Consider the following 57,671-nt stretch of genomic DNA (forward strand, 5'->3'; position numbering starts at 1 on the left):
AGTTAAATCCTTGGTATTAACAGCTGCTTGGTTGGCGACCACAGTCACCGTAACATCAGCCGGCTTATCATCCATTGTAAAGGTAACCTTGTAAGTTCCGGGCTTAGAGGTATCAACTTTATCGCCGGAAACCTTTAAACCGGCAGCCACGGCTTTGTCGTAATCGGTATAATTTGTTCCATCACGGCCAGTAGCCGATTTGAACAAATCTTTAGGTGAGTAGGTGTCACCAGTATAGTAGGTTTTATCTTGGGTTTGTACAGCCGCTTTACTTGGCTCAATTGTTAAGCTTACGGTGTAATTCTTATTGTCGTAATGATAATTCAGCGTGTAGATGCCGTCTTTAGTGGTATCACTTGGCATCCCAGTAATATTTAACGAGCCATTTTTAACGGCATCGGCTGGATCTACCCGCTTACCGGTAATATCAGTCATTACTGAAATTAAACTGATCGGATCAAAATCCACTCCGTTAGCAATTTTCTTTTCTGTAGATGACAATGTGAGCGATGCAAGATCAGCCTGAGGAACATATGTTTCGACCGTTGTTGGATGGTTTGTGTTACCAGTGGCATACAAAGCCATCAAATCCTCAGGGGAGTATATGCTACCGTTTGGATGGGTTTCATCAGTTGAACTTCCCATCGCTTGCCAATTAGATGATCCTTTAGGAGACTGTAAGTCAGCGGCTGAGTTTAGCATAACCTTGTTACCAAGAATTAATTTAGTTAAAGAAGAAACCTCGCCAAGCATATTTGCCATATTAGTATCGTTGCTGGTATCAAAGCTTGATAAATCAAGACTGGTTAGTGCTGTGTCGTAATAGAACATAGCATTCGTATTAGTAACCTTGCTAGTATCAAACTTAGATACATTAAGACTGGTTAATGCACTGTCCATCATAAACATAGCGTTCATGTTAGTAACCTTGCTAGTATCAAATTTAGATACATTAAGACTGGTCAATGCTTTGTCGTCTTCAAACATAGCCTGCATATTGATAACTTGGCTGGTATCAAAGCTTGATAAATCAAGGCTGGTTAGTGCGGTGTCGTCATAGAACATAGCATTCATATTAGTAACCTTACTGGTATCTAATCTACTTAATCCACTAATTGTCTTGAGGTTACCAAAGCTTGCAAACAGAGAGGTTAAATTTGTTTGACCCTGTAAATCACTATCAACTGAAATCTGAGTTACTTTACTTTTATCCAGGCCGTTCCACAAATTAGCCCCATTGCCCAACTGGGTTCCAGTAATGTGCAAGGTACCATCGGCATCTAATGACCATTTGGCATCGTAATCGCTGCTCACAGTTCCAGATGTGGTTGCAGCTACCGCACTGGTCGTGGTACTACTATCAGCATGAGCGGTATTACTTGAAGTCGTGGCTACGTTAATAGTTAGGCCTGCAAGCACTAACGCACAAGCTGAGAGATATCGGACAAGTTGTCTTTTATTCATTAGCTCATATCCCCTTTTGTTCTCTCAATAATTGTATGCTTCTAGAATTAAAAAGCACCTTAAATTATAGCACTATGTATAAGTGCTTGTTAAACTAATTATAATATTTTTTGTTAAGCGTAACAAATACACCATTTCGGAAGACAATATGTTTATGTATCAAACAACTATTAAAAATGTCGTCTAAGCAGAAAAACAACCCTGCTTAGACGACTCTCTTGTTACATATAAGTATTTAAAAATGTTCCAATCCGTTCTTGATAATCTTTCGGATTCTTCCAAAAACTCTCTGCGTGTGTGGCACCCTTCACAATCCAAATTTGTTTCGGTGCATGGGTTGCGTGGTAATTCTCATAAGCCATGTACGCTGGAACGTAGGTGTCTTTTTCACCATGGATGAATAAAATTGGTAACTGGTTTTTTTCGAGCTGCTTAATCGATGACGCGTTTGCTAGCCCAAATCCAGTCGCTCGCTTATTAATTTCACTCACCATTGGCTCAACTGGATATTCCGGTAAATGATATTGTTTCTTCAATAGATAGGTCAATTCTTCTTCAACACTTGAATAACCACAATCGGCAATCACCGCCTTCACTTGATCCGGCAAGTGTTCGCCAGACAACATTTCGACCGTGGCACCGCCCATGCTGACACCGAATAATAAGATTTGGCTATCCACACCAACGTGTTCGATCACACGATCAATCCACTGAAGATAATCGAGGCGATCCAACCAGCCAAAACTGATGTAGTCGCCGGCACTATCACCATGACCGCGATCGTCTGGGGTCAAGACGTTGAATCCCATGTTACGAAACATCTTTGCGTAGTTCGCCATGGTTTCCCGATTGCCTTTGTACCCATGTGCAATAATAACGGTCTGCTGAGTGGCCACTTTAGCGGGAATATAGGTTGCGACCATCTTATGATCCGGCTGATTTTCATTTAAATACCAATCTTCAGAAGGTACCGAATGAAACCAGTCGACATAGTCATAGTATTGGTCTGCGTATTTTTGCTTTTCTTTAGAAGTTGCCGGAACATAGTCAACTCGTTTAAACGCAAAATTAAATAATTTATAGCTTAAAAGCGCACTGCCAGCAGTGATTGCCGTCAGCGGAATCAGCAGTGGCTTTAAGGATGGCATCTTCATCAATTTTTCTCAAGCTCCTTTATGGTGATACCAGTAATCTTAGTGAGTTGCCAGCAGCAAGTCAAACAACTTTACTGCATTTTAAGAAAGTGCAGCTAATCGTCACCTCCTTGGCTGGAAACTCTGTGGTAGCCGCGTTTCTGCCCGGCGGCCTCAATGTATAGCCTCAATCGGCCGTTCTCACAAAAGCTCCAAGTCATCCCGGGAACTCTTACTTTCCCAAAATCACCTGGAGCCGGCAAACAATTTCATTTTAATCATTTATTCTCAGTTTGTTCCTATCTTACGCTTCTTGTGCAATACTAAGTATAATTAATCTAAAGGAGTTTAAACTATGAAACTTTCCGTGCTGGGGCCAGCCGGTACTTTCACCGACATGGCCGCTAAAGCCTATCTTCAAACCCAGCCTAATGCCCAAATAACCCTTGACTACCATCCCACTTTCGATCAAGTCTATCAAGCCGTTTCTGGTAATGATCTTGGCCTATTACCATTAGAAAACCAGCTTGACGGTTATGTGTCCGCAACTTTGCAACGCCTGCAGTCCGCCGACGTTACGGAAATCGGCGAGATCACCATTCCAGTCGATTTTGGCCTGGTGAGTAACGTTTCTGATCTGAGTCAAATCAAACGACTCTATGTGCAGTTCAAGACAGAGGGCCAATGCCAAGTACTGATAACCCAATTACCTAGTGTTCAAATCATCACGACAGCTTCAAATATGATTTCATTGGAGAAGTTTCAAACAGGTCAACTCGGTGATGCCGCCATTATTCCACAATCGCAACTAGCAGAAGTCTCCGGTGCCTTAAAGCTGAATCACGTTGCTGATCAAAGAGATAACAGCACCCGATTCATTCTCTTTAAGGCCAACCCCGCCAGCCTTGAGATGCTCTCTCAAACTTCTTTGACTGCCGATTATTTCAAAGCACCACTTTTCATCACGCCTGCCATCAACGATCGTCCAGGGACCCTATATGAAATTCTGGGCTATTTTGCCAAAGCCAATCTAAATTTAGTAACCCTCATGTCATTACCGACAAAATCACAGCTTGGCATGTACGCCTTTTATCTAGAAGTTTCCGGTCATCGTAAGCAACAGGAGGTTTTGTTCACGACTTTACAAGAACTCGCTTCAAAATATCAGGTACACTTACTTGGCTACTATGCCGTTTGAGCCTGCGGTGCCGATAGTTCTGCCTGATTAGCCCGCTGTTTGGCAAGATTTTGCCGGTGGAATTCAGCCAAATGAACTGCTTGGGTGACAAACAAGTGAGTTTTGGCTTCGTAATGGTACTTTCGACCTAGTTGAGCGATATAGCCATTGATATAATCAACCTCGGTTGGCCGATCTTTAATCATATCCTGATACATGGATGGATAATGTAATGGCATATCAATTCGGGTGTTTCGATCCAAAGCAGCCATTTCTTCTTTACGGGTTGATACCAAATGAATATCAGCACGGGCACAAATATCGTAGGCTTCATCAATTAGTTGTCGGCTCATTTCATAAGCGCCAGGGAAGTTGCCAAATTCGCCCATTGGTAACTCAAACATGGTACAAATTGTGTTAATAACGGAGTTAAAGATTACCTTCGTCATCAGCGTGCCGGTAAAGTCATCGGTTAAAGTTGGATTCATGCCGGCCTTTTGCAGCTCGTCAAACAACCGATGGGTCATCTCATCCGGCTTTTCGTTTAGCGGGCACATATTCATCTTGCCGGCACCGCGCTTGCCCATGAAGTCAACTTCGCCGGGACCAGGCAAAACAGTTGCGATCAAGGCCGTGCCGCCAATAATCTTGTCATCAGCAAAGTACTGCTGAAGCTTTTCGATGTGGCCCATACCATTCATACAGGTAAATGCATATTGTTTGTCATTAAAGAAATGCGAACAGCGCTTCAAGTAATCAGCTAATTGCATTTGCTTGGTAAAGAAAATCAACATGTCTGGATCACCATCGTAAGATTCCGGCGTTTCCAGTTTAATGTGCACTAAGTGACGGTCCTTGTGATCCCGCATTTGATAAACACCACCCTGTTCGCGGATTTTATCAATATGCGGTTGCCACGTATCAATAAACGTGACGTCGTTTCCAGCTTCCTGTAGTAAAATTCCGTAACGTAATCCCATTGCACCTGCACCAATCATTGCAAACTTCATAAACATCACACTCCTATTTTAGATTTTTGATTGAAAAGTGAGCGGAGTCAGGCGGTTAGAAATCGGTGCGTAAGTCTCCTTGGACGGAAATTCCCAGTTCTGGAATTTGTGGCCAAGGTGCTTACGCGCAGCTTTCCTACATAAAAAGCGCCCCTGATCTTTTGATAAGATCAAGGGCGCTTACGCGTGTTACCACCTTTATTCACGATTTGCTCACACAAACCGTCTCTGCATGTACGGCCAAACTTGGCGATACACTGGCACTTTAAGGGGTGCACACCGTAGACACTCATTGCTTTGCGCCTACTGCTTGAAGGCTACTTTCGCTTGGTCAATCATTGTCCCTTCACACTTAACCGGGACTCCCTGAAATGATTTAATCGAGTTACTCTCCTCGTCGCTGCATTTATTTTCAATCAAATTTTAATGTGTCTATAATCTAACTCACACTATTTTAATTGTCAACATAATTTTGAGTTTTTTTAATAAGCGAAGCAAAACGTTTAGAAATCTGTGTGTCGGCACCTCGGCCAAAAATCCTTAAGCTTTGGAATCTTTAGGCGAGGTGCCGACATGCAGGCTTCTGCTTTGTGGCGCTGGACTAAGAAATTAATTAACCACCCTTTGCCTTTCACTGACTTGATTAAGACTCTGACTCAGATCGGCAATCAAGTCATTCGGATCTTCAATCCCAACGGAAAGTCGAATGAGCTGGTGAGTAATCCCTGCCTTTAACTGCTCTTTTCGGGACAATTCTGCGTGAGTCATCTTGTATGGCAATTCGATGAGACTTTCAACCGCTCCCAAACTGACGGCCAATTGGATTAAGTGTAAATTATCGACAAACTCAGTCGAATCAATTCCTGGTTTCAATTCAAACGAAATGATGCCGCCGTACCCGTTCGTTTCTTGACTCGCAATTTCATGGTCGCGGCTCCCAGCAATTCCTGGATAGTAAATTCTGGCAATTTCTGGTCGCTTCGCCAAGAACTGAACGACTTTTTTAGCATTACTCAAGTGACGATCCATCCTAACAGCCAAGGTCTGAATCCCGCGTCTGATCAGACTACAGTCTTCAGGTGATAACGTTGCGCCAATGCTGTTTTGATTAAAGTAAATTTTGTCGGCAATTTTTTGGTCCTTCGCCACCGCTACACCAGCTACCACGTCGGAATGACCGCCAAGATATTTGGTAGCCGAATGAACGACAATATCAGCACCTAAATTAAGCGGTTGCTGCAAATAGGGGGTCAAGAACGTGTTGTCAACAATCGTTAAAATATCAAACTGCTTGGCTAACTGGGCGACTGCTTTAACGCTAGTGACGTGCAGGAGTGGATTTGAAAAAGTCTCAAAATAAATGGCTTTGGTATTTGGTTGAATCGCTGCTTTAACTGCCGCAATATCTTGAGTATCGACCGCAGTAAATTCAAGCTGCCAGCGTTTGAAGAAATCATTGATGATCCGGAAAGTTCCCCCATAAATTGTCTTGCTGATAATGAGATGATCACCGGGCGAAAAGATTGACAAAACGGCGTGAATCGCGGCTGACCCAGATGAAAACGCAAATCCTTGAACGCCATTTTCAAGAATTGCCAACTGATTTTCTAAGTAGTTTCGAGTTGGATTGCCAGACCGTTCATAGTCAAACTTCACCTTGGCGTCGGCACTCGGGTAAATATACGTCGAGGAATTATAAATTGGCACGTTAACGGCCCCTGTCTGATTATCGTTTTCTGGTTTTCCGTGAACTAACTTCGTATCAAATTCTGACATTGCGATCATCCTTTCCATAAAAAAAGCCCTGTACAAAATAATTTTGTACAGGGACGATTTATCATCGTGTTACCACCCAAAGTTCGCTAAAGTGTCGCCACTTTAGCCTCAAAGACACATTCATGCCCGGAATTTTATCGTGATTCCCACGTATCGCCAGCTTTCACTGTTGATAATTGCTCAGAGCTCATCTTCAGCCGGGGTTTTCAGCCGCCCTTTCACTATTGGCGGTCGCTATTCACTGATACTAGCCAGCTTACTCTTCTCTTCATCGCATTAAATATTAAAATCAAATTAGATTTATTGCCATGAATGATACATCTAATCACTAAACGTGTCAAGCTTTTTTCACTAGTGCAACGTTATTTTTCGCCTAAGAGTCGCTTTAGCCTTGCAATTCGCTCATCTAGTGGCGGATGGGTATCAAACATTTTAACCAAAAACGGCGTCTTGCCTTGGCGCGTAACCGGTTCGTTGATATACAAAGCCGCTCCCTTAGACGCCGGATTGGTAGTCGGCGTTGTATCATTTTTCAACAAAGTCAACGCGTCAATCAAGCCTTGCGGATCTCGAGTTAAGTTGACGCCCGAAACATCCGCCAAGGATTCACGCTGCCTGGAAACGGCAAACTGCATAATTTGAGCAATCGGCACACCGATCACGCGAATGATCCAGCCGCCAAGCCAGATGATAAAGCCAAAGGTTAGGATTGCCAGCATGATATACCATGAATTATTTGAATCCCGACGGTCATTGTCGCCGCCAAACCAGGCAAACCACCGACCGCCGCGCATCAGACTAATCCCGGCAACGATTAACACAGCACCCGCGCCGGCAATGAAGGTCGTTAACGCAACGGTAATTGACGACACTCGAATATCATAGTTTTTGATATGCGAGATTTCATGAGCAAGAACCCCTTCAAGTTCCTCTCGGTTCATCATCTCGCGGAGCCCTTTGGTCACTGCCACAGCCGCATGTTCCGGATCCCGGCCAGTCGCAAAGGCGTTGGGCGATGGATCGGCCATCAAATAAAGGTCGGGCATTGGAATGTTGGCAACCAAGACCAAATCGGACACAATGTTAAATAGCTGGGGGTCGTCTGATTCCTGCAATTTGGTTGCCTTGCTGGACTTCATCAAAATGTTGGTAACGTTGAGATACACAAAGAACGAATAAATTGCCGCGCCAATTAAAAAGCCGATCATCGTATAGACCGCAATCATGATATCAAAAGGATCTTGCTGGTAGGCAAAAATGCAGCCAATCGCAAAGCCAATGATGGCAATCAAGAGGATAAACCCCGCCATTACCAGCCATGTCCGTCGTCTATTTTGTTGAACCTGCTGATTTATGGTGTCCATTATCAGTCAGTCCTTCTACTAAAATTTCATTTGCGGAACTTCTTTGGTCTTCTCTGGTACTTCGAGATAACCACGAACCGCAAAGTTTCCGAATTTGGCAACTAAATTGCTTGGGAAAGTTTGAATCTTATTATTGTATACCATGACGTTACTATTGAAGTTCTGGCGGGAAAAAGCAATTTTGTTTTCAGTATTTGAAAGCTCTTCTTGCAAAGCAATGAAATTTTGGTTTGCTTTTAATTCCGGATAGTTTTCGGAAACCGCAAACAAGTGATTTAAGGCTCCGGTTAACTCATTATCGGCCTTTACCTTATCGCCTAAGCTCACATTAGGATCGGTAATTTGTGTCCGCATTTCGGTAACCTTGGCGAAGGTTTCCTGCTCGTGTTTAGCGTAGCCCTTCACCGTTTCCAGTAAGTTTGGCAGTAAGTCGCCTCGCCGCTGCAATTGCACGTCGATTTGGCTGGCAGCTTCATCGACCGAGTTGCGTTGGCTCACCAAGCCGTTGTATAAAGCGATGATCCAAATAATCAACAGTACAATAATGACTCCCACTATGATTAATACCATTTCATTTCCTCCTCTTTGAGGACAGCTGCGATTACAGCGTCTAACGCAAACGGGCGATCCTAAGCTTTGCTCACCACTAGTCCTCTTTGATATCAAATGTACCATAGTGACGGGGAATACTAAAGATTGTCGGCTCCTTTTTTGAAGTTATTTAAAAGAAAAAGTGCCCGCTATGGACACTTCCTTAACTGATCTGTTGCTAACAAACACGAACTTATTTTTAAACTAACCCTTGAGCCATCATTGCCGTTGCAACCTTTTCAAAGCCGGCGATATTCGCGCCTGCTTGGTAATTCTTATCGAGATGATATTTTTGATCAGCCGCTTTTGACTTTTCAAAAATATCTTCCATAATATCTTGAAGGCGATTATCAACGGTTTCAAAACTCCAAGATAACCGTTCACTATTTTGGCTCATCTCTAACGCGGAAACTGCAACCCCTCCGGCATTGGCAGCCTTTGCTGGACCATATAATAGGCCGCTGTCGCGATAAACTGCAATTGCATCCGGGTAACTTGGCATATTAGCCCCTTCGCAGACATACTTAACGCCATCTTTGGCAATCAGCTTGGCCTGATCTTTATTAATTTCATTTTGAGTCGCGCAAGGCAAAGCAATATCATAATCAACGTCAAAATCCCAGACAGAACCACCGTGATATTCGGCACTCGCCACACGGTCAGCATAATCACGAATTCGGCCCCGCTCAACTTCTTTAATTTGCTTGACAATCTTGTAATCAATCCCTTTTGGATCATAAATATAGCCATTAGAATCGGAGACTGTGATCACTTTGGCTCCCAATTCAGTTGCTTTTTGAATCGCATAGGTTGCCACGTTACCGGCGCCAGAAATTTTGATGCGCTTGCCAGTTAGCGTGTCACCCTGGGCTTTTATTAGGGCATTCGTATAATACAATAGCCCAAAGCCAGTTGCTTGCGTTCGTGCCAGGCTGCCGCCGAAGGTTAATCCTTTGCCAGTTAAGACGCCGTTTTGATATCCTTTAAGACGCTTATAGGCACCGAACAAGTAACCAATTTCTCGGCCACCAACGCCAATATCGCCGGCCGGAACGTCTAAATCCGGCCCAATATGGCGTTGCAGTTCGGTCATAAAGCTTTGGCAGAACCGCATAACTTCTGAATCAGACTTGCCCTTTGGATCAAAATCACTACCACCTTTGGCACCACCAATCGGCAACCCAGTTAAACTGTTTTTCAAGATTTGTTCAAACCCCAAGAATTTGACTACGCTCAAGTTAACGCTGGGATGTAATCTAAGGCCACCCTTATACGGGCCAATTGCCGAGTTAAACTGAACTCGAAAGCCTCGATTGACGTGGAATTGGCCATCGTCTGACTGCCATGGGACCCTAAATTGAATCGCCCGTTCTGGTTCAACAAGCCGTGATAACAAGTTAGCTTTAACGTATTCGGGATGAGCCTCAAGCGTTGGTTCAAGGCTGTCTAACACCGTAAAAGCAGCTTCTTGAAATTCAGACTGATCGGGATCTCGATGCTGTATTTGGTCCTTAACTGATTCAATATACGATTTGACGTTGCTCACAAAACATACCAGCTTTCTTATAAAAATAGTTTAGATTGACATCGTTATGTTATATGTTAACAGAAATATAATTAAAAATGTTCACATTTTATGAAATTTTATATAAATCTGAGTATAAAAAACAAGCCACCCAAATGTTTTTTCAAAATTTGCCCATTTGGATAACTTGCCTATGAGTCGATGCTCGCTCAGCTTTATAATTTTTGAGTTTGCTAGTCGCTGCAATAAGTCTCATGATACAAGAAATGGCTACAATCCATTTACACAAGGTAAACAATTCTAGCCATTTCTCTCATATACTACGAAGGTTTTGATGTCTCGTTGGACGAAACGGGCATCGATGATACAAAATGATTCAAATCCAGCAAGTGTCCCTGGTAGCGAATGGGGTTTCGAATAAACATTATGTCAGAAATAACGTCTACATCAGTTTCACTTGCTGCAATTTAGGAATTTCTAACTCACCTCCTAAATTGATGAGTTGCGAAATATTAACTAGTTTTTACTTTCAAGCATATTGTTAGGATTGGAATTAGTCGTTTGCTTCTTTTGCATGACGAGCAGCCAATTCCGCTTTGATTTGTGGCTCCATCTTTTCGTATCTGAAGTACAAGCACATAATGAGAGCAACAATCGCATAAATGATTACTGGGAAGTAAATAAATGTGAAGTGAATAGCCGATAGGGTGTGCGCTGATTGCGTCTTGTTAGCAACGAAGCCAGCAGCAGACATGATCTTTGATGGGATAAAGGCGCCAAACCCTGATCCTAATTGAATACAGAAGGCAGAACCTACGGCAGTTAGGAAGCCAGGAGCTCGGATGCCAGTCTTCCACTCACCGAAGTCAACGGTATCAGCTAACATCCCAAATGGCATCGCAACGGCAATTGATGCACCCATGATCCCAATAATCCAGGCAATAATAACTAACGTGAAGTTATTACCAACAAAGCCCATCATTAATTGACCAAAGGCACCAATTGCTAACCCAATAATCATGGTCATGGTCTTATTCGTAATCTTAGTAATAAATGGAATTGAAATGGTTGCGATGATGCCAAGAACTTGAAGTCCGTTGAATACTGAGGTTAATTGTTCGTTACCTAAGTTATACTTAGCATAGTAAACAGAAATTCCGTTACGGGTTGACTGTGCAATCCAATAAATCACAAATGATACAACTAAAATGTACCATGGGTGGTTACCAACAGTCGCCTTCAAAGAATCTTTGAATGGAATCGGTTTTTGGACAGCAATAGTTCGTTCTTTCATCCCCTTAAATGCTAAGAAGAGTAAGATAACGGCTAAAACACCGAAGAAGAACATTGTCCACATGAAACCAACCTTATCATCGCCTTTACCCATAAAAGCAACTAGAGGCAAAGCAAATGTGCTCGTGATAAATGATCCAAGGGAACCACCAACCATTCTAAACGAATTGGCGTTCATTCGTTCCTGACCATTAGTTGTCAAACTAGGTAAAATAGCAGTAATTGGTGTTTGAATCCCGGTATAAACAACTCCGGCAGCTAGAATGTAAGTAAACCCAGCATACCATAACTTAGCAGTTCCATGCAGGTTTGGTGCGGTGAAGGCTAAGAAAGTTGCAACGGCAAATGGAATAGCCAACCAAAGGAAGTACGGGCGACTTTGCCCCCATTTAGTATGAGTGTGGTCAACAATTGACCCCCAAACTGGCGCACTGATCGCATCGAAGAATCGGGCAACCAGCAAAATCAAGCCGGCACCTGCGGCAGTTAAGCCAAACACATCAGTATAGAAATATAGAATATAACTTGAAATCGTAACGTATAGTAAGTTACCGGCCATATCAGTGAAGGAATAAGCTGTTTTTTCCCAAACTGATAGTTTTACGTTGGCATTATCTTTGCCGGTGCTTACAGAACCTGTAGCACTTTTTTCCATTTTGACTATCTCCTTTTATAAAATCATGATAATAGCAGAACAAGGTGGAACCAATCATCACCTCCCTAAGTGCAATCTTGACTTACTTATCGAAGCGTTTTAGTGATCGAATTAAATTCGACAACGTTATGCGAATTCTCAAAGAGTTGCTTTGAATCCAGATCAATATATTCATTGATATAAGGTGCAAAGCTTTGAATTTCGTATTGACCATCGGCAAGCTGTTTAACCCGGCCGTTAATCGCCGTTAAGCCCTTGTTCTTGTCGGTGTAAATATAAGTTTTTTGGCCAAACCCGTTTAAGAATGCAACGAGTTCTTCACCCATGTCCCAATCATCTTCTCCCGTATAACCGTCTGGGAATAAGCGGGCAAAAATCCCACCGTCAGATGCAAAGATTGATTGGCCAAACCGGTTTCTGGACAAGTCCGGTCGGTTAATGTTTGGGCCAGCGATACTATACGTTGAAGCGGCTTCACCTGGTTTTAACATCCGGTCAGTTGCCGTCGCATTCGAATCATACATATAAAGGACTGCGCCGGTTGCTCGATAAGCGGCTTCTACTAGCTCTGGATCAGCTAGCTTTTCACCGGTAATCTGGGCGGAGGCAGCCGTTAAGCCACCCCATAACGCATGAATCATGTATGATAAGGCTTCCCACCAACGGTCAGGATTTTGGGAACGGAAATCATTGCTATAGCCAATATTGGCTTTCAACAATTCGCCGTATGTCTTAGCAGCCTCATCGTTTCCGGTAAGCGCCAAGGCACTGGCGGCTGGGCCAAAGCCAGCATTATCAAAGAAATGTTCCGTCATTGCCGCTGTCAAAGATGAGCTAGTCTTGGCCAAGCGATCAGTTACATTTTGCCAGGATCGAGAAATTTCTGAATATTCCTTGTCAAGACCGTGCTTCTTTAAATCAGCCAACAAATCTTCAATATACAAACCATAGGTCCCAAGCATTTGCGCTTCCGTTTTGCCTCGTTCATTATCGTTTAGGTCAGGGTTAACCCGAACGTCAAATATTTGCGCAGCCCATGACAAGTAATCATTTGGGGTGTTGAGCTTCAATGAAGAAGCTGGGCATTTCGACAGTAAGTAGAACATGTGGGCGATATATTCAAGATCCATCAGTCGGTAGAAATCGCCGTATAACTTAGCTGGTTTTCGAAAATCACCATTCACAAACCACTTTGGCCGAACGTACTTAACGGCACTTTCTTCGACTTGAGCAATTTGTTTGTCGGCGTCTTCAACCTTGTCGTCTAACAAGCATTCCTGCAAAACGAAGGTCATCTTACCAATTGATTCACCCTGATTAGAAACAGGGCCAAAGCTATATGGCACCTTGCCATCTTTACCGGCATATGAATGCTGCGAGACGTAGTTGGCGCGATTACGCAACAGCTCATTAATTGAACTCATGACGTTGAAAACACCCATATCCATCGTGCCATCCGCAAACGTTAAAATAACTTGATGTTCGCCTAAGCCTTGTGGCTGATAAACCAATCGGTCGTCCTTTAATTGATCAGTCATGTCTTGATCGACAAGTTGGTCACCTGACTTGTAACGAACCGTAATCTTTTGCAGTTCTTGACCCTTTGCCAATTTGATGGTAAAAATCTGATCAGCGCCTTGTGAAATCATCGGTTCGAATTCAAACCGGGGATGGCCATAATCATTTGTGGCAATGTCGTAAAAATCCTTTTGTGTGGTAAACGGCTTAAGATAAAATTCCCAGTGCTTGGTTTCCACTGCTTTGAGTACTAATTGATCTTGGGGATAAATCCAATCATGGTGAGATCTACGCCCATCGTCGTAGCCACCAGCCAGCACAATTTCATGGAACAGCATGCCATCCAATGACGGCGAGACGTTTTCAAAGAAACGATTTGTATAATCGTTAAACGTGCCAACCGATAACACCTGCCCACTCGTTTGATAAAGCCCTAGGTTGGGTTGGGTATTGTCGCGGCGAACCGCAGCCAGCTTCGTGTAGTTCTTTGAAATCTGTGGGAAAACGGCAGTTGACTGGTTCGCATTCCGGTGAACGTCCTTATCTCTAAACATGACATAGGCCAAGCTGACCCAAACACCCAAATTTTGAATTGTAACATCGCTGGCACTGTCATTTTTAACCGAAAATTGCCATCTTAATGAATCTTCAACTAATTCAAACTTCTGAACTAAAGTCAGATTTCCAACTTGGAAGAAAACTGTGCTGTGTTTATCGTCACCAGTGACTTCCGGAATTTGGTCAATGCTTCGATGTTTAACGCCATCAATCGTGATATTGAATTCGCCGAAGAGCTTATCCAAATCATCATATCCAAGCGACTTGAGATAATCAGGGTCAACCACCCAATTCATCTTTGATTGATCAGCCTTAAACTTCAAGCTGGTAATTGCGCCGCGTGCATTTTGTGAAACCGTCAGAAAGTCCGACTTCATTTGTAATCCCCTCCTGGCATCTATTAATTATTTATTGGCAACCATTGTTTCAATCTTGTCGATATTAGCGATATCAAAGTTCAAGCCTTCATAATCCAATGGTTTGATCTTAATGTTAAGTTTGTTCTTACCCTTGGTGGCATCCAGTGGTAGTGGATAAATATAATAAGAATCTTCTGGCCATTCTTCGCTCTTCATCGTCTGGGTAAAGAGGACTTTGTTGTCATCTTCAATTTGGAAACTATAAATGTCACCATCAAGTCGATCATACGTAATCTTTAAGTAGTTCTTCTTCTCTGGGTCAACTGCTAGCGTCCATTCGCGTTCTTCATTAACTGGCTTGTCACTGTCGTTTTGAGTATCCACAACGGTGGCAACCTTTTCATCCGGCACTTTAACGTAAACGTTGTAAGGCGTGTTGCCTGGAATTGCTGGTAATGACTTAAAGATGATGTCAGTTCCGGCAAGTCGGAATTCATTTTTACCTTCAACCTTTTGAAGATCTTTAAGGTACTCCTTAGCTGGCTTTTCTGAAGCTGGTAGGTCTTTAGTTTCAGCGGCTAATAAGATTGGGCCGTAGTAAATGGCCACTCGATTAAAGCGATCGGCCAATGTTTGGTAGCGAAGTTGGAAATCAAAGTTAACGGTGATTTCGGTCTGCTTACCCCACTTTTGAGTAAGGGCGACAAAACCATTTTTAGGTTGATCACTAATTGCTTTGCCATCAACTGTGATGGTTGTGTGGGCACTCCACTTTGGTACTCGAAGATAAACTGTAAAGACCTTTGAGGTTTCAGATTTAACCGTTAGGTGGGCAAAATGTTGCTCTGGATAATGTGCATCCTGAGTGATCGTAAGGCCTTGATTCTTCAAATCAAGAATCGAGTCAAAGTATTGAGTAACATAAACATCATCATTATCCGTGTAATAAATGCCATCTACTAAGGTTGAGTGACGTTCCGTCCCACTACCTGTGCAGCACCAAAAGCCAGTATGGCTATATTCTTTAATGGAATTTGGTGCAACACTTAAGTTATAGAGATATTCAGCGATAGCGCTATCATTGTTTTGCTGAGCCATGATGGCGTTAATAAACCGAACTTCATAGTCGTCCATTAAGGTAACGTCCTTAGTGTCAGCAAATAATTCTGAACTTAGGAAATTCAAGTCATGGCTGCAGCAGCTTTCACCGTTTAATTTAGACAAATGCTTGTAGAACATTTCTGGGTAATCAAACAACTCTGAGCCATAATCAGCAGGGGCTGGATAAGCTGAACGGCCTGAAATGCCTTTCGTTGGTAATTCGTGGCCATCGTGCATCCAGTCCATGAAATTGACAACGCCTTGCTTATACTTCTCATCGCCAGTGACGTGGTAATATTCCAGCATCCCTTCGGCACAAACTAATTCGGTGTTTGAATGGCAAGAATAATAACCTAATTCATCATCATTATTAATCAACATGTCGCGGAACCACTTACGGTCAAATTTCTCAGCTAAATCAAAAATATCCTGCTGCTTTTTATCAGTGAGTTCGTAAAGCCTTAATAACGTCCGATGCATGGCACCAAATTCTTGGTGGTAAACATACTGGCCTTTTCCCTGGTACCAACGAGTGTCAATCATGGCGTTAATGCGCTCAGGAGAAAGTCTTGCCATCCGCTTTTCAAAGTAGTGCGTCATGTTCATGGTTAGTTCAAGAGCGGTTTGGTTACCAGTAAATTCATAAGCATCCATTAAGCCATCCATTAATTTTTGCACAGCGTAATATGGTACGTAATGATTACCGTTAAACCGAAGCTTTTCAACATCGTCAAACCGTTTAGACGGCTCTGCGGCCAAGTACCCCGGAAATTCTTCAAAGGTATCAAACTTTTGTTGGCATTCTTCTAGGCCAGCAATGATTTGGTCAACTCGATCCTTTAGTTCGTTAGCTTCTTTAGTATCTTCCATGTTATTAAGCTCAACGTAACTTCTAGAAGCACCGGAAAGATAATGCCCAGTGAAATGACCCCTAAAGAACCAATCGGGTGACTCCCAAACCGTTAATGGCTTTGCACCTTTAGTATCCAATCCCGCATTAATGCGGTAATTATATAAAAGTTGATCTGGCGTGAGTGATAACATCCAGTTAAGATTGCGTTCAAACTTCTCTTTTAAAGTCGAACCTGGTAAGTATTTAAGATCGTAATATGATACCGGTTTCATTTTTAATACGTCCCTTCTGCTCATTTCCTTTAATGGGCGGTTCAATGAATTGATTATCCTGTAATCGCTTACGGTTAATAGAATAAGATAAATTCTATTAAGTTAGAATCCATTATTAAAATAACGTTTTATACTATTTCACATGATGGCCTGTAACCGTTTGCTTGCTAAGCCATAAAACAAAATCGCCTATTTATCAGCATTGTAAGCGAATATCAAAAATCACAAAATTAAAAGTGATGGTTGACAATTCTATTTATTTATTATATTTTTATGATATCAAAACAAGCTTTTATAATAATCCATTTTTAATCTTTCGCTTATGACTATTTTTTAGGGTTGAGCTTACTGTTCAGCTTTAGGACAGCTACGCAAAGCAGGGATCTGCGTGTAAGCACCTTTGCGAAAAATTCCAAGCCCGGGAATTTCTCGCAAAGGAGCCTTACACTCCGATCCCTAAGTGCTTTGCTTCGCTCACTTTTCTTAGGACAGCTGTGCCAGGCAGAAAGCTCCATATAAGCACCTCTAACAAAAATCCCAGGCCCGGGGATTTCTGTTAGAGGAGACTTATATTCCGCTTTCTAAGCGCCTGGCTCCGCTCACTTGTTTTTAGGACAGCTACGCAAAGCAGAAGCTTGCACCTAAGGCTACCCGTCCAAAAATCCAGGCCCGGGATTTCCGGCCGGGTAACCTTAGGCTCCAGCTTCTAAGCGCTTTGCTTCGCTCACTTACATTAGGAGGTTTTTCATGGCTAAACAATTTATCTCTATTTCCTGTCTGCCGACACCAACATACATTCAAAGTGGTCACGTCATTTTTCAACCTGGCGAACGGCATCCCAACCGGAAGAACTTTCAATTTTTTGTGATGATGTTTATGAAGCGAGGACACTTATTTATCGCTGAAGACGACCAAAAGTACACTGTTGGCCCCAACGAAATGTTTATCTTGCAGCCACATCATCACCATTATTCTTGGAAGCCAATGGAAGAAACGACTGAATACTACTGGGTTCACTTCACAGCCACCGGTGGCTACGTTCAGGCCGACCAGCCCCAGCAAGTCTCACCTACCATCTCAGTACCATCAATCCATTACTACACATCACCCATTACGATGTTTATCAAAAAGCAACAGGTTGTCACCGACATGGACTCAGTCATTTCAATCATTAGAAAGATCTTTGCAAATAGCCGGCGATCAAGCGAAAGCCATGCCGACATCAATCAAAATACCATCGAATTCTGGAAGGCTGAGCAGCTCTTCACCGATTTATTACGCCAAATTCAGATGCAAACCCGTGAAGAATCCTCAACCACTGTCATCGCTAACCAAATTCAACGATACATTGAAGATCATTACGATGAAAAAATTACTTACGAGCAGCTAGGTAAGCTGTTCCACATTCATCCAAATTCCATTTCAATTTATATGAAGAAGGCTTTTGGTTTAACCCCAAACATGTTATTGAATAAGTATCGCTTAAACGAAGCCACCAAATACCTGCTGCTAACAACAGATCAAGTAAGCAAGATTGCATTGACGGTGGGGTATCAAAATGTCTATTACTTTTCCACCGCATTCAAAAAGTACTATGGCGTATCACCGTCAGAATATCGGAAAAAGTACATGAGCTTAAAGCCGGACAGTACAGAGTCGGCAACTGGAACTCAATTAAATTAATCCAATTTTAACTAAACAATCCACCTGAGATTCAAACGCTAATCGGCATTTGAATCTTAGGTGGATTGTTATTATCTTAAGTTAGGTCACAATTTTAATCACTTATTAATAATCAGCTTTTTATTAGCTGTTATAAAGTAACCGTTCGTTAACTCATATCTAGTTGTCTGATTATGTTGGCTAATCTTTTTAACTTTAAGAATAGCGCCTTTCTTGTAATGTTTAGCCTTTTTAGTCAAACTTACATTTCGGTAGGCATTCACACCTTTATTAGAAATAACCATTACTCGCTTACTTTTTGGCAAAACAGTGTTATACGCTTTGACAACGTACTGAGCGTTCGCCGTAATATAGCCCACTTTACCAGCAGTCTTCGTGCCATAGTTAATGTCACGAACTTTATAGCGTAAAGTCCCGTTCGTAGACTTTGCGTAATCCGTCACGACAAACATTGGGCGACGAGTTCGGTTTTGCTTTGGATAAACTGCTGGCCGTTGTGCCTTATCAAAGGTTGCCTGTTTGTATAAACCAATTTTCTTAGTGGCATAAACAACTGTCCCTACCTTAATAGCAGGCTTTGAAGCTGAATCCGGTTGCTCTTGTGGTTTAGCAGGCTCACTAGTAGATGACGAATTAGCGGTCGTTTGATCAGTAGGGTGAGAAATTGTCCCAGTTGGCTGGTCATTGTTAGTTGTTGAATGATTATTTTTACTTGCTTTAACAATCTGAATCTGGCCATTTGATCCATTAACCGGAATATCCAACGTTACATTTCTCTGTCCATTGCCATCAACTTTTGAAACCGTCTTGCCATCATACATCACATCATACTTTTCCTGGAACCCATTACCGTTATAAATACTGAGGTGAGCTTTGTGTGGCTGTTTGGACATATTTTCAAAATCGAAAGTCGCAGAACTGCCATCTTTGACAACATTGGCATGGGTATATTTATCACCATCAAACGTATAGGCAAGTTTTTGGTCAAGTAAATTCAAGCGGGTTCTTAGCCCATCTTCAGGTTTGATGTCATAACTGTCACCGTTGTCTTGAACATCAGCGCCATAGCCAGTCAAACCAAAAACTGGATCATTGACAACATCGGCAGAAAGCACTTGTAATGCCCCAAAGACTGACAAATCAGCTTCACCAGACAGTGATCGCCAGCCATTATGAAGTTTTCCAGTTCCAACACCATACAGGGCTTGAGTTGAGCTTCCAAGTTCAGCTTGATAGGTCCAAGAAACGGCACCTAAATTGGCTGGATCGCCATCAATTTGACCGCTGTTAATATGAGTTAGGTTGGCTAGCTTGGCACCATAGTTAGCCCGTTCAGCCAAACCAACTTGATCAGAACTTAAACCGTTGTTCTGTTCTCTTAGCCAATTATCCATTGCCGTATCAGCAAGCGAGGCCGTGTATTGGAATTGCCACCAATTTTCCCCGTTGATGGTAACTGGGTCATCATACAAATACCAAACTGGTTGAACACCACGACAAGCGCGGGTTTTCATGTCAACCATTTGCATCATATGCTGGTTATCATACATATCGCCTAACATGTAGACAGCCTCTTCACCCGTATTATCGTATGGATATTCAGAGGTATACGGATATGGATCCTTAGCAAAATTATCGTATTTTTTCTTCATAAAACTCTGAAGTGTATTAGCTTCATTGTTTAAGCCGTTCTCTTTAAGCGCATTGATAATTCCGGTAGCAGTTGACTCGCCCTCAAGACCGTCCATATTATAACTAACATCTGAACTATAAAGCGCTTTCATGATGTTGTACGCTTTTAACAGATAATCTTTGGCACTTTCTTGATAGTTAATTAAGTTAGGATAATTATGTTCAATTCGGTACATCTCATAAAACGTGTTGTAAACGTGCGGATATGCAAATCCTCGCCAAGCATAATTATCTGTATCCTTGTCGCCGGTAGCTTTTTCATCAAGCCAATCCGGAACTTTGTAATCGTTATGATGATTCTTCATTAAGCCGTTCCAAAGCGTTGTATTCACATAATCATCAACCGCTTGAACTTGATCTTTGTTTGGTGTTTGGGCATTTTGAGCTGCTAAGAATAATCCGTGCGTTAGTCCCCAATCATCTCCCCAGCCAAGGCTGTTCCAGTCTGGCCCGTTAAAGTTTCCTCGCTTGGCTTTCGTATTAAAGTCCCAATCATCAAATTCTTTGTTATAGAACTTGCTGGAATCATTCCATTGAGTTTTCAGCATAAAGTTTGCGTGTTGATCCAGCGCTTTTTCTGGATTTTCAATTACATAGTACTGCAGAGTCGTTTGTTTACTTTGACCATTTAAAGTGTATTTAACGATCACGTTATTTCTACCTAGTGAGTGGAAATCAATATTGTAAACATGGTACTGTTCGCCGTCCTTTACAACGGTCTTATCAAAATTAACGCTTCCCTGCTGGTCTGATCCAAGGTTAGCATTCGTATCATTATTGGCATTATTGCGTTGGGACACATAATCATTCGTCTGATTTTGAAAATCAAAGCTAATAGCGCTTGTCGGAAGCTTAGTGTGTAAATAAAGCTTACCGCTAGCATCCCCATTATCCTTCTTAGGAATAACCATGCCAGGAACTGAAACCGCATCCATAATGTCATTCTTGTAAAGAACGGACTTTAACTGGCTTTCAAACTTGGTGTTAGTCATGTCGCCTACACCACTTGCGTTTTCTGCGCTAGCCGAATGATCATTTGCACTCCCATCAACTGTTTGCTTAGAATTGGTAGGGTTACTTGTTGAATTGTTACTTGTTGAATTCTTAATACCGGCACTATCGAACTTAAATGAATAAGTCTTAGACGCCCCTGGATTTAATGTTAAATCAGTATTTGGCAAGTAGCCACGGTTACCACTTTGGATCGCCTTAGAATGAATGTAGTAAACATTCAACCCATTATCCCAACTACCGCTGCCAACGTCCCAAGCGGCCTCATCGCCAGAATGTGATCCCCAAGTCCAGTGATCTTGATATTCAAAGCCGGTATCCGTGCTGGCATCTGGGGTCATCACCAAAAAGTTGCCAATCCCGCTAGGCCGGTTAGCATAGATATAAGATGAGTTTTGGCCAACAAAGCTGTGAAATAAAACACTTTCCTGGTAGGCTTTAACCGTCTTATCATTACTGTTATAACCCCAATATTCTTTGAATGGTAAGGGAACACCAAGATCCCCTACATCAAGTGAATGATCGGCATCGTTTTTAACGGTAATATCCCACTTTAGATTATTATCATTATCAATATAGTAAGTTTCTGTAACAGCAAGATTTGTAAAACCATTTACCGCTTTTCCTGGTGTATAAGTGACGACTACTCGATTATTGTTAATCGTGATTTTTCGAGTCGCATCAGAATAATTCGTATACTCTTTTTGCCAAACATCTCCGGCGCCACTGGCTTGAGTTGGCTTAGTTTGGAACATCAAATCACCAACCCATTTATGAGCAGAATTATTCTGGGCCGGATTATCTTTTGCATTTAACACATAGTTGGTATTATAAGCATCGTCTTGCAAGTACAACCCCTGAATTGTACCATTTTTATCGATATCTACCTTAAAAGTATCGTTAGAAAGTTCGTAACCACCATTTGCAGTTGGTGTTGGCGTCACCGTTCCTGCAGTCGTGATTTGATCATCCGCAACTGATACCTTGTTCGTCTTGGCAGCTTGTTTATCATTTACCTTGTTTGCTTGCGTATCTGAACTGTTCTGTTGATTGATCACGTTATTTAAATCATTTTGCGGCAAACTTTGTGTATGACTATTAGTTTGTGTGCTTTGGCGTACTGACGTACTGGAATCCGCTAGCACACGGTGATTACTGGCACTAGGATTAGCATATAAAAGTAGCGTGGCTAAGACCGCTGTGCTTAACCCAATAATAGAACCTTTCTTCATTTGAACACTTCCTCAATATATAGCTTTATTAAAAACAATTAACTTTCCTCAAGCATTTCACTAAGTAACTTAAATCACCTCTTTAGACAATTAGGTCAAGCAACCCCACCCATGCATATGTAAAACGCTATCAATCAAATAAAACGTTTGCCACTTATGCAATCGCTTACAGGTTGTAATTATATCTATTAAGCCGTCACCAGCGGAATCAAGAAACTAACAATACTTTTATAATTTGACCATTAGTTTTTATCTTTAAATAATTTAAGAAAATTGAGCGTTAAAAAGCTGATTTATCAGCATCAAAGAAGTGCCGGAAGTGTAAACGCTATCTTGATTAAAAATTATTTGGTCGTTTTTGCTGATCATTATTTAACAAATATCACTTGGAATTTATAAAATAATCATTTAAACGGTTATCGTTAACTTGTTTTTTCAAAGTTTGGCTATCAGAAAGTAATTCTGAAAGTCCGACAGCAATTCTTGAAATCATGATAAAAATTCGGTACCTGAGAACTGCTGGGAATTAACGAAGATGCTTCTTTATCTTTATATAGTAGAGTCCTCAATTGGCTCTTCAAAATTAACGATCAGCGTCTTCATCAACCAACGCGACTTTTTGAGTCAAAAAACGGCATCTGCAGTGAGCTGATTGGGTAGTAACGTTAAAAGTTGGCATAAGAATTATCCTTTCTAGTGAACCCGTTGTTTTGATAAATTATTATTAAAGTCTCAACAACGCTTATCAAGAAACATAGCGAACATTGAAAAACACTTTTTGCCGAGCACCCTTTAAAAAGATCACAGATATTCTGTAATCGGTTCCACTTTCTGATTGAATGGTGTACTGTACAGAATAGGTGTGATTTTGTAACTGGAATTTAGTATATTAGGTGTTCTTTTATCATATTGACAATATGATGCCTACTATCAAATTGGAAAGGAGTCTTATTTTATGAGATCAATCACATGCTTTGACATTAGCGAACCCGTCTTGCACATTTCCTCAGGAAAATTCACGGCTGGCAAACACTGGCGGCATAAGCACATGTACCATAACGGCAATTTTGAGATTATCATCATGATTAAGGGTATTATTCATCTCCAGGTTGATGACAGTTTATACACCATTCATGAAAATGAAGCTTTTGCTTTGCCTCCCTTTCACAACCTTCACGGCTACCAAGATTCCCCCGAACATACCCAGTATTTCTGGTTTCATTTTTTCACAAAGCCTAATGGCATGAAGACGTTAGCCATTGATGGCAATAGCCCCAAAATGGTTGAATCATTATTTAAGAAAAATCAGGCCGTTCTGCCCCTTCAGTTCAAGTTGCCCAATGTTGAAAAAGTCTTTATTCTCGCTAATCAAATTCTTGACGTCGCCAAAAACAACTACTTTACCTCCATGGCAACTGACTACCTGTTGACCACTTTAATCATTGAATTGTCCGAGGAGTATTTCAAAATGGTTGTTGATTTGCCAATATCCAAAGAAGCTGCTCGCATCGATAGCATTAAAGAATGGATCCGCGCTAATCTAAGCGAGAAGCTCAAAGTCAGTAACGTTGCCGATGCGTTTGCCTTAAACCCCCACTACTTAGTTCGAATTTTCAAACAACAGACAAACCAGACCGTCATTCAATACATCAATCAGTTAAAACTTCAACAAGCTAAGGAATTACTACTAAGGACAAACTTGCCGATTAAACAAATTGCCAGCATGGCTTTTTATTCGGATGAAAAACGGTTCATGAAGGCCTTTAAAGAAAACATCAATCTCACGCCATCTGAGTTTCGACGGGCCTATACAAAGAAGTTCCTGGACAGTAGTAATTTCGATCCGGAAGTGCCCATTACTAAGGACACGCCTAATTATAAGCAGCGATTTGAATCATAATTCTGTTATCACCTTGGACAAAAAAGGGAAGAGAAGCTATGAAACGACGAAGGGGTCATATGAACATATTAATTATGATTATCATTATCGTAATTATTGACTTGCTATTTATTGACCATCATTTGATGAGCAAGCGTAACAGTAAAAAAATAACTTGCCTGCTTTAAATATAGCTATAAAGGTTATCAAGCACCCTATTTCTCATAGGAGGGCTTAAACCTTTTTAAGTCTTTCAACCCAAAATGGGATCCGGGTTAAATCTCCGGATCCCATTTTGCCAGTTTGTTTTAAGATTAACCGATTATCAAATTTTTATGCATGCGTCTTAGACAACTCAAAAGTGCTCAAATTGGTGCTACCACGGCATCAATCACCCGGGTAACCAGCAAAATGGTCCCGTAGCTATCGCTGAAATCATTGCACATCGGTAAAGAAGTACATTAAATAACTATTAACAGCCGTTGCAACCAGTTGACCAGACAAGTCTAGGTTGGCGTAACTCAATCGCTCAAGAAAGCCAACTTTCTTCTTAGTCGAACCAGCCGGAAATTTTTCGGATTTAACTTCCATAGCTGTTTTTTCATCCATATATGTGATCCCCTTTAAAAAATTGATTAGACTTTCAACAGATAAACATCATGTGACTTAATCGTGATTGAATCGGCTTTAGCCATTGAAACATCTTGGTCCTGCCAAACGTCGTGGCCGTTCAATGGAATCTCTAATCCAGAAAGGTCAGCGCCTGATAACTGCAAGTCACCAGCAGAGATATTAAACACTGCATAATATTGATGATCAGCCGTTGCCGCATACCAAGTAATCTTGTTCTCATCGCGATGAGTTTGATACTTTTCAACCACGTGATCATCCAAATCTAACAATTCTTTGTTAGTCAATAAACTGGTGGTCCACTCATCATTGTCCGGTAATTCACCACCCATGATTAATGGAGATTGCATCATTGACCATAATGTCATCATGGTCTTTTGTTCTGGCTTGGTGAACCGGGTTTGCCGATTGCCGCCAGGGCCATCCACTGAACGAATACCAATGTGGCCAAGTGGCAACATATCGCAATCCGGCCAGTTGCCTGGACGAGACATTGCCGACCACTTTTCTGCCCGATCAAACATGTTCAGTAATAGTGACCACTCATCCCAGAAGTCATTGGTAATCCGCCACATATTAGCCGTTCGCTGGAAGAAAGCGCCGTTTTCAACGGGAGCTGGTCCAGGTGACAATGACAAGACCATCGAGCGACCAGTTTTATCGATTGCTTTTCTCAAAGCTTCGACTTCCTTCTTCAAGGTGCCATTATAAATAACCGAGTTGGCAATATCATCACATTTAATAAAGTCAACTCCCCAAGAAGCATACAATGCCATGAGTGAATCATAGTAGCCTTGACCTTCCGGCATGTCGACATTAACGCCGTACATGTCTGAATTCCAAGGACAAATATTGTTAAGGGCGATGTCCTTAGCGGTTTTGTCAGTCCCCTTAATGGGGGTGTTGCCATGAACCGCTTGGCGAGGGATGCCCCGCATAATGTGAATGCCAAACTTTAGTCCTAATCCATGAATATAATCGGCTAACGGTTTGAAACCGTTACCATCGGCAGCCGAAGGAAATCGCTTAGGATCCGGTAGCAGCCGTGAGTAGTCATCCATTACTAACGGAGCAAAATTATGATATTTTGATGAATTAGCGGTCGGCTCATACCATTGAATATCAACGGTTATATATTGCCACCCGTATTGCTTTAAGTGCTTGCTCATATAGTCAGCATTGCGCTTAATTTCTTCCTCGCGTACCGAAGCACCATAGCCGTCCCAACTGTTCCAGCCTTTTGGAGGAACTTCTGCGAATTTTCTGAATTCTTGTGTCATTATTTCATCCCTTCTCATTGTCTTTCACAAAGCTTGTCTGTTTGAACAGGCTTGCTAAAAACGGTCTTTTGAAAAATCAATTGATTCTTGTATCCTGTGCACATTGTTAATGTTAAAGTTGTCAGAAAGCGATTTCAATGTCATCAAAAGTACATTTGGTGTTAGAAAGTAACTGCCCGTTATATAATTGGTGGCAAAAAGTAACAATTGCAGGATTTAGTGCAAAAGATAGATTGATTTGACCATTTTTTCTAAATAGCTTTAAAATAATTTTTTAAAACCGACTTATCTTTTTCGTTCACATACAAATAGACATTTATTAATCAAACTCGTCGGTTAACCGTTCCGATCCGCAACCTCACAATCGAATTTTAGTCTTAAACGCAAAAGAGTCGCCACTCCTGACGATTCTTTTGCGTTTAACTGATAATCCGACTAACTTTGTTATGCAACTTATTAGAGCGACGCTTTATCTAGTCGTCTTTACAACTGAAACGTACTTGCTGTTAGCGGTAATGTAGCCACCACTTACTTGGTAACGTTTAGTTCCAAAGTTCTTAGTTGAAGTTGCTCTTGAGTAAGCATATCCCTTAACAGAGATCGTCTTACCCTTCTTGATAGTCTTCTTAGCATGCGTCAGGTTAGCATCTGAGTAAACCTTGATGGCTTTCTTAGTCTTAACCTTCGTAGCTTGCGCAGCCTTACCGCCGATAATGAGCTTCTTATTAGCCGTAATGTAGCGACCATTTGATAACTTGAAGCGAGTGGTTAAGTTGTGCTTCTCAATGCCAGTCACCTTCAAGACAGTTCCTTGCTTGTAGTGCTTTGCCTTGCCAGTCAAGCCAACCGTCTTGTAGGCGTTGACTCCCTTAGCAGCAATCACTGTGACGGTCTTAGATGCAGGAACGCTGGCATAGTAGACGTTGCTTACAAAGTTGGCATTCGCAGTAATGTAACCCGTCTTGTTCGTTTCAACATTACGTACCTTGTAACGAGCGACCCCATTTGAAGACTTAGCGGTACCCGTAACCACGAACATTGGTCGGTTGAGACGAGGCTTCTTAGCAAATGAAGCAACCCGTTCTGACTTCTTGAACGTTGGGTTCTTGTACATGTAGATCTTCTGGGTAGCGTAGACTGCTTTACCAATCTGGCTAGTTGATGGTTCTTGTGAAGTTGAAGTAGCACCTGACTGGCTAGTTGATGAAGGCGTGGTTGCGCTTGAACTGGTTGAACTTGAAGTTGATGAATTGGTATCTGTGCCAGTATTATTGTCGATCGGCGAGCTGATCTTTGGACCATATACAGACATTTCAACTAACCCAGCAGCCCAATCAGCTTCTTGATGATCCTTTTCTTTGATCGTTTTGTTAACAGAAAGTCGAACGTACCTGGCATTCCCAGTGAGTTTGTGACTCAAAAAGCCGACAAGCGTGTTATTACCGGTTTCATCAACTTGCTTAACCCAATTCTGGTTGTCATTACTGGTCTCAATAGTATATTGATTATATGTTTCAGAACCATTCGTTAACCTGAAACTAAGGTCCACCCTGCTCAGCGGTTGTGATTTTTGCAGATCAATTGTATAAGTATACGGCACTTGCTGCGGTTGGAAGTACGTATTGGATGCATCTCCATCAACCGCATTTTCAACACCGTTTTCCCCCTTTGCTTGTTGCCGGTTTATTCTTCGACAATAAAGGATAATTTGGTACATCCAACTTTCCTGATAGCGTGTCAATCGACCAATCTGGTGTATAATCCATTGAAACCTGAGGACTATTGCCTTCTAATCCGCTGATCTTTAGTGGCAACCAAATATACCCTGATTCGCCAATTGTCGACGGCAGCCACGAATCACCCATATAAATATAGTTTGTCTGTCCATTTTGATTAACTTTTAAAATGTTCGTGGGCTGACTATGATACGTAGAATTATCGCCTAAAAGCCCAAACGGCGTATTAATATCTTCACCAGCACTATTTTGAGTTGTCGTTACCTTCCATCCATTAGGATCAGTAATATCCTTTGTGTACGAGTAACGTCCCTGATTAGGGCTCCAACCAGATTGTTGAGAAGTCGCAATTACATAGTAATCGCCTGCTTTTACAACCGCTGGTGCTTCCCGGCGGGCATTGGTAAACAGTTCGTAAGATTTCATTGCCGTTTTATCAACATCTGTGTAGTCAGCATTCAGCTTATAAATCCGCATCGTTGTCCCACTTTCGGTCGAGATAATATAAGCATCACTACCATCTTGGAATAGGGTAAAGTCTCGCGACGGTGTCCCCCAGTTATCCGTATCCTTGGTAACATTTTGATAGTCATTTAGCTTTGTGCCGTCATCATAAAACGCAGTTGTCTGGGTATCAGTTTTGCTATCAGAATTAAGTAATTTGACACCCCAGTTACGATACTTTGAGTCTGTTCCGGCCCCCGGGCGCCAATGGCCTAGAAAGTGGTATTCCCCACCAGCCTGACTACTAGTTGCCACTGCCACCTGACTGGACGAGTAATTTCCCTGACGTTCCCAGTGAGCCCACACAACAAATTGTTTATTTTTAGCATTGTATAAAATCTTGGGCCGTTCCATGATGACATCAAACAAAGCCGAATTATTGGCATCTGGTTTTAAAATTGTATTGACGTATGTCCAGTTTTTTAAATCTTTGGAAGAATAGAGGTTAATCCCATTAAAGAAGGCATTGTTGTGACTTTTATCCTCACCAACCCAATAGTATATTGGCTGTCCATTACTAGGGTCGGTTGTCTGAATCACGCCTCCACCGTGTGCTTGAATCGGGGCCCCTTCAGTATCAAGCTGATTTTGATTATTATACCCAACAGGCACGGAATCATATCTATTTGCATCATAATTTCTCTTGACCATTTTATCGATGGTGGTATTAATAACTTTTGTTTGTTGGTCAATATCCGTTTGAGAAAACTTTGTGCTTTTATCTAAGATTTCTCCGTTGCTAATTGCGGTTTTAAGCAACGTCTGACTAATTGTGGCATAGTCGGACAAGTGACCTGTTAAAGCCTTTGCTGAATTCAATGCTTTTTCCAAGTTTGTCTTATCCACGGTATTAGTCTGCTTACTTGCTGCTTGATTAACCAAATTAGAATCTGTGGTACTTGACTGGGAAGATTGGCTCGTTGTAGTTGTCACAGTATTGCTCTGCGAAGCTCCTTGAGTCGCCGCTCTTGGTAATTCAACTGTCATCCACCCAAATGTCAAAAGTGACAGTAAAAATAGACTCCCTCTTAATACACGTAATAAAGCACGATGTCGATGAGTTAACATAATATAATCTCCTCGTATTATTAAAAATGTAATCAAGTATTGACCGATGATTGTGCTCTCTAAATTACTTATTTACAGACGATATCAATATTCAGAAGGTGCTTTCCGATAATTATTCAGGTGTGTATAGGCATCATCTGGTATTTGAATAATCGTGCCATGCTTAAACCCATATGGGAAAGAGAATGCTTGGTCACTCCGCTCAAATTTACCCGCAGCTAGCGAACTGCCAACAAACGGCACGTAGCCTTGGCCTTCAGCGCCCGTACCATAAAAGTCCAGAAAAAGGGTCCACTTACCATCCGGCAGCTGAAACGCAGTCGGTGCTTCGTATTTGCCAGCCGCAATTTGTTTCATACTGTCATCAAATGCGTTCACCCGTGAAAATGGCCCGGTTACGTGATCACTTTGAAGCAATATAATGGTCTCTGGATTCTTATCACTTTTAACAAACAAATAGAACTGACCGTTCTCTTCATACATTGCAGAATCAATAACGGAACTATCCGGCTTTTGATACAACAGCTGCGCCTCAGTATATGTTTTGAAATCTTTGGTTCGACTGTAATAAATTGCCTTCGTATCGCCCGATTCTTGCTTTAAAGGTGAAGACCAGTTAACCACGTAATCCTGGTGCGCTGGATCAAAAATGACATCTGGCGCCCAAAGACAGCCAAACTTTTCCGCACCTGGAATTGAAATCATTTCCTGCTTTGACCAGTGAATCAAATCCTTTGACCGCCATTGAACTAATTGTTGGCTGCCATTCTTTGAGATTTCAGCCCAAGAGTGATGATATTGATTCAACATGCCATATGCCAGGCTTAGGTCAGTTGCCAATATGACATATTCACCAGATTGGGTTCGATTAATAGATAGATCCCGCACCCCTTTGTCACCAAAATAGCTCCATAACACCGGTTGGCCATCGTTAACCGGTGACCATTTAAAGCCATCTTTACTAATTCCAAAATAGACTTGTTCGCCATCTGGGGTACGTTTTTCTTTAAAATGAACAAATAAATATGCTGCCATCTATGCTTCACTCCGTTTTCTATGCTTCTTTATTTTCGAATCGAATGCCATAAAGTCGTGGGCTCATTCCCTTTGTGGCCGTAAAGGTTAATTTGACCTTATCTTTTTGCGTTACTTCAGTGGGAATTGGCACCCTCAGTTCATAAAAGCCCCGATCATCAACTGGTTGCGCCTGAGGATGATTGACAATGACCGTTGCCGAGGCTGGCTGATCATTAAAGGTTAATATCAGTTGACGGCCTTCATCAACTTGCTGGTTTAATGTCAGGACCAGATACATCGATTGATGCGCGTTTCGAATATCAAATTCGTAACTAAATTTACCGCCAGGTTGGGCGACTCGGTAACGTCGATTCCGCGAAGGGCCGACCTCTGACTTCGCTTGTTCAAGGTGATGTTCGAACTCACCATTATTGTTATCAAAGTTAGTTAATTCAGCCACCGTCCGTTTTCGCAAACTTTCAACCGCAGCAACTTGTTTTGCTCGCATCTTTGCCTCAACGGAGCCTTTTTGCTGCCATTGAAAGTAAACCCCATAACGCTGATCATAAACTTGGTAGTATGGCACAAATTTGAGGTTTTCTTCAGTATCCGGTAGCGTTAAAGTGGTGTTACCGCTAGTATCTTCAAGTTGCTCATCAGCTAACTTGTTTTGCCAATGAGTCCAATCGTCCGCAGTGGTTAACGTCGAATCGGCAGTTTGATCCTTCGCAGCAATTCTGACTAAGATCCCATCCGGGCGATCAGCTTTTATCCGGTACGTCCCTAACAACCCGGCAAGTACATATGGCCCGTACTTAAAGGCGATGTAGTGTTCATTATCACTAGCCGGGATCGTTGCTAATTGCATTTTAAACTGCAACGTTATTTTGCTACCTGCCATAACGTTCTTTAGGTACGCAAAGCCATCAGCATTAGCCTGAACTTGTTGTCCATTAACGGTAATCTTGGTCTGACGACTCCAAGTAGGAATTCGAAGCTTTAATTGGTCGATCTGGCCAACCGACTTATTTGGAGAAATTGGATTCAGCACGACCTTAATGTGGTTGCGTAACTGATTCGTCGTCAAATCAAGCTTTAGATTCTGTTCAGGCAGCGCCAATTGATTAGCGAAGTATAAGCTAATCACTAGTGAATGGGCGTCACCATAGTACAAACTATCAGATAATTTCGTGTGATTCTCGATGCCCGTGCCGGTGCAGCACCAAAAATCATCGTATGGCCGATTAAAGACCTTGTTATACCCAGCTGCCATCGGTTGAAAATAAGTTGTCATTCCCGTTGCTAAGTTTTGTGACCCTAGTATCGCATTGACAAACGTCCGTTCATAATAATCCAGATAGCCTTGCTTGCCAGTGGTTCTAAATAGTTCTCGAGCAAGCTTCAACATATTGTATGAATTACAAGTTTCACAGGTTTTACCCCCATCCGCTAATTCAGCGTCATGGTACTGACTATCAGGATCATGAAAATGCTCTGACTGGCTATTGCCGCCAATCACATAACTATGATGTTTCGTAACGATTTCAAAGAAGTTAGCGGCTGCTTTCAAATACATCGGCAGGGCATTGATTGCTTCTTTTGATAAAAATTGATCGGCATCAGGATTATTACTAAATAATTGATATCGCCGTAAAGCCCCAATTAACTTGGGAATCGTGGTGTTCGCGTGTAGTCCCGGGAGAACATCTTGATTTTCTGCAAGCTGTTCAAACAGGGTGACTTCGTCAAAATAAGTGGCTGCCTTTAAATGATGCGGGTTGTGCGTCAGGCTAAATAGTTCATATAACGCATCGTTCATGCCACCATATTCCGTTTTGAGCATCTGCTGCGGGTCTGTCAATTTCATCATCCGATTGTAAACGTAGTCGCCAAACTTGGCAGCCACTCGTTGGGCTCGTGCTGCCAACTCTCGATCATACCAAGCGGTTATTGCCGCGATCTTCAATAATCCAGCCAAAATTTTGTGTAAGTTATACCAGGGCACAATGACATTATCTTTCTCGGCAGCTGGAACCGGATCCCCTTGGACTTCATCCAGCGCAACTTCCCTAAACGCAGAAATGTAGCCGGCACTTTGCGGATGCTTCTTGGCATATGCTGTTTGGACTTTTTCAAGGCCAGAAACACACTCTAAAAGCAATTGATGGATTTGGCTTCTTTGTTGTTCATCATTTACAGTCGATAAGCCTTGAGCTAGTGCCGACAGATAATGGCCAAAAAAGTGGCCACGGAAGTTGACATCATCGCTTCGTTCCCAGCCGCCATACCCTTCTTGGGTCGTCGGTTTAAGGCCAGCCACCTTATAGAACTCAAATAAGAACCGTTCCGGATCTAAAGTCAATAAGTACCTAACGGTGTTATCACGTCGTTTAATTAAATCGCCGTCATCAATTGTGATCTGATTAAAATTAACATTCTTAATCATCGAAAGCCTCCTCTTTTGCCTACCTTGCCTCAATTCGGATAACATTCCACGACCGTCCTGACAACGTTGCATTGATCCCGGCTTCCGTTACATTAATAGTCTTTAAGTCAGTCAATTTCATGGATTGGTTCTCATTGGTTTGTTTAATATCATATCCTGCAAACTGCGTCGCCATTTTTAGCTTCCCTAGCTTAAATTCTTTGACCTCAACAGAAAAGTCAACTGGATTTTTTGACTTATTAACCACAAAGATAACCATTTCGTGGGCATCTGGGTTATAAACTGCGATTGAGTCCGTATAAGAAACATCCCCATTCTTACTTGGATAACTCGCCACTTCAGTTTCAGGGGTTAACGCAATTCCTTTGCCATAATGCGCAACTTGCATAAACGGAAAGTATATTGACTGATACCACAATGATGGGGTTCCAGTTGTATTCGTCATAATTGGGGCAATTACGTTTACCAGCTGGGCTAAGCAACCAATCTTCACCCGGTCAGCATGTTTCATTAGGGTAATCGCTAGGCTACCAATCAACAAGGCATCTTCAAAATTATAATGGTCTTCTAATAAATGTGGCGCATATTGCCAATTTTTCTGCTTCTTATCAGCTTCACTGGAATGATACCAAACATTCCATTCATCAAATGCAATGTTAAGTGTCTTGTTACTCCGTTTTCGAGCCTTTGCCGAGTCACAAATCGCAATTTCATCGGTGATGAAGTGCTCCAGCTTCACAGAACTCCCCAGAAATTCAGCAAAATCATTATCTGAATTTCCAAAATATTGATGAATAGACAAATAATCAACATCGTCATAGCAGGCGTCAAGGACGGTATTTTCCCATTTCCCAAACGTATCTTTAGAATACATTGAGCTGCCACAAGCCACTAATTCGGCATCCGGATCAAGAGTATGAATAACTTTTGCGGTCTCATGTGCCAGTCGTCCGTACTCGTATGCCGTTTTATGACCAATTTGCCAATCGCCATCCACTTCGTTGCCCAATGCCCAAAGTTTGACGTTAAACGGCTTATCAGCACCATTTTGTTTTCTCAAATCAGTTAATGCAGTTTGATATGGAAAATTACAGTACTCTACTAATCTTCTAGCTTCATCGATACCGCGCGTCCCAAGGTTAATTGCCAGATAAGGTTGCGTTCCCACTTTTACACACCATTTCATAAACTCATGAAGCCCAAATTGGTTGTTATCTAAGCTTTTCCAAGCGAGTTCCGCACGAACGGGACGAGCTTGCTTAGGACCAATCCCATCTTCCCAGTTGTAGCCAGAAACATAATTCCCTCCTGGAAACCGAACGAGCGGGACGCCCAGCTGTTTGACAGCCTTGATAACATCAGTACGAAAGCCATCACTGTCCGCAGTTGGGTGATTCGGTTGATAAAGGCCCTCGTACACGGCACGACCCCCTTGCTCAACAAAGGACCCCCAAAGTCTTGGATCGATTGGGGCAATTTGTAACGCTTTACTAATCTTCAATTTTGATTTCATTAACCGTCTTGCTCCTTTGAACTTTCAACAATCTGTGATTATTTAAATGATCGCGAGCTTAACACATTGACTGAATAGGCTGGTACTGTCAGGGTTGCGCCCTGAAATGGTTGGCTTACTTGCTTGATTTGGTTACTTTCTCCCAAGTGATTTTCGGCTTTAGGATCACCTTGAAGCCGATTAATCGATCCGCCGGCAAACAAGTCATGGTCAACCTCAAGTTTGAGGTCATGATCGCCTACATTAACAACTTTCAAGAAATACCGGCCACTCTTTTTGTCATACGTAACATTGGTATAGATCGATTGGACCATAAGTGGCGTAATCTCCACCTCGTTCATCGGTACATTATCAATCCAAACTTTGATGTGCCGATTATTAACTTCAATTTGGCAATGATAGGTTTGATTTTGCTCTACATGCCAATTAAATTGATTCCAATCACTATCCTTACCCTTGTAAACTTGTTTGATGATTGAATCCGCATTGGCCCAGCCACCAAGTATCCACATCATTTCATTGCCGTCACTCTGATGACCAAAGAATAAATGGCCACCCTTATCAGGCCGCCCGCCAGTCTTTGTTAAATCAAAGCTGATCGTATAACTTTGGCTGACCATTTTGTTAAGGGAGATTCGCTTACGGCCGGTTAAATGTTGGTCTGCCAACCGTTGTGGTTGCTGATTCCCATCTTGGTAAACAATATTAGTGACTGCAATGTCCGCTTGGTCAGCTTCAAACCCAAATTGACCATTAAGTGGTTTATCATCAATCATCTTCGCTTCAGGTGTACCCGTTAACTTGTAATCAACGTTCTCAGTCCCTTGATAGTGCATGAAGAGCTTTTGGACATAATAATTCACACTTGGGGTCACCTGTTTTTCGTCAAAGAAAATTAAATCCGGCTTCCAATTAGCGTACTTAACGTTACAGAAAAGCGGTGCGTAACATGCCAGCCCTACCTTATCTGCATTTCGTTCCAGTCCAAGCATATAACTGGCTTCCACCACTGCGTTGTACCATTTATTGTCTTTTGAGGCATACTCCCCCAAAAAGACTTGAGGCCCCTTTTTCGGGTAAGCATCGTAACGATGTTGGTTGGCCAAGAACCAGTTGGGCGCTTCATAGTAATGCTCATCAACTAAATCGGAGCCGTATTTCTTTGCCGATTCCCAACCAAGTTCAAACTCACCGCCACCAGCAAACGGTCCCGAACTATTGATCAGTTTGATGCTTGGGTATTTCGCCCTAATTGCCTTGTGAAAGTATGGATAACGTTCGCGGAAGCCTTCGCCAACTTCCTCATTTCCAATGGCCAAGTATTCAAGATGAAACGGTTTTGGATGACCCAGATCAGCTCGAACCTTGCCCCATTTCGTGGTTGGCGCGCCATTGGCAAATTCAATCAAATCAAGGGCATCATCGACCCATTCATCTAAATGGTCCAAGGGAGCTTTGCGCTGATGATGAGGGTCATATCCAGCAGCCATAACTGGCAGTGGTTTAGCACCAATATCTTCACAAAGCTGAAAATACTCGTAGAATCCTAACCCCAGCGTTTGGTTGTATCCCCAATTATTTCGACGAGCCGGTCGTTGTTCAACCGGGCCAATGGTATTTTTCCAGCGATACAGTGAATCTCTCGCGTCAATGTTTAGTGTCCCATCGTGAACCAAGCAGCCGCCTGGAAAGCGCATGAACTTGGGGTGGAGGGCCTTCAGTGCTTCTGCTAGGTCCTTTCTGACCCCATTTGCCCGCTGCTTAAATGTTTCAACCGGAAATAGCGATACCATGTCCACCAAAACATGACAATGGGGTGGAAATTCGATTTTAATCATGCCATCATCAGTCGTACTTGTCGGTTCCATTGAAAAGGTATATTTTAACCACTGTTTACTTTCGATCAAGATTTCTTGAGGTGCAACAATTTGCTTATTTTTCGAATTCAAAATAGCGATCTTTAACTTGAGGTGATTATCAAGGGGCTTGGCAAACAGTGAAAATCGATACTGCTTGCCCTTCTCGAGAAAAAGGCCATCATTAAAACCGGCATTCATTAGAACGGCCGCATCTTCATTGGTCTTAACATCCAGATAATGTCGATTTTTAGTGTTCAGCGGGTCATCTTCTCCAATATGAAACGCCTGCGAATTTTCAAACGACCAGCCAAACGTCGCGTTGTAAGTCGCATTATCAACTTTGCAAAACTCAAATGAGCGGTTCTGTATCATTTCAGGGTATAGCCCACCGTCAGCAGCATGATTTAAATCTTCAAAAAAGATCCCATATAAATCTCCCAGTGCTGCCAAATGACGGCTCGTATCAATTTTTAGCTTCGGATTATTCAATTTTCGGCCTCCTTGTCTGATTAAAAATAGATTGCCTAAAAATAAAAACTAGAACCCGCCTTAATTCCCCTATTCTAATAACGTCAATGAACTACTCGCAGTTCATCTCTTAGATTGGATAATTTTAAGGAAGGTCCTAGAAGATAATATCTATCTGACAGCTTTAATTCGCCAGGTCAAGATCGCCCCAGCCAGCGATAGTAAGAACGCAGCCGGGAAAATTGCTTTATAACCGAATGTCAACACAACTCCAGATGCAACCCATGCAGCTGCAATTTGCGATAATGTGTTTGAAAGGTTTAAGAATCCCATATCTTTACCGGCGGTTTCTTTGTTTGGCAAGACGGCCAAATTAAGCGCACCATCAACCGCACCATAAATTCCTGAAGCAATTGAGGAGACAATGGCAAAGACGTAAATCGTCCAAGGTGCCGCATCAAAGAATGGGAATAATTGGGCGATCCCCATAATTGCAACGGAAACAGCAACCGGCAGCTTCAGGCGCCCCATTTTATCAGCAATCGGTCCAGAAATCGCATTAAAGATCAAGCCACCAATTAAGGTGATTGTTGAATACATCGCCATCATTTTTCCAGCTTGACCCTGATTCATTTTGATGTAATCAGTTAAAATGTACAGTAGATAGGTACCAATTAACATGCCACCCATGTTTGAGCAGAACTTTCCAGCAACGGCAAACCAATAATCATGGGAACCAGCTGTTGGAAATGCAAAGTGTTCCCAGATGGTTTTCCAGTTGAATGGTTCTCTTGGTTCATTGACGTTGCTCTTTTCATTTGTTAACAGAACATGCAAGATGCCAAGAACCATTCCCATTCCGGCTAAAACATACATCCCTAGCTTAACGTTTCCTAAATATTGGGCCGCGATAATCCCGGTAATGTTATTAGCGGTGTAGCCCAATGCCCAAAATGTTGAGACAGTTCCCCGCCATTTTGGGGCGATTCGATCGGCCTGTTGAGCAACCATTGAGGATGCCACGGCATTTTCAGCAGCAGCAACAATCCCCCAAACAATCACAATCGACCAAATACTGGTCAGGTTAGCCACTAACACAATCAACCCATTTTGGATAAGTGAACCAAACAAAATCCACGGTTTACGTTTACCCATTCGACTCCTGGTTAAGTCTGATAAGGCGCCAAACACAACGTTGGCAATGGCGGCCACTACCGACGTAACGGTTGCCAAAACAGCAATCGCTTGAACCTTTCCTGATGGGTCAATTTGGCTAAAATATTGCGGTAGTAAAGTATTACGAACCGCTCCAGCAGGCCCCAGCCATACCAGCGGTCCAATGGTCATCGCAATGCCGAACCAAATTGGAAATTTTGGTTGCTGCGCATCAGTTACCGAAACGTTAGCCATATTAACGGCATTCATTTTTGTTGGCTTTTTGATTTCACTTTTTTTGTCAGCCATCTTATTAATCTCCCTTTGCTAAGTTATCCAACCACCTCAAACGACCATTAACTGGTTGCTAAAAGTAATCGTTTACATTTTTAATTAAAAATAAAAGATTTGAAGAAATCCTTTACTTTAATGTAACCGAAACAACGCTCTTTGCCGGTAATGCAAGCGTCAACTCACCATTAGCGAACTTAGCGCCCGTATAAGTTTTTTCTACCACTTTGTCTGGGTCGTCAAACGTATTGTGAGCATCCAGTTTATCAGCGGTAATGATTTTGGCAGAATCAACCTCAGTAAACTTGGCCAACCCACTGAATTGGGTATCAACTGCTTCATGCGCATCATAGTTACAGATTGAGATTGTTAACTCGCCATCTTTTTGCGAAGCCGTATAAGTCACATTTTTGGGAACTTGGCCAACGCCTTCAACCAAGTCAGCGTCCATGTGTTTTTGATACATATCAAAGACATAGTAAGTTGGTGTCTTGATCATCTTGTCACCCTTAGTCAAAATCATCGCTTGAAGGACATTAACCATCTGGGCAATGTTGGCCATGTGAACACGATCCGCATGCTTGTGAAAAATATTTAAATTAATTGCGGCAACCATCGCATCGCGGATTGTGTTTTGCTGATGTAAGAACCCAGGATTAGTGCCCTTTTCAACGTTAAACCAGGTTCCCCACTCGTCTACAATCAGATCAACGTTGTGGTCGGGATCATACCGATCCATAATGGTTGAATGCTTCGTAATCAACTCATCCATGTGTTTAGCACGCGTCATCGTAGAATCCCATTCGGCCTCTGGAAAGCCAGTCGCATCACCTTTGTTTTGACCCCAAGTACCTGTTGGCAATGTATAATAATGAAGGCTGATGCCATCAAGGTACTGACCAGCATACCGCATCACGGTGTCAGTCCAATTGTAGTCGTCTTCATTTGGGCCACAGGCAACCTTATAGATTGGATGATCCTTATCGTACTGTGGTAAAAATGTCTGATACTGACGGTAAACGTCTGAATAATATTCAGGGCGCATGTTACCACCGCCACCCCAAGATTCATTACCAATTCCAAAGAATTTAAGCCGCCAAGGGTTCTCGCGGCCGTTCTTGCGGCGAAGATTAGCCATTGGGGATTCCCCTGGCATTGTCATATACTCGACCCATTCAGCCATTTCCTGAACGGTACCACTTCCAATATTGGCATTGATGTAAGCGTCTGCTCCTAATTGCCGAAGAAGTTCAAAATACTCGTGAGTGCCAAAATGATTATTTTCAGTCACATCACCCCAGTTGGTATTAACAATCTTCTTTCGGCTGTCCTTTTGACCAATCCCATCCTGCCAATGATAGGTGTCAGCAAATAATCCGCCAGGCCATCGCAATACTGGTACATGAATTTGTTTGAGCGCATCGACAACATCACTGCGCATGCCATTCACATTGGGAATATCGGAATCTTCACCAACATAAAGACTGCCATAAATCCCATTTCCTAAATGTTCTGAAAACTGACCGTAAATGTATTTGCTAATTTGCGGACCAGCTTTTTGAGTTAAAAGTTCAATTGCCATTTTTTCAAAACCTTTCGTCTAGCCATCACAAGTGCTAATTAACATAAATGTTAATATAGTCGTTAATATTTACCGGTAAAATCTTTAACAGTTTTAATATAGCGCTTACAGTTATAAATGTAAACGTTTTTTTTACTAAAAATATAGTTATTTTTTCTTACTTAATAAAAATATTAACTTTTTAAATTGATGCAGTTAAAATTTGATGATATACTTCACGTAAACATTAATAACCTTGAAGGTGAGAACATGGACCTAGATATATCTGACAAATCATTACCGGTTTTCGCCGCTCTGGACAGTAAAGTTCGGGTTCGAATTATTCAATTACTCTCCAAGCAGCAAATGAACGTTTCTGAAATTTCAAAAGCGATTCATCTGAGCAGCGCAATCACCATTATGCATTTAAATAAACTCGAAGCGGCCCACATTATCAAAACACAGAAAAAAGGGAATCAACGACTTTCTAGTCTACAAATTGATACGATTAACGTGTCTTTCCCCCAGCAGTTATATATTCCCTACGAAAGTTGGGACATTGAGCTGCCAATCGGCCAGTTCACTAACTTTGACGTTCATCCATCCTGTGGTTTGGCGGGCCAGACAGGATTTATTGGTAAAGTAGATAATCCCAGTTACTTCATGGATCCTAAACGATACGAAGCCGGCATGTTATGGTTCTCAAAGGGGTTCGTCGAATATCAGGTTCCCAACTACTTACAACCCAACCAAGAGTTGGAAATGATTGAGTTGTCCATGGAACTTAGCTCGGAGTTTCCATTTTCTAACAACCGTTGGCCATCGGACATCACGGTCAGCCTAGATGGCAAAGAGATCGGCACCTGGACCAGCCCGGGTGATTTCTCGGATATCCGCGGCCGCTATACCCCCAAATGGGTCTATAACGATATGAACCAATATGGCATGCTAAAATCATTCCGATTGTCAAAACACGGCTCATATATAGACGGTCAGCATTCAGCGGACACCCTAATCACAGATTTGGATCCCACTAAAAACGCTTGGACATTAAAAATTGCGGTAAAACCAGACGCGAAGCATGTCGGCGGCTGCACCATCTTTGGCAATAAATTTGGTAATCATGATCAGGGGATTAAGGGAAAATTCTACTTTAGTGATGTCGATGATCATTAATCAGCCGAAAATGATGTTGGGCGTTCTTTTCAACCAAAAGGCATTTTTCTAATTGAGAAACTCTTTAAAATTTGCAATTCACCGTACCCTCCCTATCTTTATTTCGAAAAGTTAATTGGTCTTTGCATCCATACACAAATAGGCATCTACCGTCCGAATTTGGTAGATGCCTATTTGTAACTCTACTGATAATCATTTGCGCCAAAAGGTCTTAGATCACGCAGCTGCTTGATTCAAATATGAGCCTGCTCCGCTTTCAATCGTTTCTCCCAAAAATAAAAGGCAACCACAACTAATGGGCCCAAAAAATCATAGGCCAAGAACAGCCCAATGGCCACAAATAGATTAAACTCACCGAGATGTTCCCCCTTCTGGCGGGCCACCGCTTCTGAAACTGGATATAGGCCTACAAATTTCATTAAGTAGAACTGGCTCGCAAAGGATAGAAGCAACCACCCAAACAAAAAACCAACCTTGGGCGTGAAGCTGCCGTCCGCATTTAAACTGGATACAAGATAAATCCCCACAAGCATCACTGCTTGAAAGAGAATCCTCAGGATATAAACAAATTTGTTCATTTTGAAATTCCTTTCTTAAACTCATTCAACTCACAAAATGAGTGACATCGCTTTCAATATTAGTCTACAGTGAATCAATTGATTAAGTAATCCATAATCTCCCCAGGAATTTATAATAAATCACTAGGGATCTTCTTAAGAAGTCTCATAACGTCAAAAGTGTGTCCCAGCATGTGGTTAGTCGCACAGCTGGGACACACTTTTGACGTTATCTTGCAAAGTAAACTACTATTCTTTATTCAAACATTTTCTTAGTTGCCCTTGCCAAAGTTTTTGGATCCTTATCATACCGCGGATTTTTAACTAACTTAGCCATTGGGATCCCGGCAAAGTGATAGGCGGCAATTTCGCCCGATCGAACGGCACTTTGTTCGGTGAAGACCATCTGGTAGGGTTGTTCGACAAACTCACCGGTAAACGCCAAGTTGGTTGAATGTTCCGGAATGACTTTTGGCCGGTCTGACTTGGCGCGATTGTTGAACAAGGCTGAAGCGTATGGCATGTATACTGGAATGCAATTGACGATGCTATCCATAATAGCCTGCTTTTTGTCCATAATGTTACCCGGTCCTGGGTCAACTTTGGACAACTGGCCGATTAATTCCTCGGCCATTTCCTTACCAGTCATTTTGATGTATTGCTTATCAACAAATTCACCCTTTCGGCGCGGATACAAGAAGTACCCCCAAATAACGGATTCGTTTGGTTTTTGCTCAGTAAAGTGGGGTTGATGGTGAACCACAATCGACATGTTAACGTCTTTAGTGCCCATTGAAGTGATTGGGCTGGTCGAGATAAATGAATTCAAGGCATTGCCGGGAATTTGGGTCGTAATTCTCGTAATTTCATTTAGTAAAACATGATCCTTGGTTGTGAGTGTAAAGCTGGACCACTCACTGGCATTGCGGTCATTGAAGAACTTGTCGGGATTGCCCAAGTTATAGAAATGCTCAGTCGCTTTCTTCCAAAGGCTGGCCGCTGCACCGTAATCCATGTTTTCTGGTGCTGGCGTATCGAAATCACCAAGACTGGCTGAGTCAGTAATTGAACCGTTGGTAAAGATTACTGCCGTGTCGTCATCGACATCAACGTGTTCGCTATCGCCAGTATCCGTGTTTTCCATAGTGAGACCAGTTACCGTAATTTCGTCCTGCATCTGGGTGTTCTTAAAGTCAAAGTCGACCACTCGCCGGTTGAGAATCATTTGAACGCCCTGTTGCTTCAGATAATTAATCAGGGGTAGCATAATGCTTTCGTATTGATTATAGCGGGTCCGGTTAACGCCGACCAAATGTTCAATTTGGGTAAATTCATAAATCATTTGGTGCATATAGCGTCGCAACTCTTGGGTCGAACTCTGAACCCGAAAGGCAAAGGTCGTCTCCCACATATACCAGAAATTAGTCGAGAAGAAATGCGGATCGTCTTTGAAGTAATCGGCGATCGAAATGTTATCGAGTTCGTCTTCCTTTGAGTCGGGCATCAGGATGAGTTTGGTGAGGTACCAGCGGTCTTTGTTATTAAAGCCGAGCTTGCCGCCATCAATAATCCCTTTGCCGCCTTCCATCAGCCGAGCTTTGTCAAATGTCCGGTGCTTAGCATCAAAGTCGCGAGTATCTTCGGCGGCAGTCATGTTGGGTTCTGTCGCTGATGGGATCCGACTTAACAAGTCCATTAAGTCAACGTAGGTTCGATAATTTAGCATCCGGCCGCCGCGAGCAATGAACCCTTTGGTATTAGCCATCGGGTGATTCTTATTCCAATATTCTTCAGCGGCAACACTAGCGGTTGACCCATCGTTGGCCCCATGATCGTCAAGGGCGTAAAAAGTAATTTGATCCCCCCGCCAATGACCTTCTTGAATTAAATAAACCGCCGCGGCCATGTTGGCTAAACCAGCACCAATCATAATTGCTTTACTCTTTGTCATTTAGCTGCCTCCTATTTTAATTATTTTGCTTCATACTCATCATAAAGATGCGATTCGTCTTCAAACCAGCCAATTGATTTTAGAAAATAAACGACGAGGGCGGCAAAACCAATCCCCGCAATAAAAAGTTTTTTGTGTTTCATATGAACCACTCCTGTTCTTACTGGGTCACTAGACAAATATAGTTAACGATAGATTCATGTTACTACTCTAATTGTAATAGAATTATCCAGAAAATAAACGGTTATGGACTGATACATTTTGCTAGTTAATTTTCATGAATTATTTCACAATTAACATCAGGCTTTCATACTTTCAAAGTAAAAGCGAATTCATGAAAAATAATCCTTACAAGAAAATTTTATTTATGGTAATGTAATCAATTGTGTTCACGCTACTTATTTAGAACAGGAGAATTATGTATTTATGGAAAAATCATTAAACCCAAACGAATCCGTTACTCAAAAGAAAAAAGAAGTCGCCGCCAAACCGGTTGCCAAACCATTTTTGGCGATGATCGGGATGTTGATCGGTGGCTTTGTCGGGATGCTTTCTGAAACCTCGCTGAATATTGCCTTACCCAGCTTGATGACTGAGCTACATGTCAGCATTGGCACCATTCAATGGCTGGTAACAGGTTACATGCTGGTAATCGGCATTATCTTACCAATGTCATCTCTGCTTTCACGCTGGTTTTCAACCCGGCAGTTAATTTTATTTGGCCTAATTGACTTTATTGTCGGTGCGGTAATTTCTGCAATGGCGCCCAACTTTGGCATTTTGCTCATTGGCCGAATGATTCAAGGAATCGCCACCGGCCTCATTCTGCCGCTGGTGTTTACAGTTGCCACCCTCATCTTCCCACCTTATAAATTAGGGTCGGCTATGGGCATGATTGGCCTGGTGATTATGTTTGCCCCAGCAATTGGGCCGACCTTAGCTGGGATGATCCTCGGCTTACTTTCGTGGCACTGGATTTTTTGGCTATTCGTGCCGTTTTTATTGATTGGCTTTTATTTAGCTTACCGCTACTTGCCTAATGTCGGTAACGTGACTAAGCCCAAAGTCGACTCGTTTTCAATTTTGCTTTCAGCCCTTGGGTTTGGCGGCCTTGTGACTGCGGCCAGCCTAGCGGGAAATGCTGGCTGGGGATCGCTTGAAGTGATTGGTACCTTGATAATTGCTTTAGTTTTATTAGCTTGGTACATTCGGCGGCAAGTTGTTTCTTCAACGCCGATTTTGAATTTCAACATCTTCGCCAATAAGCAATTCACAACTGGTACTTTGTTAGTGATGCTTAACTTTGCCATCATTCTTTCCTCAATGTATCTGCTGCCAATGTTTTGGCAAAATGGATTGGCAATTCCAGTCGCCTTAACTGGAATTGTGATGCTGCCAGGTGGCGTGATCAACGCCGTCGTATCCGCAAATGCTGGTCGTTTTTCTGATTTGGTCAGCCCTAAATTGCTTATCTTATTAGGCTATGGCACCACTATCATTGGCCTTATTTTATTGATGCTTACCCGGGCAACTTCGCCAATGTGGTACGTGATCATCGGCCATATTGTTGTCATGATTGGCGCTCCGTTAGCCATGTCGCCCTCCCAAACGTTTGGCCTCAGTGCCTTAAACCAAGCAACTTCCAGTGACGGCAGTACGATTATGAACACCTTCCAACAGATTATCGGCGCGGTTGCAACGGCGATCGCTACCAGTCTGTTAGCATTTGGCCAGCAGCTATCAAACGGTGACCATCAAATTGCTTTCACAACTGGCTTTCATGTGGGACTAATGTTTACATTAATTGTTGCAATTGTGGCCTTCCTGGTTGCGTTAACAATTAAAAAACCGCGGCAAACAAATTAAGCCGTTTTAATTCGATGCCCCATGATTGGAAGCAGTCCATATGATAAGCAGTTAGTCGGGTCTTTCCAATGATATTTGAAATCCAGTCGCATTTACTTGATAGTTTTTTATCATTTAGAAGTTACCGAAAAATGAGATAGTTAATCCCACGATAATGACAAGAATCTACCTACTATTTACGTAAAAAAGCCTAAAATGAAATTCTGTCAGCAGTTAACTGTTGGCCGAAATTCCATTTTAGGCTTTTTTCAGACTACCTAATTATTTAAAGTGATTCAAATCAATTTCTCGGAGCTTCTTTGGTCGTAAATAAAAGATCACTAAACCCAAAACGATGATAAAAATAATCAATGATCCTTCATCAATAATGGCGCCACCAGTAGTGGCGGTCGTTTCAACCGTTGTCCCCGATTTTAACGATGCCAGATAATCCCACGCACCGTGCGCGAACATCGAAAGCAAAATTGTTCCAGAACGGACATAGAAGGTAACCAGTAACAGGCCTAACATGATTGCAAATAAAATTTGGTTCATCGTTGTAGAAAACGACTGAAGGAAAAAGTTACTCCCATGCATAAGACCGAATAGCAGTGATGAAATGATAACCGCGGCCCAGATTGTTTTGGCTTTGGAAAGATTTGGAAAGGATTGAAGGAGCTTTGCAAAAATAATCCCCCGAAATATATACTCTTCAAAAAAGCCGGCACCAACTCCTGCTGCAAGCCCTAGTGCAAATGTATGCGCTGAGTGTGGCTGAAACGAAAGGCCAATTACATAAATGGCTAAAATAAGAAAGGGCAGACTAATTAAAGTAAGCTGGCTCAAGCCAACCTGCGGTGCAATCCGAATAGGCTGCTTAATCCAATAATAATTGACCGCCCAAAATACTGGAATGATAATAATATATTGCACCACAATTTGTGGAATTTCTCCCATTCCGACAGCAATTTCAGCTTGATAAATCACAATCAATAAGACCAAAACCGCCACAAATAGTGTGCCGACTTGCCAGAAATTCTGTTTTGCTGATGAATTCAATTCAATCACATCCTCTAAAAAACGATAGTTAATCATGCAACTATTTCTAGCATCCACTGATGCCAATTCGGGAACAGAACTCATTATTGATAACTAATAATAAAATTGCAAGTAACTCGACCTAAAATTGGCTCCAGCAAGTAACCAAAACCAATCCGGTTACTCGCTGGAGCCAATTGTCAACAGCTCACCTTAAGGTACATTGCAATGCTGTGTGGAGCCAGAATGATGGCACCGTTATCGTTGCAATCTCCCTGCAAAGAGACAAATATCGTCTAAGTTCGTTTGCACCCAGAAAATGAATTCTCAATTCCAGCCACGTCTTTCTAGCTGATTCATTCAACAATTAGCCGATTAATCTTAGCAATTGCCTTTCGATATTCAGCCAAAATGTCATCGGTTTGCTGAGCCGCCATTTCTTGTCGAAGCTGGTTATCTAATTGATCCACAACCTTTTGATCATATTTTCGCACCACTTCACCAATCGCATACGCTGCCGTTGCCCGAATCATCGGCCGTGGATCTTCTTTCATGACCGCCAACAACTTAGGAGTCGCCGATTGATCACGCAAATTAGCCAGTGCAATGATCGCATTGCGCTGGAGGGGCTTTTTCCCCCGCCATGAGCCAGCCATTGCGCCAAACCGATCTTTGAACTCGCGGTTACTCATTGTCAGCATCGGTAATAATTCTGGCCGGACTTTTTCAGCATCCGGTTCCATTTCTGGATGCAAATGAAAATCTTTACCCTTGTTAAAGGGGCACACCTGTTGGCAAATATCACAGCCATAAATGACATTGCGAATCTTGGGGCGAAATTCCGCGTTCATCATGCCTTTGGTTTGGGTCTGATACGACAAACAGCGTTGCGCATTCATTCGGCCATCCCCCAGCAAGGCTTTGACGGGACAAGCGTCAATACATCGGGTACAGTCCCCACACTGGCAAGGAATTGGTGAATCCGGGGCAATTTTTAAATTAGTGATAATTTCACCCAAGTAAACATAAGAGCCGTACTCCTGAGTGATCAAGAGGCCGTTTTTGCCAATAAAGCCCAAACCAGCCCGGTTAGCCACCGCGACGTCAACCAATTCACCAGTATCGACCATCGGTTTAAACCGGGCGTCATCGCTAGCTATCGCTTGGATTTCGTCAATTAACCGGTTCATTTTTGCCCGCAGAACATGGTGATAGTCTTCGCCCCAAGATGCCCGGGCAAATTGACCCCGTTTAAATCTTGTTCGCGGCGGCCGGCTTTTTAAACGGCTCGGATAAGCCAAAGCGATGGCGATAATTGACTGGGGCTGGTCAAAAATCAGGCCTGGGTTGAGCCGTTCGTCAATGTTTGGGTGTTCGAAACCACTAGTATGGCCCGCCGCTTTTTGCGCCACTAAACTTTCTCGTAGCGATTCAAAATTATCGGCTGTCGTAAACCCAATTTTATCAATCCCAATTCGCTGGCTGATCGTGATAATTTGTTGTTTAAGGTCTTCTGCACTTGAGATAGCGAATCGCCCCTCTCGTTTGATATACCTGAATATTACCACAACCATGTGATCACTGTCACAGCCCTTTTGCTTTTCTATTTGGTTAATCCGCTTATAATAACGGTCGTAGATAACACCAGCATCCAACATGAGGATTTTTAAATGAAAACATTACGGCTTGTTTTAATCAGCTTACTTATCGCGCTGACTGGATTACTAAGCAGTTGCGCCACCAAATCAAGCGTTTCAATTAACGCCAGCCAGTCGACGCCGACTTTGTTTTTTCACGGCTATGGCAGCAGCTACCACGCTGAAAACCACATGGTTCAAGCAGCGGTCAAGGCGGGCGTTACCAAAGCAATCATTCGCGCAGACGTTTCTTCTACCGGCCGAGTGACGTTGATCGGCCGATTTTCCCCAACCGACCGCTATCCCATCGTTGAAGTCAATTATTTGAACCCCCGTAACCCCAACTATCAAGCGGATGGGCAATGGGCCAAAAACGTGATCGTCAAACTGCAACGCCAGTACCATATCAAACGGTTTAATACAGTCGCTCATTCGATGGGCAATATGGCCGTTGCTTACTACCTACTGGCAAATGCTAAAAACAAACAACTCCCCCGGCTGCAAAAACAGGTCACGATTGCCGGCCACTTCAACGGTATTTTAGGAATGGATGATCAACCCAACCGGATGAAATTAAGGGCCGACGGCGAACCCACCAAACTCAATCACCATTATCGAGAACTATTAGCCCTCCGACATTTTAGTGCCTTAAAATCCTTACAGGTATTAAACATTTACGGCGATAAAAATGACGGCTCCCACTCGGATGGCGACGTTAGCAACGCTTCTTCCAAATCACTTAGATACTTACTTCCTCAAGTAAAGTCCTATCAAGAACGACGAATTGTCGGCCCAAATGCCCAACATAGTAAGCTCCACGATAATCCGCAGGTGAACAGACTGTTGATTCGATTTTTATGGGGAAAATAAAAAGTGCAAGCATCAGGCAGCTCACCAATTATTCCGAGTTTTGAAATAATTAGTCATTTAGAATCAACTTTAGACATACCAGACTTACTGACCCCGGCAAATTATTTAACGAGTTCAACATAATTCCGGGTATACTTCACATGATATTGCCCATATTTCCCCGTGATTTTGACATGGTTAAACTTGCCAGAACGGGTATGGAACTTCATCAAGATGTGATTTTTTGTCGGCCGTGATCTCAAGTTAATCACCATTTTTCCTGAAAGATGCCCATTCCCCATCACGTTCAGTAACTGGTTGCCATCAAGTTGAAGCACGCCGTCTTTTCCTTGGGTGTAATTGCCATTCACATTTACCGCCTTAGCGGCCAGCCGCAATGTACCATCAGCCAGTTTCAAGCTTCCAGAACCCAGTGCGTGCTGATTGGCAGCGGTAACTGTCCCCCGCCTGATTAAGGTACCGCCCTTATATGAGTTGGCCCCTTCCAAAGTTAGCTTGCCAGTTCCCTTCTTAATCAGGCTACCAGAACCTGAAATCCGATTGCGCCAAATATCGCTAGCATTAAATCCCCCTCGTTTGGCATCCATGTTAACCGTCGTATTGCCAAGCAGACTGCCAAAGCCAGCGCCTGCTTTAAACAAATCCAATCGGCCCCAGCCTTCAGGATCTTGGCCCATTGGATAACCCGATTTGAAGCCGGTTGTGTAAAGCACTTCGCGGCGTTGGGTCGCATTGAGATATGGGAACCGCGTTTGGAGTAACACTTCAGCCCCCTTTGGCACCCGCATCCTTTGAGTTGACGAAAAGATTGGCTTGTAACCATAGGTCATCCTGTATTCAAAGTTCTTCAAATTGGTTTGGTAGTTCTTGTAGTCATCCTTTGATTTGGTGACTTTTGAATGTAGCAAAACACTTTGGGCATTTTGGTAAGCCTTCTTAGCAATCTCTTTGTTTTGTGGATTGTTCAAAACAGATGCCGCCACGGCGGTTCCAAGAATTCGGCCACCCATGACTGCTAGTGGCGAATGCCTCCCTACTAGAATACGGTCATAGCCAACCTCAGAGGAGCGGGTAACGAGTTGTTGAAAGCGTTCGGGAAAGGCGTAAGCCATCGATAACCCAGTTTCCCACGCTTGGGTGGTATGGCCGCTCGGAAAATCATAGTCGTCTTGTGGCGTCGCGTCAAAGGCAGCTTTTAAATATGGATTGACCTGTACCCGTGGATCTTGCCGGAACGGTCGAATGTATTTGTAATACTTTTTGGCGTTTCCAGATGAGGAGTAGTACCAAAGTGCCGTGGTGTCAACTAAATTAACCATATCACCAAGTTGCGATTTTTCATCCGCCCAGACAATCCCCGACGATGGATCATCCTTCGTATCGGCAGGCAATTCACTGGTTGGTAAATTATAAAATAGCGTCTTTGCGTTGGCATCCTCGATGAAAGGTTCGGCATAGCCCCCCAGCCCACGAATCATATCATAGGGACTGTCCTGGCGATCGGTGATGTATGAGCGAAGTTGTTCTGCTGACGTGAGATTTTTGGAAATGTTGATTGATTTATCAATATTTTCTTGGAGAATCTGGGGGTTCAACTTGGTACCGTCTGACCGCCAATATTTGGCGAAGGTATTGGTGAATAGTGCAGTAGCGGGGTTGCTTTCCGGCGTGGTATTTTCTTTGCGGTTTAGTAAGTATTGGTCCACGTAGTAGCCATAATCAGCCTTATGAGGTGCTAAGAGTTTTTCAATCTTTGCTTGAGATTGCGTTTTGGCTTGCGTGGTGTCTTGATTGGTTAGTAGTACTGAGCTAGATATAACGAAGGTGAAAGAACTGAGTATTAGGTTTACTAACAACGCGTGTTTATTGCGCATAAAATTACCCCTCCCAATGTATGATGTGTGGAACACAAGATTCCCACATGATTTAAGATACATTGAGAGGGTAAATTTTTTGTTTATAGATGGTAAAGACTAGGTAAAATTCAATGATTGAATCATCATACTTTAATATTTACAAACAGACTCATAATGCGAAACCCGAAGAAGCCCGAATGTCATTCATCCTATTTAGTGTTTAGAACATTTCAGTAAGCAGTCCATGGATTGGCTCTCTAAAGAATTGAAAACATCCGGGTTGTTTCTAACAATTACCGTTCCGCTGTCTTCGAGACATTCCGGCTTTTATCAGCCACCATCTGCTTAATTGCCTTCATTGCGGCCGCTAACGCTTCATCGCTGGCCGCATAACTAATCCGAATGTAGTCGTTATCACCAAACGGATCACCTGGCATCAAGCCGATGTGATATTCTTTGGCCAACGTTTTCACAAACTGCCAACTGTCCATGTGTAAGGCTGCTGGAATCTTGGCGAAGACGTAGAAGGCCCCACCTGGATGAACAACGTCAAAACCGGCCGCCGTCATATGGGTTACCACATAGTCGCGCCGTTTTTGATATTCGGCCTTCATCACCGCGGCATCGTTTTGGCCATGGGTTAAAGCTTCAACGGCGGCATATTGAACCAATGAAGCGGCTGCCGTGACGGTATATTGATGGGTTTTAGCGATTTCATCAATAAAAGGATGCGGGCCAAACACGAGTCCCAGTCGCCAGCCAGTCATTGCATGTGATTTTGATAACCCATTTGTAATGATCGTCTGTTCTGGCAAATACTTTGAAATGGTGTAGTGATCCTGTCCATAAGTTAATTCACCATAGATCTCATCACTGATTACCCAAATATGGTTGTCCTTTAATACCGGTGCCAAAGCCGCAATCTGATCCTGCGTATAAGCAACCCCGGTTGGATTATTCGGGTCAGTCAAAATCAGGCCACGAATAGTTGATTCCGGATGATCGGCAATCGCCTTTTGTACCTTTTCGGGGGTTAAGACGAAGCCAGAGTCACTGGTATCAATAAAAATCGGTTTAAGTTGATTCAACGTTAATAACGCTCCATAAAGCGGATAAGCCGGTGTTGGAATAATGACCGCATCGCCTGGCTTAAACAACGTTTTGACCGTTGACGCTAATGCTTCAGTTGCCCCCACGGAAACGACAATTTCATCAGCCGAATAGTGATAACCAAACTTATCACGATAATAAGTTGAAGCCGCTTGTCGCAACTCCTCAAATCCCCAGTAATAGGGATAATGTGAGCAATTGGTCGTGATCGCTTTCACCGCGGCTGCTTTAATATGTTCCGGCACGTCAAAGTTGGGCTCACCTAAGGTCAACTTGATGATATCCGGATCAACACTAATATCATGATCAAACTTTCGCATAGCAGACGGTTTAACGTGTAAGACGCTTGGATTAATATTGTCTAATTCCATATAATAGTCCCTCCGCGGAGTACAAATTTGATACTGTCAATAAGTAACATTCATCACAAATTTCCAGTAAAGATTATGATTAATCATATATCATATTTGTAAGAAGTCAATGAGAATCAGAATGATATTTGCATAAAAATAATATTATGTATGGAAAAATGTCCTTAAATCAGCAATTTATCATTAAAAATAGGTTATAAATTCACATTCAAATCACATCTAAAATCACAAGATCATTTTAAAGTCCGCTCTCAACGTTTCTATTTTGAAGAATTCCCTGAGAAAGTTGCAACGCTGAGCTGATTGCCACGATACGTTGCCCAATAAACGTCTTTAACATCGTGAATCCCTTGTTTTTCCAGTTCCCGTTTTAACCAACTATCGTCTTTCTCCATGATATCCAATACATCGGGATCCACCTGGCCGTCAACAATAACCGGATAACGGATGCTGCCTTCCCCACGATTTAAGACGGTTAGCGACCCATTTTGTTCAACAATCGCCCGCTTAACTTGGCTCAAATCATAGACGCCAGCGGTTCGCAATTTAAAGTCAACATCCTTTGCAGATAAGTTGGCCTTTAAGCAATTTTCGACTAGTATTTCACCATTTCGAACAATCGTAATCGGCTCGCCCTCGATAAATTTGCCAAACCAATGAATATGCGTCTTCAAATAACGTGTCACCATGATTAGTAACGCCCACAAAAGTAAAATGACCAGAAATTGAGCCATTGTGATTGCTGGATTATAAATCACCCCGCCAATAATGCCACCGAGGACATAGTTTTGCAGCTGATCCATCGCCGAAGTTGGTGCTAAATTGCCTTTACCAGTAACATTAATCAACACTGTAATGAATAAAAAACCAACGATTAACTTTAGTAACACGTCAGTATAGGTAAACATCAAAATCCCCCCTTAATGGTAACCTTGCTTGGATCATGCAAGCTGACTTTTTCCAAGATAAACTGAGTCCCATCGGCATTATAATCAATTCGGTAGAAGCCTTTAGGCGTCCTAATCATTAAGTTGGCATTTTGACTGGTCGAATTAATGCTAACCCGTCTTGGCGCGACTTTAAGCCGGGCTGCCGATTCTTTGACCACCGCCGTGATTTGACCGGTCTGCTTGGTAGCCGACTGCATCGCGCTAAAGTCATTATATTGCATCGCTAAGATCAACAGTAGAAGCGTGCCAACAATAATACTTAGATCCTTATATTTAACGTCTAATTGGTTTCGGAGATAGTGAATCATAAAAATCATAAAAACAATCACGAGAATACTGATAATGATGACCCGGGCGTATTGCCAATTTCCTTGAGACGTGTGTAGGTAATTATAGGTATAAAATGTCATGTTATTTTCATCCCCACTTGTTGATTTTAATTCGGGCTCTCCTCTGCCAATTCATTTGAATAAATCAGCAACCGTTGGGCATAACTTGGATGGTCAAAGTTTTCATTTACAACCGCTTTGAGCTGAGTCAAATCATCGGTAATAATGCCATCTACATTAATGAACAGCATCCGAACCATATCATCTTGGTCGTCAACGGTCCAAGCATCAACCTGCTGATGACGGCTATGGGCTTGGTCAACGAATTGTTCATTGAGCGTAGTTTCTTCCACCGTGTAAGCATTGGCTTTAGTTTCTGGAAACGAAAAGTTATACGGCAAAATATAGCTGACAAACAGCTTAGGAGCCCGTTTCTTAAGCCCACTAACCACGTGGTAATCCAATGAGTGAATCCGGTCATGATCGGCAAGCAGGCGTCTTTCGTAGCGGTGAATAAACAGTGAAAGCATATTATGACTGTCGTGGCTGGTGGTTTTTATCTCTACCAATAACTTTTGGTGATCCCGTTCGGCGGCGCTTAAATAGTCGTCAAAACTGGCAACGTGAGCTGAATGCCCATTTTCATGAACTACCAGTCGTTTGAGCTGAGTTAACGTTAACTGATACGGGGCCGCGTCAACGCCGGCTAACTTTTCCAAATTTTCATCATGCATAACGACAAACTGATGGTCCTTTGTTTCATGGATATCCATCTCAACGTAGTCCGGCCTTTCTCGGCTAGTTTTATTTAACGCGGGAATCGTATTTTGAACGCCATTGCCATCATCGACGCCGCGATGTGAAATCATCAGCGGCTTGTCTAATAAGCTGCCTTGCAGATAAACAACGTTAAACACCGCGGTGCCCGCTAAGAATAGTAGAATCAAAGTTGTCGCCATCACGCGGCGACTGATTTTTTGGCGATGGGATAAGCCAATTCGTTGCGGTCGGCTGGGGTGTTCTCGATTCAAAGCGACTGACGTTAACATTAAAATGAATACAACGACACTAAACGCGGCAACCAACCGCTGCCAAATCGTTAACACGCCCATGTTAATAACAGCCCCAGTAAGGGCTATTTCTTTTGACTGTTTATCTAGAAAAGTCTGAATCAAGTATAGGCCATACGAAAGTAGCACTGTTGACAACAAGTTGATCGCCCCTAAAACCAGCAAGCGCCAAAAATACTGCCAAGATTTTCGTCGAGTCATTTGCCAGCTTTTCTTCGCTGCCGCAAAGCCGGTTTGGCCACTTAAAATCATTAATGGCAAAACTTGGATTAATCGAATGCCTAAGTAATACGCAATCACTGCTAGTAGCCCCAACAGCCCCGCAATCCAGAGGTTTTGTTCCAAATCGTTGAGAATAAAAATCGGAATCGACACTTTCGCTAACAATGGTGAATTTAGGTAAGCAAAGGAAAACGGTAGAATTAAAATGAAATAGCCTAAGAAAAAAAGAAAGCTGCCAACCCGAAGGCGAAACAGATTGCGAATCGCATCCCCCGCCACCTGCCAAAGGCTGCGATTTTGATGCCAAGCAATGTTATCAATACCATAAAGTAAAAACGCAAACTGCCAGAAAACCAATGCCAAAAGTACCAATAATAGGCCAATCAGCTCAATAACCGCCAATGGTTTTTGCGTAAGCAGCCAACTGACATTGGTATAAGAAAGATAGGGCACTTGATTTGTGCGCAAAATAAGCCCAGTTGCATACTCTAGCAGCGGCACGATTAGACCACTTAAGATCACGTTCATGATAATAACCAAAGTTACGTATGCGCCCCAGCTTTTAAAGAATCCCCGAATCGATTGCCGTAGCATTGGCTTGCCGATCATCACTGTCATCCCCCTTTTGAACTAAATGAGCATTTTTATCATAACATAGTCATTGCTAATTGAATGACAAGACGATAGACCGGGTCTGGGCAGCCGAGCGGAATCGTGCTCCGTGAAGCAGCCGCTAACAATATAAGCGTCTCACCCCCAAAATCCAAAACAGTGCGTATTCTAGGCAACCGAGCGGAAATGCGCTCCGTGAAGCAGCCGCTAACAATATAAGCGTTTCAGCCATAAAAGCCAAAACCGGGATTTTATGTTTTGGGCAGCCGAGCGGAATCGTGCTCCGAGAAGCAGCTGCTAACAATATAAGCGTCTCACCCCCAAAATCCAAAACAGTGGGTATTCTAGGCAACCGAGTGGAAATGCGCTCCGTGAAGCAGCCGCTAACAATATAAGCGCCGCCCCCATAAAATCCAAAACCGGGATTTTATGGGGGCGGCGCTTATATTACCGCGGCTAACCGCTTCACTCCGCGCTCTTATTTTACACACTTCTCCTCTTAAACACCACATAACTAATTGCCATGAAGATCGCCGTATAAATCAAACTTCCCCAGACCATTTCCGGCGTTGATAGCAAGGTCATTTTGTGATATGAGTTGTCCACAATTTGGCTTGGTAAATTCATCATGTTTAACGGATTCCACTTGAGCCAATCCCACTTTTGCATTAGGACGAACATCAAACCAGATACCATACTAAGAGCAAAATAGCCAATAATTCCGATTGAAATAGCAGCGGCCGTACTCTTAAACACATTTGCCAGCAGCAACACCAAACTTAGAATCAGCCAAACTGACAAAAACGCGCCCACCATTCCTAATACTTGAGTCTCAACGATGCTATGGTTGTTCGCATAAGTATCGCTTAACTTAAATTTACTATTGTATAAAATGACTTTTAAAATTAGTGAATAAACAAACGTTAATACAAAGAAGTAGATGGAGTAAACCAGCATTGTAATCCACTTGCTAACCAATATTTCGCCTCGGTAGTACTTTCGATAAAGTAACTCTTTAATGGTGCCATACTGAAATTCCATGGCAATAATTGAGCTACATGCCGCGATCATGAATAATACGACCCAGTTTTCGCCAGTATACATTGACACAAACATATCCTTGGGTCCCCAATACTTGGGATTGGTTTTACTCAAAACCCCAAAGATTGTCATAATAATTAATAACACGACCGATACGGCCGGCGTACTTTTTTTATGAAGCAGTTTGTACATCTCTTGCTTTACTAAGGTGACCATTTTACGACTCCTTTACTTTGTCATTCTTCAGCAATTCCAACAATGATGTTTCCAAATCACTGTGAATGTGTTGCACATCATCGATATCAATTCCGTTGTCAGACAACAATTTAATGATATCAGCCATCTTCGTATCGGCTTTTTCAGTGATATTAACATTATCGGCATCGTTGAGTTCGTACCCATTTTGGCTTAAGACATCCTTAGCCTTAGCATCATCTGACGTCTTCAAGACCAAGAGCTTCTTACCACCGTTTTCCAGTGCCGCCATGCTTTGGGTATAGACAATTTGCCCCTTGTCGATGACGACTAGATCATCAATCAACTTTTCCAATTCACTTAGGATATGACTGGAAATCAAAAAGGTCGTGCCCTGTTTTGCCAAATCCAAAATCAAGGTTCGCAAGTCTTTGTTAGCTTGAGGGTCTAATCCATTCATCGGTTCGTCTAAGATCACAAACTTCGGTCGATTGACAAGTGCCAGTGCAATTCCTAATTTTTGCTTCATCCCTAACGAATACGACTTTGCTTTTTGGTTAATATAGCCCGTCATCTTCATCCGATCAACGGTTTCATCGATTTGATCTTGAGTGGTGGATTCCTTTGCAAACAATTTTAAGTGCTGCATCCCGCTTAAGAATGGATAAATGCCCGGGTATTCAATTAGCGCGCCTACCTTATCCATTGCCTTATGGCTGGTTGGTGAAACTGGATCACCATCAATGGTAATAGTGCCGCTTGCGTAATTAAACAAGCCTAAAACAGCTTTCATAATGGTGGATTTACCGGCCCCATTAGGCCCAACCAGCCCAACAATATGTCCACTTTGAACTGAAAACGAAACATCTTTCAAGACGTGCTTTGAACCAAAGCTCTTGTTAAGATGTTCAACATTTAAAATTGTATCTGCCATGTGTTCCTCCTATTGGATGATGGTCTAAATATAAGCAGTTAATTATTATCTTATATTCTTTTAAACAATTATTCGTTAGGATAACATAAATGCCGGTAACTTTACAACACCCCATTTCTAATCATTAGGGTCAGAATGTAGTAATATAGTTGTAGGGGAAGTATCACGCACGACTTGAAAAAAGTGAGGTAATTCAATTCATGACAAAGGCACTCATCGTTGTAACAAACAAT

The 57,671-nt window shown here is 42.4% G+C and carries 40 protein-coding genes (1 of these 40 running past the window's edge); 7 read left to right on the forward strand and 33 right to left on the reverse strand.

Annotation, left to right across the window (positions count from 1 at the left end):
• The coding region (locus YK48G_RS05800) for a BspA family leucine-rich repeat surface protein (protein ID WP_203629777.1) at positions 1–1,464 on the reverse strand (1,464 nt) is incomplete at its 3' end.
• Positions 1,465–1,685: 221 nt separating this feature from the next.
• Positions 1,686–2,618, reverse strand: coding sequence for an alpha/beta hydrolase (locus YK48G_RS05805; RefSeq protein WP_203629778.1), 933 nt, complete (start codon positions 2,616–2,618; stop codon positions 1,686–1,688).
• Between the two features lie 334 nt (positions 2,619–2,952).
• Between YK48G_RS05805 and YK48G_RS05810 the strand changes: the two genes are divergently transcribed.
• Positions 2,953–3,795 carry a prephenate dehydratase gene (locus tag YK48G_RS05810; RefSeq protein ID WP_203629779.1) on the forward strand — a complete coding sequence of 281 codons (843 nt, stop codon included), beginning with the start codon at positions 2,953–2,955 and terminating at the stop codon, positions 3,793–3,795.
• On the opposite strand, the gene YK48G_RS05815 is transcribed toward YK48G_RS05810, so the two are convergent.
• From YK48G_RS05815 to YK48G_RS05850, 8 genes are all read right to left on the reverse strand, one after another.
• Positions 3,783–4,784: a ketopantoate reductase family protein gene (locus tag YK48G_RS05815; protein WP_203629780.1), complete on the reverse strand. Its 1,002-nt coding sequence runs from the start codon at positions 4,782–4,784 to the stop codon at positions 3,783–3,785. The two genes, YK48G_RS05810 and YK48G_RS05815, sit on opposite strands and share 13 nt — an antisense overlap.
• A gap of 609 nt (positions 4,785–5,393) precedes the next feature.
• Positions 5,394–6,560 carry a trans-sulfuration enzyme family protein gene (locus YK48G_RS05820; protein ID WP_203629781.1) on the reverse strand — a complete coding sequence of 389 codons (1,167 nt, stop codon included), beginning with the start codon at positions 6,558–6,560 and terminating at the stop codon, positions 5,394–5,396.
• A gap of 362 nt (positions 6,561–6,922) precedes the next feature.
• Complete coding sequence (locus tag YK48G_RS05825) at positions 6,923–7,924, reverse strand: M48 family metalloprotease (RefSeq protein ID WP_203629782.1); 1,002 nt, start codon at positions 7,922–7,924, stop codon at positions 6,923–6,925.
• Between the two features lie 18 nt (positions 7,925–7,942).
• The gene (locus tag YK48G_RS05830) at positions 7,943–8,494 is read right to left on the reverse strand and encodes a LemA family protein (protein WP_203629783.1); all 552 of its coding nucleotides are present in this window, start codon (positions 8,492–8,494) and stop codon (positions 7,943–7,945) included.
• Positions 8,495–8,714: 220 nt separating this feature from the next.
• Positions 8,715–10,061, reverse strand: coding sequence for an NADP-specific glutamate dehydrogenase (gene gdhA, locus YK48G_RS05835; RefSeq protein WP_203629784.1), 1,347 nt, complete (start codon positions 10,059–10,061; stop codon positions 8,715–8,717).
• A gap of 532 nt (positions 10,062–10,593) precedes the next feature.
• On the reverse strand, positions 10,594–11,988 hold the full coding sequence (locus tag YK48G_RS05840) for an MFS transporter (protein WP_203629785.1): 1,395 nt from the start codon (positions 11,986–11,988) through the stop codon (positions 10,594–10,596).
• Between the two features lie 86 nt (positions 11,989–12,074).
• Entirely contained in the window at positions 12,075–14,441 is a 2,367-nt protein-coding gene (locus tag YK48G_RS05845) for a hypothetical protein (RefSeq protein WP_203629786.1), read from the reverse strand.
• A gap of 27 nt (positions 14,442–14,468) precedes the next feature.
• The gene (locus tag YK48G_RS05850) at positions 14,469–16,649 is read right to left on the reverse strand and encodes a beta-L-arabinofuranosidase domain-containing protein (RefSeq protein ID WP_203629787.1); all 2,181 of its coding nucleotides are present in this window, start codon (positions 16,647–16,649) and stop codon (positions 14,469–14,471) included.
• 747 nt (positions 16,650–17,396) lie between these two features.
• Here YK48G_RS05850 and YK48G_RS05855 point away from each other — a divergent pair.
• Positions 17,397–18,332, forward strand: a complete 936-nt coding sequence (locus YK48G_RS05855) for a helix-turn-helix domain-containing protein (protein ID WP_203629788.1) — start codon at positions 17,397–17,399, stop codon at positions 18,330–18,332.
• A 98-nt stretch (positions 18,333–18,430) separates the two neighbouring features.
• Here YK48G_RS05855 and YK48G_RS05860 read toward each other — a convergent pair whose 3' ends face one another.
• Positions 18,431–22,267 (reverse strand): DUF5695 domain-containing protein, encoded by a 3,837-nt coding sequence (locus YK48G_RS05860; protein ID WP_203629789.1) that lies wholly within the window; start codon positions 22,265–22,267, stop codon positions 18,431–18,433.
• A gap of 955 nt (positions 22,268–23,222) precedes the next feature.
• Here YK48G_RS05860 and YK48G_RS05865 point away from each other — a divergent pair.
• Positions 23,223–24,167, forward strand: a complete 945-nt coding sequence (locus YK48G_RS05865) for an AraC family transcriptional regulator (RefSeq protein WP_203629790.1) — start codon at positions 23,223–23,225, stop codon at positions 24,165–24,167.
• A 414-nt stretch (positions 24,168–24,581) separates the two neighbouring features.
• Here the strand turns inward: YK48G_RS05865 and YK48G_RS05870 are convergent, their stop codons facing one another.
• The 10 genes from YK48G_RS05870 to YK48G_RS05915 form a co-directional block, all read right to left on the reverse strand.
• Positions 24,582–24,755 (reverse strand): hypothetical protein, encoded by a 174-nt coding sequence (locus YK48G_RS05870; RefSeq protein ID WP_232365294.1) that lies wholly within the window; start codon positions 24,753–24,755, stop codon positions 24,582–24,584.
• 26 nt (positions 24,756–24,781) lie between these two features.
• Positions 24,782–26,056: a glycoside hydrolase family 27 protein gene (locus YK48G_RS05875; protein ID WP_203629791.1), complete on the reverse strand. Its 1,275-nt coding sequence runs from the start codon at positions 26,054–26,056 to the stop codon at positions 24,782–24,784.
• Between the two features lie 469 nt (positions 26,057–26,525).
• A complete protein-coding gene (locus YK48G_RS05880) occupies positions 26,526–27,773 on the reverse strand; it encodes a DUF5776 domain-containing protein (protein ID WP_203629792.1) in 1,248 nt (415 codons plus the stop codon).
• Positions 27,706–29,364 (reverse strand): glycoside hydrolase family protein, encoded by a 1,659-nt coding sequence (locus YK48G_RS05885; RefSeq protein WP_203629793.1) that lies wholly within the window; start codon positions 29,362–29,364, stop codon positions 27,706–27,708. Before YK48G_RS05885 ends, YK48G_RS05880 begins: the two co-directional genes overlap by 68 nt.
• Positions 29,365–29,448: 84 nt before the next feature.
• The gene (locus YK48G_RS05890; RefSeq protein WP_203629794.1) at positions 29,449–30,399 is read right to left on the reverse strand and encodes a glycoside hydrolase family 43 protein; all 951 of its coding nucleotides are present in this window, start codon (positions 30,397–30,399) and stop codon (positions 29,449–29,451) included.
• Positions 30,400–30,418: 19 nt separating this feature from the next.
• Positions 30,419–32,827 carry a glycoside hydrolase family 127 protein gene (locus YK48G_RS05895; protein WP_203629795.1) on the reverse strand — a complete coding sequence of 803 codons (2,409 nt, stop codon included), beginning with the start codon at positions 32,825–32,827 and terminating at the stop codon, positions 30,419–30,421.
• A gap of 19 nt (positions 32,828–32,846) precedes the next feature.
• Complete coding sequence (gene arfA / locus YK48G_RS05900) at positions 32,847–34,340, reverse strand: arabinosylfuranosidase ArfA (protein ID WP_203629796.1); 1,494 nt, start codon at positions 34,338–34,340, stop codon at positions 32,847–32,849.
• A 38-nt stretch (positions 34,341–34,378) separates the two neighbouring features.
• Positions 34,379–36,688, reverse strand: a complete 2,310-nt coding sequence (locus YK48G_RS05905) for an alpha-L-arabinofuranosidase family protein (protein WP_203629797.1) — start codon at positions 36,686–36,688, stop codon at positions 34,379–34,381.
• A gap of 150 nt (positions 36,689–36,838) precedes the next feature.
• Complete coding sequence (locus YK48G_RS05910; RefSeq protein ID WP_232365295.1) at positions 36,839–38,131, reverse strand: MFS transporter; 1,293 nt, start codon at positions 38,129–38,131, stop codon at positions 36,839–36,841.
• A 112-nt stretch (positions 38,132–38,243) separates the two neighbouring features.
• Positions 38,244–39,695: an alpha-N-arabinofuranosidase gene (locus tag YK48G_RS05915; protein WP_203629798.1), complete on the reverse strand. Its 1,452-nt coding sequence runs from the start codon at positions 39,693–39,695 to the stop codon at positions 38,244–38,246.
• A 249-nt stretch (positions 39,696–39,944) separates the two neighbouring features.
• On the opposite strand from YK48G_RS05915, the gene YK48G_RS05920 reads away from it, so the two are divergent.
• On the forward strand, positions 39,945–40,850 hold the full coding sequence (locus YK48G_RS05920; RefSeq protein ID WP_203629799.1) for an ArsR/SmtB family transcription factor: 906 nt from the start codon (positions 39,945–39,947) through the stop codon (positions 40,848–40,850).
• Between the two features lie 233 nt (positions 40,851–41,083).
• Here YK48G_RS05920 and YK48G_RS05925 read toward each other — a convergent pair whose 3' ends face one another.
• The 3 genes from YK48G_RS05925 to YK48G_RS13605 all read right to left on the reverse strand — a co-directional run bounded on the left by YK48G_RS05925 (position 41,084) and on the right by YK48G_RS13605 (position 43,501).
• A complete protein-coding gene (locus tag YK48G_RS05925; protein ID WP_203629800.1) occupies positions 41,084–41,428 on the reverse strand; it encodes a hypothetical protein in 345 nt (114 codons plus the stop codon).
• A gap of 235 nt (positions 41,429–41,663) precedes the next feature.
• Positions 41,664–43,358 (reverse strand): oleate hydratase, encoded by a 1,695-nt coding sequence (locus tag YK48G_RS05930; protein ID WP_203629801.1) that lies wholly within the window; start codon positions 43,356–43,358, stop codon positions 41,664–41,666.
• 20 nt (positions 43,359–43,378) lie between these two features.
• Positions 43,379–43,501 carry a hypothetical protein gene (locus YK48G_RS13605; RefSeq protein WP_284692018.1) on the reverse strand — a complete coding sequence of 41 codons (123 nt, stop codon included), beginning with the start codon at positions 43,499–43,501 and terminating at the stop codon, positions 43,379–43,381.
• Between the two features lie 283 nt (positions 43,502–43,784).
• Between YK48G_RS13605 and YK48G_RS05935 the strand changes: the two genes are divergently transcribed.
• Positions 43,785–45,224, forward strand: a complete 1,440-nt coding sequence (locus tag YK48G_RS05935; RefSeq protein WP_203629802.1) for a DHA2 family efflux MFS transporter permease subunit — start codon at positions 43,785–43,787, stop codon at positions 45,222–45,224.
• A gap of 261 nt (positions 45,225–45,485) precedes the next feature.
• On the opposite strand, the gene YK48G_RS05940 is transcribed toward YK48G_RS05935, so the two are convergent.
• Positions 45,486–46,262: a CPBP family intramembrane glutamic endopeptidase gene (locus YK48G_RS05940; RefSeq protein ID WP_232365296.1), complete on the reverse strand. Its 777-nt coding sequence runs from the start codon at positions 46,260–46,262 to the stop codon at positions 45,486–45,488.
• 335 nt (positions 46,263–46,597) lie between these two features.
• Complete coding sequence (queG, locus tag YK48G_RS05945) at positions 46,598–47,815, reverse strand: tRNA epoxyqueuosine(34) reductase QueG (RefSeq protein ID WP_203630083.1); 1,218 nt, start codon at positions 47,813–47,815, stop codon at positions 46,598–46,600.
• 96 nt (positions 47,816–47,911) lie between these two features.
• On the opposite strand from queG, the gene YK48G_RS05950 reads away from it, so the two are divergent.
• Positions 47,912–48,748 carry an alpha/beta hydrolase gene (locus YK48G_RS05950; protein ID WP_203629804.1) on the forward strand — a complete coding sequence of 279 codons (837 nt, stop codon included), beginning with the start codon at positions 47,912–47,914 and terminating at the stop codon, positions 48,746–48,748.
• A gap of 101 nt (positions 48,749–48,849) precedes the next feature.
• On the opposite strand, the gene YK48G_RS05955 is transcribed toward YK48G_RS05950, so the two are convergent.
• From YK48G_RS05955 to YK48G_RS05985, 7 genes are all read right to left on the reverse strand, one after another.
• Complete coding sequence (locus YK48G_RS05955; RefSeq protein WP_203629805.1) at positions 48,850–50,622, reverse strand: phosphatase PAP2 family protein; 1,773 nt, start codon at positions 50,620–50,622, stop codon at positions 48,850–48,852.
• Positions 50,623–50,897: 275 nt separating this feature from the next.
• Complete coding sequence (locus tag YK48G_RS05960) at positions 50,898–52,085, reverse strand: aminotransferase class I/II-fold pyridoxal phosphate-dependent enzyme (protein ID WP_203629806.1); 1,188 nt, start codon at positions 52,083–52,085, stop codon at positions 50,898–50,900.
• Between the two features lie 260 nt (positions 52,086–52,345).
• A complete protein-coding gene (locus YK48G_RS05965; protein WP_203629807.1) occupies positions 52,346–52,993 on the reverse strand; it encodes a DUF421 domain-containing protein in 648 nt (215 codons plus the stop codon).
• Positions 52,993–53,445, reverse strand: coding sequence for a DUF3290 domain-containing protein (locus tag YK48G_RS05970; RefSeq protein ID WP_203629808.1), 453 nt, complete (start codon positions 53,443–53,445; stop codon positions 52,993–52,995). The genes YK48G_RS05965 and YK48G_RS05970 overlap by 1 nt, the downstream gene beginning before the upstream one ends.
• A 26-nt stretch (positions 53,446–53,471) precedes the next feature.
• Positions 53,472–55,265 (reverse strand): glycerophosphoryl diester phosphodiesterase membrane domain-containing protein, encoded by a 1,794-nt coding sequence (locus YK48G_RS05975; protein ID WP_203630084.1) that lies wholly within the window; start codon positions 55,263–55,265, stop codon positions 53,472–53,474.
• 486 nt (positions 55,266–55,751) lie between these two features.
• Entirely contained in the window at positions 55,752–56,525 is a 774-nt protein-coding gene (locus tag YK48G_RS05980) for an ABC transporter permease (RefSeq protein WP_203629809.1), read from the reverse strand.
• A gap of 1 nt (position 56,526) precedes the next feature.
• Entirely contained in the window at positions 56,527–57,438 is a 912-nt protein-coding gene (locus YK48G_RS05985; RefSeq protein ID WP_203629810.1) for an ABC transporter ATP-binding protein, read from the reverse strand.
• A gap of 200 nt (positions 57,439–57,638) precedes the next feature.
• Here YK48G_RS05985 and YK48G_RS05990 point away from each other — a divergent pair, with 200 nt between their 5' ends.
• A protein-coding gene (locus YK48G_RS05990) for a type 1 glutamine amidotransferase domain-containing protein (RefSeq protein ID WP_203629811.1) crosses the window boundary here: on the forward strand, positions 57,639–57,671 show its beginning. 654 nt of this gene lie beyond the right edge of the window; 33 of the gene's 687 nt are visible here — the first part of the coding sequence; it begins with the start codon at positions 57,639–57,641; its stop codon lies beyond the right edge, outside the window.

This window comes from Lentilactobacillus fungorum (genome assembly GCF_016860605.1).
GTDB lineage: Bacteria > Bacillota > Bacilli > Lactobacillales > Lactobacillaceae > Lentilactobacillus > Lentilactobacillus fungorum.

Bases quoted from the DNA above. Each gene is read 5' to 3' on its own strand.
- YK48G_RS05805 (WP_203629778.1), bottom strand. From the start codon at position 2,618: ATGAAGATGCCATCCTTAAAGCCACTGCTGATTCCGCTGACGGCAATC.
- YK48G_RS05810 (WP_203629779.1), top strand. From the start codon at position 2,953: ATGAAACTTTCCGTGCTGGGGCCAGCCGGTACTTTCACCGACATGGCC.
- YK48G_RS05815 (WP_203629780.1), bottom strand. From the start codon at position 4,784: ATGAAGTTTGCAATGATTGGTGCAGGTGCAATGGGATTACGTTACGGA.
- YK48G_RS05820 (WP_203629781.1), bottom strand. From the start codon at position 6,560: ATGTCAGAATTTGATACGAAGTTAGTTCACGGAAAACCAGAAAACGAT.
- YK48G_RS05825 (WP_203629782.1), bottom strand. From the start codon at position 7,924: ATGGACACCATAAATCAGCAGGTTCAACAAAATAGACGACGGACATGG.
- YK48G_RS05830 (WP_203629783.1), bottom strand. From the start codon at position 8,494: ATGGTATTAATCATAGTGGGAGTCATTATTGTACTGTTGATTATTTGG.
- YK48G_RS05840 (WP_203629785.1), bottom strand. From the start codon at position 11,988: ATGGAAAAAAGTGCTACAGGTTCTGTAAGCACCGGCAAAGATAATGCC.
- YK48G_RS05845 (WP_203629786.1), bottom strand. From the start codon at position 14,441: ATGAAGTCGGACTTTCTGACGGTTTCACAAAATGCACGCGGCGCAATT.
- YK48G_RS05850 (WP_203629787.1), bottom strand. From the start codon at position 16,649: ATGAAACCGGTATCATATTACGATCTTAAATACTTACCAGGTTCGACT.
- YK48G_RS05855 (WP_203629788.1), top strand. From the start codon at position 17,397: ATGGCTAAACAATTTATCTCTATTTCCTGTCTGCCGACACCAACATAC.
- YK48G_RS05860 (WP_203629789.1), bottom strand. From the start codon at position 22,267: ATGAAGAAAGGTTCTATTATTGGGTTAAGCACAGCGGTCTTAGCCACG.
- YK48G_RS05865 (WP_203629790.1), top strand. From the start codon at position 23,223: ATGAGATCAATCACATGCTTTGACATTAGCGAACCCGTCTTGCACATT.
- YK48G_RS05870 (WP_232365294.1), bottom strand. From the start codon at position 24,755: ATGGATGAAAAAACAGCTATGGAAGTTAAATCCGAAAAATTTCCGGCT.
- YK48G_RS05875 (WP_203629791.1), bottom strand. From the start codon at position 26,056: ATGACACAAGAATTCAGAAAATTCGCAGAAGTTCCTCCAAAAGGCTGG.
- YK48G_RS05880 (WP_203629792.1), bottom strand. From the start codon at position 27,773: ATGTACCAAATTATCCTTTATTGTCGAAGAATAAACCGGCAACAAGCA.
- YK48G_RS05885 (WP_203629793.1), bottom strand. From the start codon at position 29,364: ATGTTAACTCATCGACATCGTGCTTTATTACGTGTATTAAGAGGGAGT.
- YK48G_RS05890 (WP_203629794.1), bottom strand. From the start codon at position 30,399: ATGGCAGCATATTTATTTGTTCATTTTAAAGAAAAACGTACCCCAGAT.
- YK48G_RS05895 (WP_203629795.1), bottom strand. From the start codon at position 32,827: ATGATTAAGAATGTTAATTTTAATCAGATCACAATTGATGACGGCGAT.
- arfA (WP_203629796.1), bottom strand. From the start codon at position 34,340: ATGAAATCAAAATTGAAGATTAGTAAAGCGTTACAAATTGCCCCAATC.
- YK48G_RS05910 (WP_232365295.1), bottom strand. From the start codon at position 38,131: ATGGCTGACAAAAAAAGTGAAATCAAAAAGCCAACAAAAATGAATGCC.
- YK48G_RS05915 (WP_203629798.1), bottom strand. From the start codon at position 39,695: ATGGCAATTGAACTTTTAACTCAAAAAGCTGGTCCGCAAATTAGCAAA.
- YK48G_RS05920 (WP_203629799.1), top strand. From the start codon at position 39,945: ATGGACCTAGATATATCTGACAAATCATTACCGGTTTTCGCCGCTCTG.
- YK48G_RS05925 (WP_203629800.1), bottom strand. From the start codon at position 41,428: ATGAACAAATTTGTTTATATCCTGAGGATTCTCTTTCAAGCAGTGATG.
- YK48G_RS05930 (WP_203629801.1), bottom strand. From the start codon at position 43,358: ATGACAAAGAGTAAAGCAATTATGATTGGTGCTGGTTTAGCCAACATG.
- YK48G_RS13605 (WP_284692018.1), bottom strand. From the start codon at position 43,501: ATGAAACACAAAAAACTTTTTATTGCGGGGATTGGTTTTGCCGCCCTC.
- YK48G_RS05935 (WP_203629802.1), top strand. From the start codon at position 43,785: ATGGAAAAATCATTAAACCCAAACGAATCCGTTACTCAAAAGAAAAAA.
- queG (WP_203630083.1), bottom strand. From the start codon at position 47,815: ATGGTTGTGGTAATATTCAGGTATATCAAACGAGAGGGGCGATTCGCT.
- YK48G_RS05950 (WP_203629804.1), top strand. From the start codon at position 47,912: ATGAAAACATTACGGCTTGTTTTAATCAGCTTACTTATCGCGCTGACT.
- YK48G_RS05955 (WP_203629805.1), bottom strand. From the start codon at position 50,622: ATGCGCAATAAACACGCGTTGTTAGTAAACCTAATACTCAGTTCTTTC.
- YK48G_RS05960 (WP_203629806.1), bottom strand. From the start codon at position 52,085: ATGGAATTAGACAATATTAATCCAAGCGTCTTACACGTTAAACCGTCT.
- YK48G_RS05965 (WP_203629807.1), bottom strand. From the start codon at position 52,993: ATGTTTACCTATACTGACGTGTTACTAAAGTTAATCGTTGGTTTTTTA.
- YK48G_RS05970 (WP_203629808.1), bottom strand. From the start codon at position 53,445: ATGACATTTTATACCTATAATTACCTACACACGTCTCAAGGAAATTGG.
- YK48G_RS05975 (WP_203630084.1), bottom strand. From the start codon at position 55,265: ATGATCGGCAAGCCAATGCTACGGCAATCGATTCGGGGATTCTTTAAA.
- YK48G_RS05980 (WP_203629809.1), bottom strand. From the start codon at position 56,525: ATGGTCACCTTAGTAAAGCAAGAGATGTACAAACTGCTTCATAAAAAA.
- YK48G_RS05985 (WP_203629810.1), bottom strand. From the start codon at position 57,438: ATGGCAGATACAATTTTAAATGTTGAACATCTTAACAAGAGCTTTGGT.